At 58.6% G+C, this 48,405-nt stretch carries 42 protein-coding genes, 2 rRNA genes and 2 pseudogenes; 39 read left to right on the plus strand and 7 right to left on the minus strand.

Translation table 11 applies throughout. The features are described from left to right. Together QZ522_RS02705 and rrf are read left to right on the plus strand one after the other, a co-directional pair. Nucleotides 1–148, plus strand: a 23S ribosomal RNA gene (locus QZ522_RS02705); the annotation flags it as partial. Between the two features lie 89 nt (nucleotides 149–237). Then, nucleotides 238–352 (plus strand): 5S ribosomal RNA (rrf, locus tag QZ522_RS02710). Between the two features lie 360 nt (nucleotides 353–712). On the opposite strand, the gene QZ522_RS02715 is transcribed toward rrf, so the two are convergent. Further along, nucleotides 713–1,117 carry a hypothetical protein gene (locus tag QZ522_RS02715; protein ID WP_294607178.1) on the minus strand — a complete coding sequence of 135 codons (405 nt, stop codon included), beginning with the start codon at nucleotides 1,115–1,117 and terminating at the stop codon, nucleotides 713–715. Between the two features lie 614 nt (nucleotides 1,118–1,731). Here QZ522_RS02715 and dctP point away from each other — a divergent pair. From dctP to QZ522_RS02740, 5 genes are read left to right on the plus strand one after another with little or no spacing between them, the layout of a single operon-like run. Further along, nucleotides 1,732–2,805: a TRAP transporter substrate-binding protein DctP gene (gene dctP, locus QZ522_RS02720; RefSeq protein WP_294607180.1), complete on the plus strand. Its 1,074-nt coding sequence runs from the start codon at nucleotides 1,732–1,734 to the stop codon at nucleotides 2,803–2,805. Next, nucleotides 2,805–3,329 carry a TRAP transporter small permease subunit gene (locus QZ522_RS02725; RefSeq protein WP_294607182.1) on the plus strand — a complete coding sequence of 175 codons (525 nt, stop codon included), beginning with the start codon at nucleotides 2,805–2,807 and terminating at the stop codon, nucleotides 3,327–3,329. The genes dctP and QZ522_RS02725 overlap by 1 nt, the downstream gene beginning before the upstream one ends. 4 nt (nucleotides 3,330–3,333) lie before the next feature. Further along, complete coding sequence (locus QZ522_RS02730; RefSeq protein WP_294607183.1) at nucleotides 3,334–4,659, plus strand: TRAP transporter large permease subunit; 1,326 nt, start codon at nucleotides 3,334–3,336, stop codon at nucleotides 4,657–4,659. 3 nt (nucleotides 4,660–4,662) lie between these two features. After that, nucleotides 4,663–6,243 carry a gamma-glutamyltransferase gene (locus QZ522_RS02735; protein ID WP_294607185.1) on the plus strand — a complete coding sequence of 527 codons (1,581 nt, stop codon included), beginning with the start codon at nucleotides 4,663–4,665 and terminating at the stop codon, nucleotides 6,241–6,243. 13 nt (nucleotides 6,244–6,256) lie between these two features. Then, nucleotides 6,257–7,084, plus strand: coding sequence for a sulfite exporter TauE/SafE family protein (locus QZ522_RS02740; RefSeq protein WP_294607187.1), 828 nt, complete (start codon nucleotides 6,257–6,259; stop codon nucleotides 7,082–7,084). 20 nt (nucleotides 7,085–7,104) lie between these two features. Here QZ522_RS02740 and QZ522_RS02745 read toward each other — a convergent pair whose 3' ends face one another. Beyond that, entirely contained in the window at nucleotides 7,105–7,776 is a 672-nt protein-coding gene (locus QZ522_RS02745) for a GntR family transcriptional regulator (RefSeq protein WP_294607190.1), read from the minus strand. A 197-nt stretch (nucleotides 7,777–7,973) separates the two neighbouring features. Further along, nucleotides 7,974–8,855 carry a LysR substrate-binding domain-containing protein gene (locus QZ522_RS02750; RefSeq protein ID WP_294607193.1) on the minus strand — a complete coding sequence of 294 codons (882 nt, stop codon included), beginning with the start codon at nucleotides 8,853–8,855 and terminating at the stop codon, nucleotides 7,974–7,976. Nucleotides 8,856–9,026: 171 nt separating this feature from the next. Here QZ522_RS02750 and QZ522_RS02755 point away from each other — a divergent pair, with 171 nt between their 5' ends. From QZ522_RS02755 to QZ522_RS02765, 3 genes are all read left to right on the plus strand, one after another. Continuing rightward, the gene (locus QZ522_RS02755) at nucleotides 9,027–10,028 is read left to right on the plus strand and encodes a 2-oxoglutarate and iron-dependent oxygenase domain-containing protein (RefSeq protein ID WP_294607196.1); all 1,002 of its coding nucleotides are present in this window, start codon (nucleotides 9,027–9,029) and stop codon (nucleotides 10,026–10,028) included. A gap of 35 nt (nucleotides 10,029–10,063) precedes the next feature. Beyond that, complete coding sequence (locus QZ522_RS02760; RefSeq protein WP_294607198.1) at nucleotides 10,064–11,635, plus strand: trimethylamine methyltransferase family protein; 1,572 nt, start codon at nucleotides 10,064–10,066, stop codon at nucleotides 11,633–11,635. 130 nt (nucleotides 11,636–11,765) lie between these two features. Beyond that, nucleotides 11,766–12,056: a hypothetical protein gene (locus QZ522_RS02765; protein ID WP_294607200.1), complete on the plus strand. Its 291-nt coding sequence runs from the start codon at nucleotides 11,766–11,768 to the stop codon at nucleotides 12,054–12,056. Nucleotides 12,057–12,106: 50 nt separating this feature from the next. On the opposite strand, the gene QZ522_RS02770 is transcribed toward QZ522_RS02765, so the two are convergent. Continuing rightward, entirely contained in the window at nucleotides 12,107–13,054 is a 948-nt protein-coding gene (locus QZ522_RS02770) for a LysR family transcriptional regulator (protein ID WP_294607202.1), read from the minus strand. Nucleotides 13,055–13,171: 117 nt separating this feature from the next. Between QZ522_RS02770 and QZ522_RS02775 the strand changes: the two genes are divergently transcribed. The 3 genes from QZ522_RS02775 to QZ522_RS02785 are packed head-to-tail and all read left to right on the plus strand — an operon-like array spanning nucleotide 13,172 to nucleotide 16,274. Further along, on the plus strand, nucleotides 13,172–14,332 hold the full coding sequence (locus QZ522_RS02775; RefSeq protein WP_294607205.1) for an acyl-CoA dehydrogenase family protein: 1,161 nt from the start codon (nucleotides 13,172–13,174) through the stop codon (nucleotides 14,330–14,332). Next, entirely contained in the window at nucleotides 14,332–15,420 is a 1,089-nt protein-coding gene (locus tag QZ522_RS02780; protein ID WP_294607208.1) for a CaiB/BaiF CoA-transferase family protein, read from the plus strand. The genes QZ522_RS02775 and QZ522_RS02780 overlap by 1 nt, the downstream gene beginning before the upstream one ends. Before the next feature lie 8 nt (nucleotides 15,421–15,428). Then, nucleotides 15,429–16,274, plus strand: coding sequence for a MaoC family dehydratase N-terminal domain-containing protein (locus tag QZ522_RS02785; RefSeq protein WP_294607210.1), 846 nt, complete (start codon nucleotides 15,429–15,431; stop codon nucleotides 16,272–16,274). 99 nt (nucleotides 16,275–16,373) lie between these two features. Here QZ522_RS02785 and QZ522_RS02790 read toward each other — a convergent pair. Then, a pseudogene (locus QZ522_RS02790) lies at nucleotides 16,374–16,804 on the minus strand (IS21 family transposase); the annotation flags it as partial. A gap of 172 nt (nucleotides 16,805–16,976) precedes the next feature. Between QZ522_RS02790 and QZ522_RS02795 the strand changes: the two are divergent. Beyond that, the gene (locus QZ522_RS02795; protein WP_294607213.1) at nucleotides 16,977–17,168 is read left to right on the plus strand and encodes a hypothetical protein; all 192 of its coding nucleotides are present in this window, start codon (nucleotides 16,977–16,979) and stop codon (nucleotides 17,166–17,168) included. Nucleotides 17,169–17,481: 313 nt separating this feature from the next. Then, nucleotides 17,482–17,778 carry a hypothetical protein gene (locus tag QZ522_RS02800; protein ID WP_294607215.1) on the plus strand — a complete coding sequence of 99 codons (297 nt, stop codon included), beginning with the start codon at nucleotides 17,482–17,484 and terminating at the stop codon, nucleotides 17,776–17,778. 427 nt (nucleotides 17,779–18,205) lie between these two features. Here the strand turns inward: QZ522_RS02800 and QZ522_RS02805 are convergent, their stop codons facing one another. Continuing rightward, nucleotides 18,206–18,871, minus strand: coding sequence for a glutathione S-transferase family protein (locus tag QZ522_RS02805; protein ID WP_294607219.1), 666 nt, complete (start codon nucleotides 18,869–18,871; stop codon nucleotides 18,206–18,208). Nucleotides 18,872–19,358: 487 nt separating this feature from the next. Here QZ522_RS02805 and QZ522_RS02810 point away from each other — a divergent pair, with 487 nt between their 5' ends. After that, entirely contained in the window at nucleotides 19,359–19,760 is a 402-nt protein-coding gene (locus tag QZ522_RS02810; protein WP_294607222.1) for a helix-turn-helix domain-containing protein, read from the plus strand. 631 nt (nucleotides 19,761–20,391) lie between these two features. Here the strand turns inward: QZ522_RS02810 and QZ522_RS02815 are convergent. Beyond that, on the minus strand, nucleotides 20,392–21,288 hold the full coding sequence (locus QZ522_RS02815; RefSeq protein WP_294607225.1) for a bile acid:sodium symporter family protein: 897 nt from the start codon (nucleotides 21,286–21,288) through the stop codon (nucleotides 20,392–20,394). A 490-nt stretch (nucleotides 21,289–21,778) separates the two neighbouring features. Here QZ522_RS02815 and QZ522_RS02820 point away from each other — a divergent pair, with 490 nt between their 5' ends. The 23 genes and pseudogenes from QZ522_RS02820 to QZ522_RS02930 all read left to right on the plus strand — a co-directional run. Then, nucleotides 21,779–22,243 carry a nuclear transport factor 2 family protein gene (locus QZ522_RS02820; RefSeq protein ID WP_294607228.1) on the plus strand — a complete coding sequence of 155 codons (465 nt, stop codon included), beginning with the start codon at nucleotides 21,779–21,781 and terminating at the stop codon, nucleotides 22,241–22,243. 10 nt (nucleotides 22,244–22,253) lie between these two features. Beyond that, a complete protein-coding gene (locus QZ522_RS02825) occupies nucleotides 22,254–22,880 on the plus strand; it encodes a pyridoxamine 5'-phosphate oxidase family protein (RefSeq protein WP_294607230.1) in 627 nt (208 codons plus the stop codon). A 67-nt stretch (nucleotides 22,881–22,947) separates the two neighbouring features. Then, nucleotides 22,948–23,955: an AraC family transcriptional regulator gene (locus QZ522_RS02830; RefSeq protein WP_294607233.1), complete on the plus strand. Its 1,008-nt coding sequence runs from the start codon at nucleotides 22,948–22,950 to the stop codon at nucleotides 23,953–23,955. Nucleotides 23,956–24,170: 215 nt separating this feature from the next. Continuing rightward, nucleotides 24,171–24,977: pseudogene (locus QZ522_RS02835) on the plus strand (PhzF family phenazine biosynthesis protein); the annotation flags it as partial. A 332-nt stretch (nucleotides 24,978–25,309) separates the two neighbouring features. Beyond that, a complete protein-coding gene (locus QZ522_RS02840) occupies nucleotides 25,310–25,504 on the plus strand; it encodes a hypothetical protein (RefSeq protein ID WP_294607235.1) in 195 nt (64 codons plus the stop codon). A gap of 191 nt (nucleotides 25,505–25,695) precedes the next feature. After that, on the plus strand, nucleotides 25,696–26,553 hold the full coding sequence (locus QZ522_RS02845; RefSeq protein WP_294607238.1) for a cysteine hydrolase: 858 nt from the start codon (nucleotides 25,696–25,698) through the stop codon (nucleotides 26,551–26,553). Nucleotides 26,554–26,603: 50 nt separating this feature from the next. Next, the gene (locus tag QZ522_RS02850; protein ID WP_294607240.1) at nucleotides 26,604–27,113 is read left to right on the plus strand and encodes a YHS domain-containing (seleno)protein; all 510 of its coding nucleotides are present in this window, start codon (nucleotides 26,604–26,606) and stop codon (nucleotides 27,111–27,113) included. A 106-nt stretch (nucleotides 27,114–27,219) separates the two neighbouring features. Continuing rightward, complete coding sequence (locus tag QZ522_RS02855; RefSeq protein ID WP_294607244.1) at nucleotides 27,220–27,357, plus strand: hypothetical protein; 138 nt, start codon at nucleotides 27,220–27,222, stop codon at nucleotides 27,355–27,357. A gap of 210 nt (nucleotides 27,358–27,567) precedes the next feature. Further along, nucleotides 27,568–28,341, plus strand: coding sequence for a methyltransferase domain-containing protein (locus QZ522_RS02860; RefSeq protein WP_294607247.1), 774 nt, complete (start codon nucleotides 27,568–27,570; stop codon nucleotides 28,339–28,341). Nucleotides 28,342–28,813: 472 nt separating this feature from the next. Further along, the gene (locus QZ522_RS02865; RefSeq protein ID WP_294607249.1) at nucleotides 28,814–29,737 is read left to right on the plus strand and encodes an HNH endonuclease; all 924 of its coding nucleotides are present in this window, start codon (nucleotides 28,814–28,816) and stop codon (nucleotides 29,735–29,737) included. A gap of 121 nt (nucleotides 29,738–29,858) precedes the next feature. Further along, the gene (locus QZ522_RS02870) at nucleotides 29,859–35,003 is read left to right on the plus strand and encodes a RecQ family ATP-dependent DNA helicase (RefSeq protein ID WP_294607280.1); all 5,145 of its coding nucleotides are present in this window, start codon (nucleotides 29,859–29,861) and stop codon (nucleotides 35,001–35,003) included. Nucleotides 35,004–35,615: 612 nt separating this feature from the next. Continuing rightward, a complete protein-coding gene (locus QZ522_RS02875; protein ID WP_294607251.1) occupies nucleotides 35,616–36,620 on the plus strand; it encodes a GlxA family transcriptional regulator in 1,005 nt (334 codons plus the stop codon). Nucleotides 36,621–36,705: 85 nt separating this feature from the next. After that, nucleotides 36,706–37,356 (plus strand): ABC transporter permease, encoded by a 651-nt coding sequence (locus QZ522_RS02880; protein ID WP_294607254.1) that lies wholly within the window; start codon nucleotides 36,706–36,708, stop codon nucleotides 37,354–37,356. A gap of 9 nt (nucleotides 37,357–37,365) precedes the next feature. Beyond that, nucleotides 37,366–38,514, plus strand: coding sequence for an ABC transporter ATP-binding protein (locus QZ522_RS02885; RefSeq protein ID WP_294607257.1), 1,149 nt, complete (start codon nucleotides 37,366–37,368; stop codon nucleotides 38,512–38,514). Nucleotides 38,515–38,525: 11 nt separating this feature from the next. Then, the gene (locus tag QZ522_RS02890; protein WP_294607260.1) at nucleotides 38,526–39,254 is read left to right on the plus strand and encodes an ABC transporter permease; all 729 of its coding nucleotides are present in this window, start codon (nucleotides 38,526–38,528) and stop codon (nucleotides 39,252–39,254) included. A 38-nt stretch (nucleotides 39,255–39,292) separates the two neighbouring features. Then, nucleotides 39,293–40,174 carry a glycine betaine ABC transporter substrate-binding protein gene (locus QZ522_RS02895; RefSeq protein ID WP_294607262.1) on the plus strand — a complete coding sequence of 294 codons (882 nt, stop codon included), beginning with the start codon at nucleotides 39,293–39,295 and terminating at the stop codon, nucleotides 40,172–40,174. A 63-nt stretch (nucleotides 40,175–40,237) separates the two neighbouring features. Next, a complete protein-coding gene (locus QZ522_RS02900; RefSeq protein WP_294607264.1) occupies nucleotides 40,238–41,116 on the plus strand; it encodes a nitrilase-related carbon-nitrogen hydrolase in 879 nt (292 codons plus the stop codon). 11 nt (nucleotides 41,117–41,127) lie between these two features. Beyond that, nucleotides 41,128–42,318, plus strand: coding sequence for an acyl-CoA dehydrogenase (locus tag QZ522_RS02905; RefSeq protein ID WP_294607266.1), 1,191 nt, complete (start codon nucleotides 41,128–41,130; stop codon nucleotides 42,316–42,318). 14 nt (nucleotides 42,319–42,332) lie between these two features. Further along, on the plus strand, nucleotides 42,333–43,895 hold the full coding sequence (locus QZ522_RS02910; protein ID WP_294607269.1) for a long-chain-fatty-acid--CoA ligase: 1,563 nt from the start codon (nucleotides 42,333–42,335) through the stop codon (nucleotides 43,893–43,895). A 52-nt stretch (nucleotides 43,896–43,947) separates the two neighbouring features. Next, the gene (locus QZ522_RS02915; RefSeq protein ID WP_294607271.1) at nucleotides 43,948–44,748 is read left to right on the plus strand and encodes a crotonase/enoyl-CoA hydratase family protein; all 801 of its coding nucleotides are present in this window, start codon (nucleotides 43,948–43,950) and stop codon (nucleotides 44,746–44,748) included. Nucleotides 44,749–44,753: 5 nt separating this feature from the next. Beyond that, the gene (locus QZ522_RS02920) at nucleotides 44,754–46,148 is read left to right on the plus strand and encodes an MmgE/PrpD family protein (RefSeq protein WP_294607273.1); all 1,395 of its coding nucleotides are present in this window, start codon (nucleotides 44,754–44,756) and stop codon (nucleotides 46,146–46,148) included. After that, complete coding sequence (locus QZ522_RS02925) at nucleotides 46,141–46,911, plus strand: crotonase/enoyl-CoA hydratase family protein (RefSeq protein ID WP_294607275.1); 771 nt, start codon at nucleotides 46,141–46,143, stop codon at nucleotides 46,909–46,911. Before QZ522_RS02920 ends, QZ522_RS02925 begins: the two co-directional genes overlap by 8 nt. Before the next feature lie 39 nt (nucleotides 46,912–46,950). Then, a partial coding sequence (locus tag QZ522_RS02930; RefSeq protein ID WP_294607277.1) for a trimethylamine methyltransferase family protein occupies nucleotides 46,951–48,405 on the plus strand: 1,455 nt, incomplete at its 3' end.

The following is a 48,405-nucleotide window of genomic DNA, read 5'->3' on the forward strand; positions in this document are numbered from 1 at the left end:
TAACCGCTGAAGGCATCTAAGCGGGAAGCCCCCCTCAAAACAAGGTATCCCTGAGAGCCGTGGTAGACCACCACGTCGATAGGCCAGAGATGTAAGCGCAGTAATGCGTTCAGTTGACTGGTACTAATTGCTCGATAGGCTTGATTTGATCCAGTAATAGCCAGACTGTTACGGACCAGAGCAAAAGCATACACATCATTAGATGACTTGACTTGGACGTCAGAGGTTTTTTCCCGGTTTGGTGGTCATAGCACAAGCGAAACACCCGGTCCCATCCCGAACCCGGCCGTTAAGCGCTGTCGCGCCAATGGTACTGCGTCTTAAGACGTGGGAGAGTAGGTCACTGCCAAACCTGGTAAAAACCTCCGGCAATAACGTATCTCTCTAAACGATGACCCAAAAAACGCCGCCCCCCAAAGGGCGGCTTTTTTTATGCAGACAAACAACAGACCTGGCACCACGTGGAGACCGCACTGACCCGTGCCCCCTCCGGCTCGCGCAGACCCCGGCTCGCGCAGACCCCTGACCGGCCAAAGCGCAGGCCCGCCCCCGCCCTTGCCCAAAACAGCACCAACTGAAAACGCCGGGTGCCAAGGGCGCCCGGCGCAAAACACAACCAACCAAATCAGACCCTAGCCCCGATCTTCCGTCGAAAGCGGAGAGGACAGGAGATGTCCCGCGAGAAGCGGCGTGTCCAATACACGCCTCTACCTCAGGCACTTGCCCCCAGAGACCTCCGCGGCTGTAATAGCGGCATCACGTTGTCAAGCATGCGCAGTTCTCCGCAATCGTCGGCAAAGCGCTCTCTGACTTTGTCCGCGATGTCGCTCGGATGAACCAGATGCAGCACACCTTTCCGCCGTTCGATCCCCAGGCCGGCCCTCTTTGCCGCTTTATAGAGTTGCTCCATCACCCTGGACGAAGACCATCCCGTTTCATTCATTATCTGTTTGACGTGCACCCCATAATGCAACTCGGTCAGCAAATGCGCATCAATACTGAGTTTTGGAGGCATTACTATATCATCGCACTTTCGCGCTGCGTGAACGAGTATCCTGTCTGAATTCACAAACTGAAGGGCGCGAAGGCGTCCTTGGCGGGCCATTTCAGTGCTCATATTCACACCCCGAAATATTAATGTCGCGCAGGTCAGGACGAGGCGCGCGGGTTGATTTTGTGGTGACGAGCGGCGCCCGGACACCGGATGTCTTTCTCAAAATAAAATACAATTTACCTTCCCCCATGGCTGTGCGTTCAACGGAGAGGACATGACGAATTCCTGACATTATGATGCCTTATTTTCGCCCAAATTCAACACTTTCCGCCAATTGTCGGGGTGCGCGAAACAATACCGGGCAGGCTGAATTTTGTGTCAGTTCAAGCGACGAAGCCTTGCCCTTGCGGAAACAAATCTTTCCATTTGACCGGATTGTCGGCGTGTTCGAGGGGGCGGAATATGTCGGATGCCAACCGGCAACGTCTAATACTTTGGCCGCAAAGCTACTGTCATCCGTCTTGAAGATGTAAACCCGAGAATCGTCGCTTTGGAGTGGACTGCAGTACATTACCTTGGATTCACCCACCGCTTAGTTTGTAGACAATACACCTGTCGTACGTCCATTTTGTATACAAAGATGCGCGCGCAGCATTTTCAATCCGGGGTGAGTATGGTGTCGGTGCAAGATCTCTTCATGGTCGCCGTATCCGCAACCGATCATGAAGGAAATGACAATGGACAGACGCAAGTTCCTTGCTGCCTCGACAACGCTTGTCGCCGCGCCCCTCGCAGCACCCAGCATCGCCAGTGCCCAAACAAGCTTTAACTGGAAAATGACAAACGCCTATGGGCCCGGCTCGCCCTTCTATGTCGAAGGCCCCGGCAGCCCGACCGATTTCTGCAAGAAAGTCGCCGAAATGTCGGACGGCCGCCTGAACATTCAACACTTCGCCGCCGGTGAGCTGATCCCCGCGCTTGAAGGTTTCGATGCGGTTCGCGGCGGTGCGGTGGAAATGAACGCGGCCAACGCCTATTTCTGGGCCGGAAAAATCCCTGCTGCGCAGTATTTCACCACCGTTCCCTTCGGCATGAACTTTCAGGGCATGAACGCCTGGCTGTACCATGGCGGCGGTATGGAATTGTGGGACGAGCTTTACGATCCGCTGGGGCTCAAGGCCCTTCCGATGGGGAATACCGGCGTCCAGATGACCGGCTGGTTCCGAAACCCGATCGAAAGCGTGGCCGATTTCAAGGACCTCAAGATGCGTATTCCGGGGCTTGCCGGTAAGGTCTACGCAGCGCTTGGCGTCGATGTGAAACTGTTGCCGGGCGGCGAAATCTTCCCGGCACTCGAACGCGGCGTGATCGATGCGGCCGAATTCGTCGGCCCCTATCAGGACCGTCGTCTCGGCCTACAGAACGCAGCAAAGTATTACTATACCACCGGGTGGCACGAACCGTCCAATGTCACTGAACTGCTGATGAACAAGGCGGCATGGGCAAGCCTTCCAGCCGACTTGCAGGCGATCGTGAAATCGGCGGCTATGGCCTGTAATCTGGAAAGCCACACCTGGTGTGAGGCGAACAACGCCGCGGCGCTGAAGGACCTGGTGGAAAACGAAGGCGTCATTGCCAGTACCCTGCCTGACGCCGTGGTCGCCGAACTGAAAGCTGTCACCGATAAGGTGCTGGCAGAGTTCGCCGCCGGTGATCCGGCCACGCAGAAGGTTCACGATGCCTTCATGGCATTCAAGGCCGAACATTCCAGCTGGGCGGCGGTTTCCGAAAAGCCGCTTTACAGCATCTGATGTCCGGCGTGATCAAAACCGTTGCGGACGGGGCCTCGGGCCTCGTCCGCCACACCGGCCAGATCGCCGCGTGGAGTGCCCTGGCGCTGGTGCTGGTCGTCGCCTTCAATGTGTTGTCCCGATATCTGTTTTCCTACGGCACCGTCGGCCTGCAGGAAGCCGAGTGGCACATCATGGCCGTCACCGCCCTGTTCGGCATGGCCTATGGTCTGAACCATGGCGGAGAAGTGCGGGTCGATATTTTCTATGGGTCGATGAATCGGCGTGCTCAGGCCCAGGTTGATCTGGTGTCGAACATATTGCTGTGTGCGGTCGCTCTGATCATTGCGTATCTTTGCATCGCCTATGTTCAATCGAGCTATGCCATCAACGAAGGGTCCCCCGATCCCGGTGGGCTGGGATATCGATATCTGCTCAAGGGGACGATGCCGGTGGCCTTCATGCTGCTGTCCGTTCAGGCAGTCGCGATGACGGGTGAGGCCGCGCAGAAACTGCTACAGCCTTTCCCGCGCAAACAGGAATAATAAAGTGCCCTATACCGAAATTCTCGCGCTCTGCATGATCGGAGCGTTTTTCATGATGCTGTTGGCCGGCGTGCCGGTGGCTGTGTGCCTTGGCGTGACCGGCTTTGCGTTTGGTTACATGGGCTTCGGCTCGATGCTTTTCACGCTGATGCCCGCGCGCATTTTCGGGGTGGTAACCAATTACACACTGCTGGCATTGCCGTTGTTCATATTCATGGGCATCATGCTGGAAAAATCACGAATAGCCGAGGATCTGCTGGACGTCATAGGCTTTGCCATGGGCGGGCTTCGCGGAGGCATGGCCCTGGCCATTATCCTGGTGGGTGTGCTGATGGGGGCTGCATCGGGTGTTGTGGGGGCCACCGTGGTGACGATGGGGCTGATCGCCCTCGGGCCGGTTCTGAACCGGGGCTATAACGTCGGCGTGGCCTCGGGGGTGATCTGCGCATCGGGTACGCTGGGGCAGATCATACCGCCCAGTCTGGTGCTGATCCTGCTGGCGGACATTATGGGGGAAAGCGTCGGCACGCTGTTCGCGGCCGCGCTGTTTCCCGGCCTGCTGCTGTCGGGGTTGTTCGTGGCTTATGTGCTGATCCTGGGGTTTGTGTCACCCAATACCCTGCCGGCCATCCCGCTGGTCGAACGCGAAGCGATGCCGCGCGGCGAATTGGCGGCGAAGTTGATCAAGGTGGTGCTGCCGCCGATTGCGCTGATCGTGCTGGTGCTGGGATCAATCATCGGTGGCGTCGCTGCTCCGACCGAGGCGGCCTCGATGGGCGCGTTCGGTTCGATCCTGCTGGCTCTGCTGGCGCGGCGGCTGAACTTCAGCATCCTGAAAATGGCTGTGCGCGGGGCTTTCGTGACCTCGGCCATGGTCTTCCTTATCCTGATCTTCGCACAGCCCTTCGGGCTGGCCTTCCGCGGGCTGGGTGGTGAACATCTGGTGCAGTCGGCGTTTTCCGGGGTGCCCGGCGGGATGGAAGGGCAGATCTTCTTCCTCATGCTGCTGCTTTTCGTACTCGGGTTCTTTCTGGAATGGATCGAGATTTCCTATATCGCACTGCCGCTGTTCCTGCCGATTTTCCTGCAATCGGGCGCCGACATGGCGTGGATTGCCATTCTCGTGGCGATGAACCTCCAGACCTCGTTCCTGACGCCGCCCTTTGGGTGGGCGCTGTTTTTTCTGAAGGGCGTTGCCCCGCCGACGGTGAAGACCTCGGACATTTACAAGGGCGTGCTGCCCTTCATCGGGATTCAGCTGATCGGGCTGAGCCTGGTATATTTCTTCCCCGGGCTGGCCACATGGCTGCCTCAAGCAATCGGATGGTAAGACATGCTACATGCAGCATTGGGATTTGAAGGCGCGGTAACGGCGCCGCATCGTCACGCCGCTCAGGTGGGCAGGGATGTCCTGCGCGATGGCGGCACGGCGGTCGAGGCGATGGTTGCCGCCGCGGCGGCAATCGCAGTGGTCTATCCCCATATGAACGGGATCGGCGGCGACGGCTTCTGGTTGATCAAGCGCAAGGGCGAAGCCCCGGCGGGCATCTTTGCAGGCGGCCAGGCGGCAGCTCTTGCCACCCCTGAATGGTATGCCGAACAGGGCCATGCCGACGCGATCCCCGCGCGTGGCGGACTGGCCGCGCTGACCGTGCCGGGCACCATCGGCGGTTGGCAGGCGGCACTCGACCTTTACGACACCAGGCTGCCGCTGGACCGGTTGCTGGCTCCGGCCATTGCCTATGCGGAAAACGGCATTGCCGTGACCGGAAACCAGTCGCGCACGACCGAAGAGAAACTGGACGGGCTGCGTGATGTGCCGGGGTTCGCCGAAACCTTCCTTCTGGACGGCAACATACCCGCGCCCGGTGCGCTTATGCGGCAAGAGGCGCTTGGCCGTACCCTGCGGCACCTTGTCGAAAACGGGCTCGGGGCCTTCTATGAGGGGGCCTTGGCCGATACCCACGGCGCCTACCTCAAGGCCAACGGCAGCCCGCTGCGCGCGCAAGACTTTGCCGCCTATGCCGCCGAACGCGTGACGCCGCTGGACGTCGAAACCTCCCACGGGCGGCTTTACAATATGGTGGCCCCGACGCAGGGCGTGGCATCGCTGATGATAATCGGCCTGTTCGATCGGCTGGGCGTGACCGCGGGGGAAGGTTTCGATCATGTCCATGGCCTGATCGAAGCGACGAAACAGGCCTTCATCCGGCGCAATGCCGAATTGGGCGACCGCACCCACATGAAGGTTCCGGCGCAGGACTGGCTGAAATCCGGCGAACTGGATGCGATGTCGGCCCGGATCGATCGCGAAAAGGCGCTGCCCTGGCCCTATGAGCCGAAACAGGGCGACACGATCTGGATGGGGGCCTGCGACAGCGATGGCACCGTCGTCAGCTTCATTCAGTCGGTGTTCTGGGAATTCGGATCGGGCCTGACCTGCCCGGAAACCGGGGTGTTCTTTCAAAACCGTGGGGCCGGGTTCTCGCTGTTGCCGGGGCCCAATCAACTGGCTCCGGGCAAGCGCCCCTTCCATACGCTGAATCCCGCCATGGCCGATCTGAAAGACGGGCGGGTAATGGCTTATGGCACCATGGGGGGCGAAGGCCAGCCGCAGACACAATCGGCGGTATTTTCCCGCTATGTCCAGTTCGGCATGGACCTTCAGGCGGCAGTCACCGCGCCGCGCTGGCTACTGGGCAAGACCTGGGGGCAGGACACGACGACCTTGAAACTGGAAAATCGCTTTGATGCGGATTTGGTCACGCGACTAAGGCAGGCCGGGCACGATGTCGAACTGATCGACGCCTATTCCGATCTCGCCGGTCATGCTGGTGCGGTGGTGCGCCATCCTTCGGGCCTGATTGAGGCTGCAACTGATCCGCGCTCGGATGGCGCGGCGATCACGGACTGAGAAAATATCAAACATGACCGATTTCACAATCATGGAACTGGGGTTCCTGCTCGGCACCGTAATCCTGTCGGCGATCTTCGCGGGCATCATGGCCGGGCTTCTGGGCGTCGGTGGTGGCATCGTTCTGGTGCCGATGCTGTTCTGGATGCTGTCGCTAAGCGATTTTCCGTCAGGGATATTCATGCACATGGCGGTAGCGACTTCGCTTTCCACCATCATGTTCACCTCTATGTCCTCGGCGTGGGCACATAACAAACGTGGCGCGATAGATCTCAAGCTATTGCGGCTCTGGGCACCGGCGATGATGCTGGGTGCGCTGTCTGGCGGGTTGGTTTCACGCTATATAGGCGCTGATGAGCTGAAGGCGATTTTCGGTATTATCGCCCTGTTGGTCGCGGCGAACATGGCACGGCCGAAACCGCTGGTCCTGAGCGACGACTTACCTGAAAGCCGAATTGCCCATATCGCCATTTCCGGAGTGACCGGGCTGTTTTCATCGCTGATGGGGATTGGCGGCGGCACCCTGTCTGTGCCGATTCTATCGGCCTTTTCAGTCGAGATCCGGCGCGCCGTCGGGACAGCATCGGCCTTTGGCGTGGTGATCGCGGTCCCCGCCGTGATCGGTTTTGTCCTGTCGGGCTTGGGGGTCGAGGGGCGCCCGCCGCTGTCTTTGGGCTATGTCAATATCGCCGCCGCTCTGGTTATCCTGCCATTTACCGTGGGCTTCGCCCCGGTTGGCGCGCGGATTGCCCATTCGGTTGATACAAAATGGATCAAGCGGGCCTTCGCATTCTTTCTGTTCATCACCGCGATCAGAATGCTGACGTCTGCCTTCGGCTAATCGGCAATACCGCGACCGGATCACTTCATGCGCGACAAGACCTCCCGCGCGGCCCTGACGAGGTGACGACGCAGAGCGCGTTCAGCAGCCTTGGTGTTCTTTTCGAGAATGGCAGAGACAATGGCCGTATGCTCTTCGTTCGACCGGGCCATCCGGTCGGGCGATTGGAGTTGTGTTTTCCGGAACGGCGCCAGCTTTAGCCGCAGCGTGTCGGCCAGCCCTTCGATGTCTTCATTGCGTGTTCCGGCGTAGATCATCGCATGAAAGTCTGTATTGGCGGCTTCGTAGTCAGCCGAGGTGCCGTTCGTTGCGATATCGGACATGTGCTTGTGCAATTCATCCAGCCGACCGCGTTCCCCGATCGTCATCCGTTCGGCGGCAAAACGACCGCAAAGCGCTTCGACCTCGCCCATGGCTTCGAACATTTGTTCGATCCTTTCCCGAGTGATATCGGCCACGACCACACCGCGATAGGGCAAACGCTCGGCAAGCGACCGGGCGACCAGAATATGCAGCGCCTCGCGCACCGGGGTGCGTGATACGCCAAACCTTTGAGTCAGGGATTGCTCGTCAAGCCGCGATCCCGCACCGATCACGCCGGTCACGATCTCGGTTTCCAGATCCGCTGCGATGGCGGTGCTGTGTACATCGCGAACGGCAGTGCGTTTGCTGGAGGATCTGGCTTGTTGCATGGTCGCTTTGTGCTCCCGGTCTTTCATATTTCTGTTCTTCGACGGCTTGCTATGCGAACGGTGCCTCGCCAGTTGTCCCAAACCATTTTGCGGTGTCGGAACCGCTTTGCCAACCGATGATCTGCCCAATTCGACTGAACCGCTCGATCTGATCTGAACAGATGGCCGGTTGGCGAAAGAAACGGCTGCGGTGCCTTTCAGGACGACGAAACCAGCCAGTCGTAAACCAGCCGCGCCCGCTCTGATGCGTGAGGGTGCAGTTTGACGTAGAAATCTTCGACCGTCTCCATCCGGTCTGGCAAAAGCGGCACAAGGCGGCCCGTTTCCAGATACAGCCGTGTCAGACCGGCCCAGCCCAGAACCGCCCCCATATCGTCTTGTGCCGCCTGAAGCGCGATCACATAGTTGTTGACCCTATGACCGATCCTGAGCTTTCCCGAGTACCCTAGCGCGCCGAACCAATCGCGCCAATCGAGCCAGCCGGTGACATTCGACTCGAACTGTATAAGCGGCAGCTGCGCAAGATCTTCGGCCGTCTCGATCCGGTAAGTCTCGGCAAAAGCCGGGCTGCCCAGGGCCTGAACATGATCGTGAAACAAAACGCTGCAAGTGCCGCTATCCTGGGACATGTCGCCATAGTGGATGCTCAGGTCACATTCTTGCGGGGCGACAACCGTGTCGTTGACGATTTGGGCTACGGAAACATCCGCATGCGATTTCCAGAACTGCGCCAGCTTGGGCGTGAGCCAAAGCGAGCTGACCGCTGTCGTCGCCTGGATTGTCACCGAGGCCGTGCGCGATCGCGCCCTGAGCTGGTCAACCGCCTCGCCCATGGCTTCAAACCCGCGCTGTAGGGCAACAAGCAGGTAGGCGCCCGTTTCAGTCAGTTCGACGCCGCGGTGATGACGGTGAAACAGCGAACACCGCAGCTCGCTTTCCAGTGCTTTGATCTGGTGGCTGATGGCCGCAGGCGTCACGTTAAGCTCATGCGAGGCGGCCTTGAATCCAACATGCCGCGCGGCGGCTTCAAAGGCGACAAGCGCGCTCATCGGGGGCAGGTCATAGGGGCGTTTAGCCAAACTGGTCTCACTCTCGAAGGATGTTATAGGCTTGCTTGCATGACTTTCAGGAAGTCTTGGGAAGCATTTGGCTTAGATAAAGTAATCTAAGATGAAATTTAGTGCAATTGCCGAAATCTGCAAATCCGAAAAGGATGTCCGCCATTGCGAACAGCCAACAGGACAGACCCCATGACCACCTCAGACATCGCGAAGCTGGACGATGCATTGCGTGCCGAACGCCAGTCTTTTGATCGAATTCCGATCGTCGATATTGCCCCGCTTCTTGATGGCAGCGATCCCCAAAAGGTCGCGAAAGACATCCGTTGGGCCTTTGCCAACGCGGGCTTCATGTATGTCAGGAACCACAACGTGGCGCAGGAAACGGTCGACGCGGCCTTTGATCAGACGCGCGCGTTTTTCGCTTTGCCGCTGGCAGAGAAGCTGAAACTGCATGTGGGCAACTCCGGCACCGCATTGCGCGGCTATATCGAGGTTTTCGGCGAAAACACCGACCCGACGAAAACCAGGGATCTCAAAGAGTGTTTCGACATTGGCCCGGAAGGCCCCCCCTCGGCAACGCCATTCTTCGGCGCCAACCAATGGCCTGGCCAATTGCCCGCATTTCGCGATGCCGTCTATGGCTATCACGACGCCATGAAGGCGCTCTCGTTTCAGCTTTTGCGTGGCGTCGCCCTCTCGCTGGACCTTGCACCAGATTACTTTGAAGCGTCGATGAAAGCCCCGATCAGCATTCAGCGCCTTCTGCATTACCCGCCGCAAACCGGCAGGATCGACGAAAGCACGATGGGGATCGGGGCGCATACCGACTATGGCAACCTGACCATTCTCGCCCAGGACAACGTCGGCGGCCTGCAAGTGATGAACCGCGAGGGCAAATGGATCGAAGGAACCCCGATCCCCGGAACCTTTGTCATCAATATCGGCGATCTGATCCAAAAGCTGACGAACGATCTCTACCTCGCCAACCTGCATCGTGTGGTCAACACATCGGGCCGCGAGCGGTATTCGATCCCGTTTTTCATAGATGCCGACTATGACGCCGTTTTTGCGCCGCTCGAAAGCTGTGTGAACGCCGATAATCCGGCTCGCTATGAGCCGGTCACTTGCGGCGCGCACAAGTTCGGGCGCTTCCAGGCAAGCTATCCCCACCTGCAACAAAAGGCCAGCTGACAAGCCTCGGCTCGCTTCATGAAAGGAACACGTTGATGGACACTCTCAAAGACGCACCTGCGGCCCGCCGTACGCGCCGGGGACGCTCGCAGATGACGCGCAGTGCCGAGCCTGGCCAAAACCTGCATCTGCGTGTTCCTTTCATCACACGCGGCATTCCAACCTATGATTTGCTTGGCGACGAGGCGCTGACGCGGATCGAGGCCACGGCAGACCGCATATTGGCCGAGATCGGCATTGAAATGCGCGAAGACCCGGAAGCGGTGCGGCTCTATCGCGAGGCGGGGGCGGATGTCACAGAGATATCCGCCGAAGCCTGGAATGTGCGGTTCGAACCGGGGATGCTGCGCGAGATACTCAGGACCGCACCCGGCCGCTTCACCCAACATGCCCGCAACCCGGCCAACACCGTCGAAATCGGCGGAGATGCCACGGTGTTTGCGCCTTCCTACGGCTCGCCCTTCGTGATGGATCTGGACAACGGCCGCCGCTACGGCACGATTGCCGATTTCGAGAACCTGGTGAAACTGGCGCAATCTTCGCCCTGGCTGCACCATTCCGGCGGCACGATCTGCGAGCCGACCGATGTGCCGGTGAACAAGCGCCATCTGGACATGGTTTATGCCCATATGCGCTATTCCGATCGCGCCTTTCTGGGGTCTATCACCGCGCCGGAACGCGCCGCCGACAGCATCGACATGTGCCGCATCCTGTTCGGTGCGGATTTCGTTGATGAAAACTGTGTGATCATGGGCAACTTCAACACGACGTCGCCCCTGGTGCTTGATGGGGTCACGACTCAAGGCATCCGAACCTATGCCGAGGCCGGGCAGGCCTCGATTCACCTGCCGTTCCTTTTGGGCGGGGCGGTGTCGCCGCTGACCATGGCGGGATCGGTGGCGCAATGCCTGGCTGAATCCATGTCCTCCTGTGCCTTGACCCAACTCGTGCGTCCCGGCGCCCCTGCCGTTCTGGCCGGCTTCCTGTCGTCGATGTCCCTGCGCACCGGCAGCCCCACATTCGGTACGCCCGAACCGGCGCTTGGCTCGCTTGTCATGGGGCAGCTTGCGCGGCGTCTGAACCTGCCGCTGCGCTGTGCCGGTAATTTCAGCACGTCCAAACAGCCCGACGGACAGGCGATGCAGCAATCCATGATGTCGATGATGTCGGCCATCCAGGGCGGGGCCAATTTCATCCTGCATTCGGCCGGTTTTCTCGACGGGCTGTTGTCGATGTCCTACGAGAAATTCGTGATGGATTGCGACATGGCCGGGGCCTTGCATGCCTATATGAAAGGGGTCGAGGTGAGTGACGATACGCTTGGCTTTGACGCCCTCGCGCAGAACGGGCCGGGCGAACATCTGTTTGGCACCGATCACACCCTGCGCCATTATCAGACCGCCTATTGGGACAGCGCGCTGAATGACGATCAGCCGTTCGAGACATGGATGGATCAGGGCGGCATCGACTCCGCGCAGCGCGCCAACCGGCGATGGAAGGAGATCCTCAACACCTATGAGGCGCCGCCGATGGACGAGGCTACTGACGAAGCGCTGCGTGACTATATCGCCATCAAGAAGGCGTCGATGCTGGATGGCTGGTATTGAGCGGCGCGAGGCAAGGTAACCTGCGCGGGCTATCAGGCCTCCGGGACGACCCTTGTCGCAGGCCCCCCATTCGACGGTCAGGTCGAGACGCTTTTATGGTATACTGCGCTGATTAAGGATGGAGGGAGTTATGCGCTATATCACAATCACCACATGGGAAATTGCAGACGGGGCCGACTATGGCTTGGCCCTGCGCGCGATTGAGGAAAAACGTCTTCCCGCATTGAAAAATTTGGGGGCAAGCCGCGTTACAGTGATCCGCACAAGTGATCGGACAAGCGCGGCAATCACCGAATGGCCCGATAAAGCCACAAGAGACGCCGCCGAATTGAAGATCGACGAAGTTCGCAAATCGGTCCACAAAGAGGATCAAACCCGGATGACCGGGGAGATGAAGGGAGAGATCGTCGCAGACATTTGACGTGCGCAGCGCTCAGCGTCACTCAGCGTTTGCCAATGGGAAATCCGCACCTACGACCGGGGCCTCTTGACCGGCCTCGTGCTGCGCTGCGCCCCGGCCCACGTTCCGCTTTCAAGCAAGGCCTTGACGACCTCGACCGTCAATTCCAGTACGGCTTCTTTCGCGCGGGTGGCGGGGCGCCCTGCGGGATGCGCAAGCCAGGCGCCACGTTTCAAACCGGGTGCGGCTATTCGGCTGATAACCAGCGTACCATCGAGAGTTTCGGGCAGAACCGAATGAAGTGGAAGGATCGACCCACCATAGCCCGCGGCCACAAGCCGCTTGATGTTGGCATAGCTGTCAATCTCCATGACGACTTTTGGCCTGTTCCCTAACGTGACAAAGGCCTGCTCCACCAGCGCGCGCAGTCCGTGCGGGCCGCTAGGCAATATCAGCGGCACATCAAGCATATCCGCGAGCGATATAATTTCCGGGGCTTCGGTCTGAGCAGACCACAGGACCACAAGCTCTTCTTCCAAAAGCTGATGAGACGCGATGCCCGGAGGGCGGGAGGGTTCATACAGCACCGCCAGATCGACCTGCCCGTCCTCCAGCCAGTCGGCTATGAATCCGCTCATTGCTTCGGTGATGTTCAGGCGAATCCTTGGGTAACGGTCGCGGGCGGCGGCAATCAGTGGCAAGGCAATGATGTTGCTGATCGTGCCCGGCAGGCCGATGCGCACCTCGCCCATCGGATCGGCATCCAGAGTGCGAATATCGTCCTCTGTCCGGGCCAGATCGTCGAGGATGGTACGCGCCCGCTGCATCAGAAGACGCCCGGCCTCAGTCGGGGTAACGCCGGATTTGCTGCGGATCAGGAGTTGGGTTTCAAGCGCCTCTTCCATGGTCTTAACGTGCAGGGACAATGCCGGCTGCGCGACACCCAAATGCTCTGCGGCACGAGTGATCGAGCCAGCCTCGGCGATCGCGAGGAAATAGCGCATCTGACGGAGGTCCATGAGCCAACCCTTGTCATATTGAAAATGTATGCATGGCATCTAAAACATATATTTGTTCAATGTCACGCCGGGCGTTAAACTTCAGCCAAAGCAAATTGCCCGCAGGAGACCCCGCGCATGAACTTCCTTTCCGACGACTATGAAGACATCCGCGATGGCGTTCGGGCGCTCTGCGCGCAGTTTCCGGCCGAATATCACCGGAAGGTGGATGAGGAAAAAGCGTACCCCGAGGCCTTCGTCGATGCCCTGACTCGCGAGGGGTGGATGGCGGCATTGATCCCTGAGGAATACGGCGGTTCGGGGCTGGGTCTGGCCGAGGCTTCGGTGATCATGGAAGAGATCAACCGCGCGGGCGGCAATTCCGGCGCCTGTCACGGCCAGATGTACAACATGAATACCCTTGTCCGGCACGGGTCCGAGGAACAGCGGCAAAAGTTCCTGCCGAAGATTGCAGCAGGCGAATTGCGCATCCAGTCGATGGGCGTGACCGAGCCGACAACGGGCACCGATACCACCAAGATCAAGACCACCGCGGTCAAGAAAGGCGACCGCTATGTGGTGAACGGGCAAAAGGTCTGGATTTCCCGAGTGCAGCACTCGGATTTCATGATCCTTCTGGCCCGGACCACGCCGATTTCCGAGGTCAGGAAGAAATCCGAGGGGTTGTCGATTTTCCTCGTCGACATCAAGGACGCGATGAAGAACGGCATGGAGGTCAAACCCATCGCCAACATGGTCAACCACGAGACCAACGAGCTGTTCTTCGACAATCTGGAAATCCCTGAAGAAAACCTGATTGGCGAGGAAGGCAAAGGCTTCAAGTACATCCTGACCGGGCTTAATGCCGAGCGCACGCTGATCGCCGCCGAATGCATTGGCGACGGTTATTGGTTCACCGACAAGGTCACCGCCTATGTCAGTGAGCGGCAGGTCTTCGGTCGCCCCATCGGTCAGAACCAGGGCGTCCAGTTCCCGATCGCCGAAGCCTTTATCGAAGTCGAGGCGGCGAACCTGATGCGCTGGAAAGCCTGCGCGCTCTACGATGCTGGCTTGCCCTGCGGGGCCGAGGCCAACATGTCCAAGTACCTGGCGGCAAAGGCATCCTGGGAGGCCGCGAATGCCTGTATCCAGTTCCACGGCGGCTTTGGTTTCGCCAACGAATACGACGTCGAGCGCAAGTTCCGCGAGACACGGCTTTACCAGGTGGCGCCCATCTCCACGAACCTGATCCTGTCCTACGTCGCCGAGCATATCCTGAATATGCCGAGGTCGTTCTGATGCTGCCGCTCGAAGGCCTGACCGTCATCGCCATCGAACAGGCGGTTGCCGCGCCGTTCGCGTCGTCACGGCTTGCCGATGCCGGGGCGCGGGTGATCAAGGTCGAACGCCCCGAGGGCGATTTTGCCCGAGGCTACGACGACGTTGCAAAAGGCCAGTCGAGCTATTTTGTCTGGCTCAACCGTGGCAAGGAAAGCGTGACACTTGACCTGGCCTCCGACACTGGCAAGGCCACCTTGAGGGAGCTGTTGGCAGAGGCCGATGTGCTGATTCAAAATCTCAAGCCCGGCGCCATGACGAAGCTGGGTTTCGGGACCGATCAGTTGCAGGGCGACTATCCGGGGCTGATCTATTGCTCTGTCTGCGGTTTCGGAGAGGACGGCCCGATGGCCGACCGAAAAGCCTATGACCTGTTGATTCAGGCCGAAAGCGGATTGTGCTCTATAACCGGCGGGCCGTCCGAACCTGCCCGCGTCGGCATCTCCATTGTTGACATAGCGACCGGGGCGACCGCCTATTCTGCGATCCTCGAGGCACTGATCCGCCGCGGTGTAACAGGGCAAGGGGCCGTGATTTCGGTTTCGATGTTCGACGTGATGGCCGATTGGCTGACGGTGCCGCTCCTGAACCACGAGGGCGGCAAGAGCCCCAAGCGCATCGGCCTCGCCCATCCTTCGATCGCCCCTTATGGCGTGTTCCAACCAAAGTCGGGCGCGCCAATACTCATTTCAATCCAGAGCGACCGGGAATGGGCGATGCTCTGCCGGGATTTCATCGGTAACGAGGCGCTTGCAAGCGATCCGCGATTTGCGACGAACGTCGCGCGGGTCAACAATCGGGTCGAAACGGACGCCCTTGTTGCCGCGGCTTTCAACCGTCTGGACGGAGAGACCGCAATCGCCCGCCTGTCAGAGACAGGTATCGCACTGGCCACTGTGAACGACATGGCCGGGCTGTCGGCACACCCGCAGCTGCGCCGCATCACAGTCGAAAGCCCGAACGGCCCGGTCAGCTTACCCGCCCCCGGCGCACGCTTCCTCGGCGAAGACCGGAGCTATGGCGCCATCCCCGGACTGCACCCCCTGTAGGAGAGAAAATGGACATCGATATCACGTACCTGCAAGACTGGATCGGGCGTGTGCAAACCGACAGCGAAGTCTTGTCGCCCAGGTTGGTCCGCCAGTTCAATGCCACCTTCGACCGCACCTCCGGCACGGCACCAGGCGACGCGGCGCCACTCCTGATCCATCTCTGTCTTGCCCAGCCCATCGCGCCGATGGCGGAACTGGGCCGCGACGGCCACCCGGAACTTGGTGGGTTTCTACCACCGGTGCCACTGCCGCGTCGGATGTGGGCCGGGGGGGCATTCACCTTCCACGACCCGATACATATCGGGCAAGAGGTCATCCGCCGGTCGACAATTACAGACGTGCAAATGAAGCAGGGGCGCTCTGGCGCGCTGTGTTTCGTGACAGTCCGGCATGAGGTCACCGCCGATGGCCGCCCGGTCCTGAGCGAACGCCAGGATATCGTTTACCGCGATATTCCGACCGCCGCAGCCGATGAACCGGCCAAGGCGGGGCCTGCACCGGCTAGAGCGGGGGAAAGCACGCGGGTGATCGTGCCCCATCCGACGCTGCTGTTTCGCTACTCGGCGCTTACCTTCAACGGTCATCGTATTCACTATGACAAGCCGTTTTGCATCGAAACCGAAGGCTATCCCGGTTTGGTGGTGCATGGGCCGATGCAGGCGACGATGCTGTGTCAACTCGCCGCCGATCTGAAGGGCCGGACGCCCGCCAGGTTCACGTTCCGCTCGCTTTTGCCGATCTTCGACAACACCAATTTCAGCCTGAACGCAAGCCCCGACGGTGACGGCCTCAAACTCTGGACCGCCGCCGCTGGCGGCCCGGTGGCCATGGAGGCGCAGGCCACATGGTAGGTGCGATTGTTGCCTTCTCTTCGTGTCGGCGACAAAGCCCGAACGTTTAGCAAAGGCTGCCGCGCAGTGGGAATGACCGGACAACTCTGTCGTCACCCCATGCGCGACCTTGACGGTCGTGGTCACGCCAACGATCAGAGCAACCTCGTGGCTCCAGTCGAACTGGTAGGCCTCGCCGGGATTGAAGCTCAGCGGAACATAGGCAGCAGCCGATGCCTCCCGCGTCGCTTTCGACCAACTGGTCGCATATCGGCGAACCGCATCGTAACTGCCGTCATAGCCGCGGCTACGTAGTTCCTCGTAAATCCGGACAACAGGCGCAGACGTTTTGGCTGCCGCTCGTTTTCGGCAAGCATCTCGTCCAGGTCGGAACGCCACGGATCAATCTTTGGCCGCGGCTGCGTCGAACGGTCATAGCTGAACTCCGTCGCACCCGACCGCACCATCTTGCGCACCGTGTTCCGCGATACCCGCAGCTCACGGCAGACCTGCTGGATCGACTTCACCTGGATAAATTACGCCCGCCTGATCTTCTAAATCGTTTCCACAACCAACATCCCCAATTCGCTCCCTCAATCCTTTGAGGAAGCTTTTGAAACGAATTATCAGGGGGCACTTTTGGACGCCGATTACCCCAATACAGGGGGCAATCTTGCATGCTGGTTCACAGTTTGGGATCTTCTGCGCACACGGAAGGCATTGTTGAGCAAAACCATTGATCTCGCCAATAAGGTGCGCGGTCTGCTGAAGATATTTGGCATGCGGCTGCCCAAGACGGTGAAGCATGGCAGCTTTGACGGTGTTGTCCGACCGATGATGGAAGTGGATGAGGTTCTGGCCCATGCCATGCTGCCGCTGCTCGACGCCCGGTTGGTTCTGTATCAACACTTTTAGAGCTTGATCGGCGGGTCAAGCGCGGGGCCAGTCAGGATGAGGTCTGCATGCGCCTGATGACGGTGCTCCACTGCCAATCCGCCACATGCGTGCAGCGGTGCCCCACGCGGCATCACCCAGACTGCGAAGATAAGCGTGACCCGGATGAGCGACAATGATCCCAAGAAACGATGGAAACGAGATTGCCCCAAACGCCCAATTAGACAAGCGGCCCTTCGTTCAATCTGTGGCGAATGACCGTTCTGGGCCCTGAGCGGACATAAGAAATTGTCTGTGCTAAACTGTCACGGACAATGGCCGGAGGGAGATGCAAATGATCATGCGAATATTCCAAGTTGTTGCCAGACCAGGTAAAGAGAAGGAGTTTGGCACATTTTTCTATGAAACGGCTATTCCGCTAATGAAAGGCACCAAAGGGATTGTGAATGTTCTTCCGGGAGCCCCGCGAAAGGAAAGCCCTCGGGAATTCAGCTTTGTGATGGTCTGGGAAAGTCTTGATGCGCTGAAAGCTTTCGTTGGGGAGGATTTCGCGAGCCCACATATCGATCCAGCGGAAGCCGAATTAGTCGAGAGCAGAACAATCAAACACTATGATCTGGTTGAAGCTTAGAAGAGACATCACTGGTACCTGACAGCGACTGCCGCTGAAGATGTCCGCTCTGTCCCGCAGACGCGACGTTCGACGCCTGAAATTGCTGCACCCGATGTCGAATGACCGGTTCAGTGTAGCTGCGGCGTGGCACTGGAGTCGCTGGGGGACAGCTGCGCAGAGCCGTGAATTCCGCAAACGGGCGTTAGCCCGCGCGCCGCTTAGTGGGGCCAGAATAGCCCCGAAATTCCCTAGTTTTCCGGTTAATATCGGTTCATTCCCTTTCGGATGCGGCAACGTATTCGCCTAGTTCTTTCACCGCGTATTCTCATTTTTCTGCTGTTGGGAAGCACATTGGCTTTACGGGTGAGGTATCAACGGCGAAGTTTGAACCTGAGCAGTAAACCAGCTTCCTATCAGGCTACAGCCGTCACCTGCCCATCGGTGTTCAGCAAGCTGGTATCGCGCGAGCCATGACGCCGCCACGCTTCTTGATGAATTCCTCAAGGCGCGCGGGATAATCGACCGAAACAGCAGAGCGAACCGATTGACGCTCGGATAGATGCGACCGCCACTCCTGGACCTTGCTCAGGCCCTTCAACGTCTTAATGTCACCTATTTTTTCGAAGGTATCGAAGTAACGAAAGATCGGGCCAAAGACCGTATCCACGTGACTGAAGGCGTCGCCGGAAAACCACGGACCTTCCCCGATCAATGTCTCAAGACGTTCAAATTTCGCCCTTAGCGCGCTGAGCTTTCCGTCATATGCGTCGACATCCTTTGCCGAGTACAGCCCTGCGATATCGTTAAGGATTGCCGAACCGTATTCCATCCAACCTCGATGCATCGCGCGTTCAAACGGGTCTGCGGGATGCATTGGGCAAGGGAGCGTTTCCTCGATGTATTCCAAGATGACGGCAGACTCGAATATCGCTCGTCCGTCCCCGACGACAAGCACTGGAGTCTTCCCAAGCGGTGAAATTTCAAGAAACCATCCGGGCTTTTTCGAAAGGTCGATGTCAGTTCGCCTGAACGGGACACGTTTTTCCGCAAGCGCGATGGCTGCTCTTTGCGCATAGGGGCAGAGAGCGTGGCTTATGACATGCAGGGTCATGCTGGAATCCCCTCTTTGAACAGAAGCGTGGGACGTGAAGTATAGGGCGAGAGTGACGGGGCCCCGTCTCTGATAAGTGCTTGGAGAAGTGCAAGAACCGTCAGGTAGGCAGGGTACTCACAACCACCGTCGGGATACCCAAACATCCATCCGGTGCCTGCTTTGACCCCGAAAACGGCATTGGCTATCCTTCCTGGCAGGCCAGGGGGCACGAAGAACTCCGATGTGCATGGCAGAGTGAAAGCGAATGGTTTCAAATTAAGGCCGTGCGCAAGGAACGTGGTTTCCAGGGCCCCTCGCTGGGCGAACGCTGCATAATCTGCCTGATTTTGCGGTCTCATGAATAGTGCTCCATATAGATGCGATTGCATTCATATAGCTCACACAATGCGATCCGTCAATCTTGATGCATGTGCATCTATGTGGTATATCCCCCTTCATGGATGTACCGGAACACACAATCGCAGCTTGGACGGCCCTGGTATCTGTGAGCCGTCGCCTGCTCGAAGCCGTTGAAAACGATCTGAGAATTGCAGGCCTGCCTGAACTTTCATGGTACGATGTACTTTTGGAAATCGGCCGAGAGGGGGAAGCTGGCATTCGTCCGTTTGATCTCAAAGATCGTTTGCTTCTGCCACAATACTATACATCGCGGCTACTGAGCCGCCTTGAGAAAGCCGGTGCCGTGGAGAGGAGGCCCTGTGCGGGCGATGGTCGCGGGCACGTTGTTGTACTGACAAAAATCGGCCGCCAGCTCCGGCGCGATATGTGGGAGGTTTACTCGGCCGCCTTAATGAGGCTCGTCGGCATTAAGCTCAATGCAAACGAGAGTGAGAAGTTGTCCGAACTGCTATCAATTCTGTGCGAACCACACGCAAGCATGGTCTGATTGCGCCCCTGGCAACCTCGGATACAATGCAGCACCGGCCCGATCCGGGTCACCATTCTCGAAATTGTCGGCCCTGACCAGCCGTTCGCGCAGGGCGCAGCATGACGCTGTGCCTCGACACGAAGGGCGGGAAGCAGAAGTTCGCGGCACCTGCAAAAGAGCCTTGCAGAGGGACCAAAAGCGAACTTTCTAATGCGTAAGTGGTAATCGCCCTTTTCACTTTCGAACTGCGTGAAATCTGCAAAGTTGTCTGACATCACAACTTGAACCACCATCGCTTACTTAGATGCACGCGAGATCAGTTGCGCTGATCCTGGGCGCTTTGGCGCCCGTAATATCGGCGGCACTCTCTTGAGAAAACCAAGGTGGACAGCAAGCGTACCACGCGGCAACCGGACGTGGATCATGCTGCGACCGCCCAGGCCCCTGCATCCGCGGCATTTCTGGCAAAATCGGTGAAGTCGCGCGGCGGCTGCGCAAGCGCACGTTGCAGCCTTCCAATGTCTCCCGCGCGACCGCAGTGACACCGTCAGCCCTCTTTTGTCCGTAACGCTCAGAGCAGCGAAGTACCAATCGCCGTATCCCAAAAAGAGTGACAATGAACGCAGATTTGTATGTGTTTGGTCGATTATTACCCTGTTGTTTTAGAGATGTAGGATCTTTGCTTGCGATACGAAAGCCAGAGAACGACGGGAAACAAAAAAGTATAGATGAGCGCCGAATAGACCACTGAAGGCACCGCAGAAACGGGAAAGCTCGCCGGATCAACCGAGAGCATCGCTGCGGCTGCAAGGCCCAACCCGCTGTTCTGGACGCCGGTTTCGAGGGCCAGGGTCGTTCGCTGAGACGATGAAGTCCCAAACAAGGTTCCTACGAAAAACCCCAAGCCTGTCAGGAGAACGATCAGAACGGCAAGTTGCCATCCGATTAGGAAAAGACCTGCGTAGAGGGTTTTGCTGCTTTCGACCATAGCCCACCCGATAATCAGGATGAAGACGGCCAGCGAAAGGCGGAAAATTCTCTTTTCCTGTCGCAAGATCACACCCGGCGCGAAATGCCGCAAAAGCGTGCCCAGTATGACCGGAATCGTTACAACAAGTATGACGCGCTTCGTGACCTCCTGAATATCAATCTGATCGACGTAATTTCCCAGAAAGTAGCTTACTGCCATCAGCGCCAGGATTGGCAGCGTCGCAACCGATAGAAGATTTGTCACGGCGGTCAGAGAGACTGACAAGGCAACATCGCCCCCGGCGATCCGCGTCAGCACATTGCTCATTGCTCCGCCTGGGCAAAGTGCAAGGATTACGATGCCGAGCGCGATCTCGGCATCGAGGGTCTGCATAGAGACAAACAGCACCCCCATGATGGGGACTGCCACGATCTGGGTCGAGAGGCCGAGTAATAGTGCCTTGGGTCTTTCCAAGGCGCGGCGGAAATCCTTGAACGTTAACCCTGTTCCGAGCGCAAACATCATTATGAAAACCGCTATGGGAACAGCTGCGTTGATAATGGTTTCGGTTGCCATGGTTCCACCTCGGTGGAAAAGTAGCACAGCTTCTGCCAAGTCTGCACGCCGTTTTGTACCCGAGCAAATCTCCGGTGTGCTGTGTCAATCCGCACGAGTTTCGCGCTTCTGCAATTGGGTCCGGCCATCGCTCGTCGATCCAGACCCCGGGTCATCAACGCGAATTCTCTGAATATGAATGATAGGTATTATACGCTTAAGCGAGGCCGTTTGCGGTGTCTTTTGGCAGACTTCGCCAAATGCATGACAGGCCGAGCCAATACGGAAGTGGGCAAGTGCCATAGGGTGAAGGCACAGCAATCGGGAGACGACACCATGCCTCGTTTCAAATCTTCAGTTCGTTCCGCGGTGTGTGCAGCGCTTCACAAGCTCAACACGAGGAAACCTGCAAGATCCTGATGTGAGTCCGATCTCCCTAACGCCCCGGCCGCAAGCTATCGCTCCCTGAGCGCCCGGGGCACACTTCAACCTGCCAAAAAAGGTACAAGACATGACACGCCCGCCAGTGCCACCTTTCGATGAAATCTCTGGCCGGACCAAGGTTCGACTGGCGGAAGACGCCTGGAACGGCCGTGACCCGGAAAGAGTCTCGCTGGCTTATACACCCGACAGCCAGTGGCGGAACCGGTCGGACATCTTTCATGGACGCGCCCGGGTCGTCGAGTTTCTCACCCGCAAATGGGCGCGCGAGATGGGCTACCGGCTTATCAACGAACTCTGGGCCTTCTCCGCCAACCGGATTGCCGTGCGCTTTGCCTATGAATACCGCGACCGCAGCTGTGCGTGGTTCCGCGCCTACGGAAACGAGAACTGGGAATTCGACATCGATGGCCTGATGCAGCGCCGGATCGCGTCGATCAACGACCTGCCCATCACTGAGGCCGAGCGGCTTTTCCATTGGGGTACCGGCGTTCGGCCTGACGGGCATCCCGGTCTCACCGAACTCGGGCTTTAGGAGGCACGCCATGTCCAATGCTTATGCCCAGATTGCTTATACGCCCGACGTGCGCGAAGAGCAGCGTCGCTTCGGGTCGGCGGACGCCTATGTCCGCGTCCTGTCACCCGAGCGCCAGGGCGGCGCGGTTCTGACCGCTCGCGAAGCGGAGTTTCTGACCGCCCGCGATGGTTTTTTCCAAGCCACAACCTCGGAGACCGGCTGGCCCTACGTTCCGTTTCGTGGCGGTGCCCCGGGCTTCCTGAAGGTCATTGATGTCCGAACAATCGGATATTCCGACTACCGAGGGAACCGGCAATACATCAGCCTCGGCAATCTGCGCCATGACGACCGGATATCGCTGATCGCCGTCGATTACGTCCGTCAGAAACGCCTGAAACTGCTCGGGCACGCCATGATCACGGAAGACCCCGATGTAATCGGTCTGCTGTGGATCAACGACGGTCCGAAAGCCGAGCGCGGAATTGTCATTCATGTCGATGCGTTCGATTGGAACTGGCCGCTGCATATTCCGATCCATCTGACCGATGCAGAATGGGACCACGAAATTGGACGGCTGAATGCGCACATCAAGCAACTGCAAAACCGCTTGAAAGACACTGCGGCCAACAAAAAAGCCGATGCGCTCCAAGAGTAGCTCCTCATCGCCTACGGCTTTGTTTATGGCTGGTTCTGCGCCTTCTGTTGCTGTAGCATCGTGCGTCATGCCGAACGTGACACATGCATTTGCGCGCGTGATGGCCGAAGCGGCCGGAATGACGCTTACAAGCGAGGGAGCCTTGCTCGCGAACGGTACCATCGTGCGGCGCTTCCGTCCTCCGGAGAACGAACGGCTGAAGGACACTGACTATTTCGATATCCTCGGGTGTATACGCGACGTCCATGGCGACGACGTGGCACTGTTGGACGCCTACGCGGATCTCGTGGAGACCGACCACCTTGGCGTCCTCGGGCTCGCAATCAAGACAGCGCCGACGCTTAGGCAGTCGCTTCAGCGCGTAGAAAGATATTACCGGCTGGTGACCGACACGGCAGTTTACCAACTCGACGAGACCGGCAATCCGGCCTTTTTTGTATTCGAACCGCAAACGGTACACAACGCCACGCTGGAGTTCCGCAATGAAGGTGCACTTGCGGGCTTTGCACGGAACATGCGCCGCTTTGTGGGGCCGGATCTCGCGCTGGAATTCGTGTCGTTCCGCCATTCCTGCCGCTCCGACCCGGCGCGCTATGAGGAGCTGCTGGGGTGTCCGGTGCACTTTGAAGCCGCCCGGGACGCGATCGCGATGCAGCCCGAGATGCTCGGTCTGTGCAACCGCCTCGGGGACGCGTCCGTCTCGGACTTTCTGACCGGGCACCTTGAGACCGAGTTTGCCTCGCTTAGGGAAGACGCGTCTCTCGGCAATACCTTGGTGCACCGGCTGACCCCGACACTGAGCAATGGCCTGCCTCAGGCTGCGGTCATCGCCCGCGACATGGGCATGAGCGAACGCACACTCTATCGCCGCCTCGCCGAAGAAGGCCTGACCTTCCGCGACGTGATCGGGCGGGCACAGTCTGCTCTCGCACAGCAACTGCTGCGCGATAACACGGTATCCATCGCTGAGGTCGCCTTTCTGACAGGCTTTTCCGAGCAAAGCACCTTCAGCCGAGCTTTCAAGCGCTGGGTCGGGCAGGCCCCGGCGCAATTTCGGCGCACAGCTGGCGGATGACACTCTGGCCGCACCTCGCTTGCGGCGGACCAGACGAATGGCAGTTTGGGCCAATATTGACGTCATGCTCTGTGTATCCGCATGCAGAACGCCCGGGCCGCGGATAGCCGCCCCAACGCAGAGCGCCTGCGGAACCCTGTTGCTAACGCATAGGATCATAAAGATGGAAAGCCAGTCAGACATGGAAGTTCTGCGGCTCGCGGCTCGCGGCTTTTGCGAATGGCGAGGCAGGAGGCAATCCGGCGGGCGTCGTCGTCGCCAAGTCATTCCCGCCGGAGCCAGAGATGCAGAGTATCGCCGTGAGCATCGGCTATTCCGAAACCGTGTTCGCCGCGCCCGAGGGCGACGGGTGGCGTGTCCGGTACTTTTCTCCAGAAGCCGAGGTCGCCTTTTGCGGTCATGCCACCATCGCACTTGGAAGCGTACTGGCCGAGCGGCAGGGGGACGGCATTTTCCCGTTGCGGCTCAACACGGGCCACATCAGGGTCGAGGCGGTTCGTTCCGGAGACATGACCCGCGGGACGTTGACCTCGCCTCCGACGCGAAGCAAGGTTCCGGCTCCTGAATTGCTTCGGGCCGCACTCGATCTGTTCGGACTGTCGCTGTCCGACCTCGACCCAGTCTTGCCGTCGGCGCTGGCGCATGCCGGCAATGATCACCTGATCCCTGCCCTTAAGGACAGGTCAACGCTGGCGCGCATGACCTACGATCTGGAGCAGGGCGCTTCCCTCATGCTGAAACACGGCTTGACCACCATCAATCTCGTCTGGGCAGAGACGCACCGGTGGTTTCACAGCCGCAATGCCTTCGCCGTCGGTGGCATTTTGGAATATCCGGCCACCGGTGCCGCCGCGGCGGCGCTATCGGGTTACCTGCGCGACATCGGTTGGCCACATGGCGGCGCGATCGACATCGTTCAGGGCGAAGACATGGGGTCGATGTCCTTGCTGCGTGCCGAGATAGGCGCGACCCCCGGCGAGGGCATCCGGGTGTCCGGCACGACCCGGATCATCGCCGCCTGAACTTTGAAAGAACCCCGCCGCATCGACGGTGGTTCACTAGGGTTTTCGGCCCGGGTTGTCATCAAACTCGGGCCGTTCGCATGTCTCGCAATTGCATTCGGAAGAACGCGCCCCGGCTGAGCGCGCTGAATTTTCGGTGCCATACATGTTGGCAGGTTAGGCCAAAACCGTGGCAGGTCTGGCCGATACCAGACCGTCTTGTTTCAGGCAATCTGCACCCATCGAAGCACTCGAAGGACAACTGACCAAGGCCGGGATTTCCCCGACCTGACCGGAAGGATCAAACCCAAGGGCGCAGGCCCGAATTTCAAGCCACGAAGTGGATCATTAAAATGAAAGACAGAAACTCGCTTCTCATCTCGGCCCTGGCCATGGCTATTACCGTCGGCAACATCGCGATCCCGTCGGCCATGACGGAACCCGATCGAGCCCGGATAGAGGAGGCCGCCAAGGCCGCCCCCGACCAGCACGCGTCGATGAAAACAGCCGCCTGCACCCTCGCATTGACCAAATTTCCGGCCGACTGACCCCGATTTCGGTACCCCTCGCGAGGGTGCCGATCCCGAAGGAAAGCGGACATCGCTCCCTCTCGCCCGCGGCGTGACCCACGACCGCGACCAGGTGACAGCTGTCTCCTGATGCGGTCGGTGTGATCCCGCCAACCTGGCATCGCGGCAATGCCGCCGCGCTGTCCTCACCCCTGAACAGGAGACTGACCATGACACACGATCAAAACCACGACTGCGGCTGCGGGATTACGCAAGAGCATGTCGACCTTGCCCGCCGCCGGGTTCTTGCCGGGGCTGCAGCTGGGGCCGCCGCAGGGGCCGCGGCTTTCACCGGCGGTGCCGCCACGGCGGCCACCGACGAGGCCCGCGCCTATTACGCCGACCCCGAGACACGGGGGCTGCCGCAGATCGACATGGAGATCGACCCCGGCCGCACCGCGCTCGTCGTCACCGACCCGCAGATCGACTTTCTGTCCGAGGATGGCGTCACCTGGGGCGTCGTCGGCGAAAGCGTGACCGAGCAGGGCACGGTGGACAATATCGAGCGTCTGTTCGCCGCCGCCAAGGCGGCTGGCATGCCGGTGTTCATCTCGCCCCACTACTATTACCCACACGATCATGAATGGCATTTCGAGGGCACGCTGGAAAAGACCATGCACTCGATCGGCATGTTCGACCGTCTCGGTCCGCTCAACCTCGACAACTTCGAAGGCTCCGGCGCCGACTGGATGCCGCAGTACAAGAAATACATCGAGGACGGCGAAACCATCGTCTGTTCGCCCCACAAGGTCTACAGCCCGGCGCAGAACGACCTGAACTTGCAGATGCGCAAGCGCGGCATCGACAAGGTCATCCTGGCGGGCATGTCCGCCAACCTCTGCACCCAGGCGCACCTCTATGACCTGCTTGAGCTTGGCTACGAAGTCGCCGTGGTGCGCGATGCGACGGCAGGCGCCAAGGTGCCCGAGGGCGATGGCTATCTCGCCGCTCTCATCAATTTCCGCATGGTCGCCAACGGCGTTTGGTGGACGGACGACGCCGTGAAACGCATCGCCGCGGCAAGCTGAGCTTTCGTCCCCATACCAATTTATACAATCAACCCTGAAGGAAACTTACAATGAAACCCCAACTCATCAAGGACATCGCGAACTGGGTAGCCATCCTCACGGTCGCCTCGGCTGTCACGTTCACCTTCGCGACATGGGCGTATGCCGCCGACGAATACAACGTCGTCAACGGCCATACCCTCGCGGGGCAACCGCTGGGCCTGCACGGGGTCGACCCGGTGTCGATGTTCGGCGACCAAAGACCGTTGACCGGCGACGCCTCACTCACCGCGAGCCATGACGGCATCGACTACTACTTCGCCTCTGCGGCGACAAAGCAGGCGTTCGAAGTGAATCCGACAAGCTACCTGCCTCAATTCGGCGGCTTCTGCGCCTTTGGCGTCTTCGTCGGAAAGAAACTCGATGGTGATGTCCGCTATGTCGATATCGTCGATGGCAAGCTCTATCTCTTCGTGAACGCCGCGATTCTGGCGAAATACCGCGAAGATCCGGAGGCGGTTATCGCGGGTGCCAAAGCCAAATGGCCCGGTATCGTCAACACCCCGGTGAACGATCTCTGATCCAGCCAACCAGAAAACTACGGCGGCTCGCGCATATGCCCGGGTCGCCCCGCTTTTGCGGCAACCGGCAGGGGATACATCGCTCCTACTCACATAGGAGAAAACCATGACTACCATGCTTCGCATCGACGCCAGCGCCCAACAGCAAGACCGTTCCCTGACGCGCATGCTTTCAAAGCTGTTCACGACCGAATTACTGCATGCCAAACCGACATTCGCGTTCGACAGCATGAATGACTGTTAAGGGCCGGGAGTGACGGCCAAGGCCAATGGAATTGACGCGGATGCGGCAATGCGGAAAATGGCCGCTCTGAGCCCGGAGTGTCGAAAGCTGCGCTACTCACGAATGTCTGCAAGACGGCGCGACTGCAAATTGCCTTGGTCACCAGCCTGTTTCTTCAGTGGAAAAATTGATGCTAACGTAGATCCATGACGGAGGGATGGTTCTATGGGCATGGAATACGACGAGGCAGCTGCAAAACGTTTAGAGGCAGTATACCTTGGGCCGGACGTCCTTGCGCAACGCAGTGACACGCTTCGGAGGATTGCGGTCCAAGTGGGAGAACGCGTCCTAGATATCGGGAGCGGACCAGGATTTCTTGCCGCTGCAATTGCTGATCAAACTGGTCCAGACGGGAAAGTGGTTGGCGTCGACATCTCCAAACAAATGGTTGATCGCGCCAGTCGAAGAAGTCAGCGCGAGTGGCTCAGCTACCAATGCGCTGATGCATCTGAGCTCCCGTTTGACGACAACTTTTTTGATGTCGTCGTCAGCACACAGGTAGCTGAGTATGTCCCAGATATTGAAGCGTTTTCATCTGAAGTTCATCGGGTACTCAAGCCGGGGGGGCGTGGCCTGATTCTCGCCACTGATTGGGAAGGCGTCTGCTGGCACAGCGAGCATCCTGATCGAATGGAGAAGGTGCTTAAAGCGTTTGCCCCTCACTGCGCCGACAGTAAATTGCCCCGCACTCTTACCGCTCGCCTCCGAAAGGCGGGGCTCTCCGTGGATGATGTAAGCTATTTCTCTATCGTAAATGTCGACCGGTATGACGGCTGTTACGGAGAGGGGATTGTGCCATTCATCGTGGCCTATGTCAGCGGACAGAAGACCGTGCCAGACGATGAGCTTCAGGCTTGGGCGGATGAACAGACATCCCTAAATGCGCGAGGTGAGCACTTCTTTTCAACTGGCCGATTTAGCTTTTCCGTCAGCAAGCCTTCGTGACCTGCGAACAGCCATTGGCGCAAACGCAGCGAAATGGTGTTTCGTCCCGCAGATAGGGATTTCTCAGAGTAATAGACTTTGCGGTCGCAGCAAATGGCAGGTTTCACGGGCCGCATCACAGCATCCGACATCCCGAGTGGACGGCAGCTTTGGGCCGTTTGGGGAAGAGCTCACGGCCGATCGGCATCGGTCGCATGCGCCGAACCTGCGGCGCTTATGAGCGGGAGACCGGTAGCATGCGGCCGTTGGCGAGAAGCGCCAAGAGTTACCCGTCTTCGCGGCTGGTGCCAACGAATGTGTGGTCGGGAATCCAAGTCGCATTCGGTTCCTGATTTCATTGGAGTTTTTCTAAAGGTGGTGCATTCTACGTCACGCATTATCAATAAATTAGCTGGTGCGCTGTAAACCGGCTTTTGGTGATTTACAGCGTTTGATCGCTTGCATTCTGCCCAGGGTCGTATTCTCTGGGAGCATGACAAAGCTCGTGCTGCTACACAAGGCGGACTCTATTTACGACGACGAACCTGACGTCGTCTACGACTTTCCGCGCAGCTACCTCAGGGCTGTCCAGGAAGCCGTGGGCGACTGGGTCATTTACTATGAGCCAGTAAAGGCTGGGCCGCGTGGGTATTTCGCGGTTGCGAAGATCGAGCAGGTAATCCCAAAGCCCGGAGTTGAGGGTCGCTTCCTCGCCATGATTGAGCCGGGCAGCTTCCTGCCGCTCGATTCTGAAGTTCCAAGGCTGATCGACGGCAGCCCAATGGAAAAGGCACTCACGGAGCCAGATGGAACCCCGAAGAAGGGTGGGGCCGTGCAGCTCGCGGTTCGGCGACTCCCGGATGATGATTTCGCTCGGATCGTGCGATTGGGGCTTCCTGAAGACCTCGAGAGGCAAGAGGCGACACGATACGATCCGGAGGGCTCTGAGGTGGCCGAGGAGGCGGCGATTTTCGAGCGACCGGTTCTGGAACGTCTCATACGGCGCCCATACCGGGACGTCGCGTTCCGTCGGAAGGTGCGCGAGGCTTACGACTACCGCTGCGCCATGTCCGGGCTGATGCTCAGAAACGGCGGAGGGCGCCCGGAGGTGCAAGCAGCCCATATCCGTCCCGTCGAACACAAGGGCAGCGATTCCGTGAGAAACGGGCTGGCGCTGTCAGGTACATTGCATTGGATGTTCGATCGTGGGCTGATCTCGGTCGCCGATGACAACGAAACAATCCTCGTGTCTCGCAACAAGGTGCCGGGCGATGTCGTCGACCGGCTGTTAGGTCCGGATGGAAAGATCTGGAAGCCCGAAGAAAAGAGGAACTGGCCGCACCCCGCAAATCTGGCATGGCATCGGGAGAACATTTTTGGTCAAATGGCTGCCGAAGATTCCGCTCCGTGGAAATAAATACTAACGTGCCATTATGAAAAACATAATTTCCCGCGGGATATCGAAAGCCCTTGCCCGTAGCCGACCAAAGCAGCCTGAAAAGCCAAAGGCTGATACGCAGGGAATTAACAGTATTCAAATGCCGCGGGAACAATCCAAGTTCTTGTCGCGCTGTCTGTCGATAGATCTGGAGGTCGATCCCAGGGAAGCCAAGATATTCGCCTTTGCAGCCGTGCCGGAAGGCGATGAAGAGGGGATTGTTCATCGGAAAGGTGACTTGAGGGCCGCGCTTGAAAAACTCGACCTGTTTTGCGCCGGCTTTGCACATGTCATTGGGCACAATATTCTGCGCCATGACCTGCCGTATCTCATGGCGGCATCGCCGCGCTTCGCAAAGCTCGCGGACGGGCCGGTTGACACGCTGTGGCTGAATCCCTTGGCGTTCCCGCGCAATCCCTATCATCACTTGGTGAAACACTACCGCGATGGGCGGCTTCAAACTGGTCATGTCAATGATCCCGAGTTCGACGCGCGTCTTGTGTTCGAGGTCCTTCGCAACCAGATCGACGCCTTCGCATCGCTGAATACGTTGTCGCCAGAGACGATGATGGCCTATCACTGGCTTTGCTGCCGAGGGCCCGGTAGCGACGGGTTTGATCGGTTGTTCAGCGACGTGCGGGGGGCGTCCATCCCGACTGAAGCGGACGCGCACAGGGCCATTCAGACGCTGCTAAAAGAGGTCTCCTGCCGCGCGCAGGTCGAAGCTGTGCTCAAGCGACTCCCGGACACTGGGCTGGGCTGGCCGATGGCCTATGCCCTTGCCTGGATTTCGGTCGCAGGTGGCGATTCTGTCATGCCGCCTTGGGTGCGGGCGCAGTTCCGTGACGCTGCACGGCTCGTCAAAGACCTGAGGGACACGAATTGTCGTGATCCGCACTGTGCCTATTGCACAGAGCACAACGATCCCACCCGTGCACTCGAACGCTGGTTCGGCTTTCCGAGTTTCCGCCCGGAACCGGTCGACGAGGACGGACGCCCGCTTCAAGAAAAGATCGTGGCGAGTGCCATGGACGGCGAGAACCTGTTGGGCATCCTGCCGACGGGCACGGGCAAATCCATCTGCTATCAGATCCCCGCGCTGTCCCGGTTCGAAAAAACCGGCGCCTTGACCGTCGTCATATCGCCGCTCGTGGCGCTTATGGCGGACCAGGTTCAGGGCTTGGTGCGGGCCGGAATTTCCTCGGCGGTTACGATTAACGGGCTGTTGTCTTTGCCCGAGCGCCAGGATGCGCTCGACAAGGTGCGGCTTGGGGATGCCGCTATTCTGCTGATTTCACCCGAACAACTGCGCAGCACAACGGTTCGGTCAGTTCTGGCACAGCGCGAGGTGGGGTTGTGGGTGCTGGACGAGGCGCACTACGTGTCCAAATGGGGGCACGATTTCCGACCCGACTATCGCTACGTTTCGCGGTTTATCAAGGAAAGCTCGGGTGACGAGCCGGCTCCGGTGCTTTGCTTGACCGCAACGGCAAAGCCGGACGTCGTGCAGGACATCCGCAGTCATTTCAAAGAGCGGTTGGGGTCCGAGCTGAGGTTGATCGACGGTGGCGCATCGCGGTCGAACTTGAGCTTCCAGGTGCTGGCAACGCAGCGGGCAACCAAGATGGCCGATATCCTCGACACGATCGAGGCCCAGCTTCCGCGCGAGGGTGTGTCGGGGGCGGTCGTCTATTGTGCTACCCGAAACGCCACCGAGCGCGTGGCGGAATTCTTAAAAAAACAGGGCATCGCCGCTGAACGGTATCATGCGGGCCTTAGCGCCGATGACAAACGTGAGATCCAAGAGGACTTCCGTGTCGGCAATCTGCGCGTCATAGCGGCCACCAACGCCTTTGGGATGGGGGTCGACAAGCCGGACATCCGACTGGTGGTTCACGGGGACGTTCCGGGGTCGCTGGAAAACTACCTTCAAGAGGCGGGGCGCGCCGGGCGGGACCGCGAGCCCGCAAACTGCGTCCTTCTGTTCAATGCAGAAGACGTCGAGCGTCAGTTCAGCCTCAGCGCGCGATCTCGGCTCGCGCGGCACGAAATCAGTGCGATCCTGAAAGCGCTTCGGCGCCTTGATGCCCGGACTGGAAAAGGCGGTGAGATCGTTGCTACGCCGGGCGAGATCGTTCACGAAGAGAAAGACCGGGATTTCCAGCGCGACAGCAATACCGACGATACGCGGGTGAAGACGGCCGTCGCCTGGCTCGAAGAGGCGCACCTTCTGAACCGTGAAGAAAACCGGGTGCAGGTGTTTCCCGCCTCGCTCCGGGTAAGGAGCATGCAGGAGGTCCGCGAAATCCTTGCATCCGCCGAGATCACTGAGCGGAGGCGCGAGGATCTGGCCGCCATTGTGCAGCATATCATCAATGCGCCGCAGGAAGAGGGCATCACCACGGACGAGCTTTGCGGGGTCAGTGGGCTGACGGTGTCAGGCGTGCGCAAGGCCTTGGCGGATCTCGAGGCCCTGGGTATCGCAAAAGATGATACTAACATCACAATCTTCGTGCATGTGCGCGTCGAGAATGCCTCGCCAAAACGGTTCGAAGCGGCATCCCGGTTGGAAGCCGACCTGATTGCGACCCTTAGAGAGCAAGCGCCAGACGCGGACATCAACGAGGCTTGGCCCTGCCAATTGGCCTCGGTGGCGCAGGCCCTACGGGAGCAGGGACACGCTTCGGTGCGGCCCGATATTGTCGAGGGATTGCTCCGTGGGATTGCGCAGGATGGCCGCGACATGGATGGCGGCAAAGGCAATGTCGGCCTGCGCAAGGTGTCCAAAGGCAGTCTCATGGTGCGAATGCAAAGATCATGGGAGGTAATCGAGCAGACCGCTCAGATTCGCAGGCAGGCGGCAGAGCGGCTGGTTTCATACTTGATCGACAAGGTTCAGACCGGCCTGCGTGGGAAAGATATTCCCGTCGAGACCACGCTTGGCGACCTTCTTGCAGCGATCAACAGCGATGCGCTATTGCGGGCATCTGTCAACGATCCGTCAAAGCTGATGGACCGGGCGCTTCTGTGGCTGCACGAACAGCAGGTGGTGACTCTGGGCAAGGGATTGTCCGTGTTCCGCTCGGCCATGACATTGCACATCAACCCGAAGGGCGCTGGCTTCACTTCTCAGCATTTTGCGCCGCTCGAGGACCATTACAGCGAACAGACCGTCCAGACCCACGTGGTGGCGGCTTACGCAACCAAAGGCATGGATGATATAGATCAGGCCCAGCAACTCGCACATGACTATTTCGCCATGGACCAAGACGACTTCATGAAGGCTTGGATGCCGGGGCGGACGTCGGAGTACAGACGGCAAGCGACGCCACAATCCTATGCCGAAATCGTCGATAATCTGGGCAACAAGACTCAAGAGCAGATCGTGCGTGACGACCGCGAACAGACCAATGTGCTTGTGCTCGCGGGGCCGGGCTCTGGCAAGACACGTGTGCTGGTCCATCGTGTCGCCTATCTGGTCCGGATCAAGCGCGAGGACCCCAACGGTATTCTGGTGCTCGCCTACAATCGTCACGCGGCCGCCGAGATCCGGGAACGCTTGCGTCGACTGATCAGCGATGATGCTCGCTTCGTGACAGTCTTGACCATCCATGCCTTGGCCATGCGGTTGGTTGGCGCGAGTTTCGCCGGACGCGCAGGCGCCGATGAACCTGATTTTGAGACGCTTCTGACCGATGCGGCACGTCTCTTGCGTGGCGACGGACTGGACAAAGTCGAGGCTGAAGCCTTGCGAGAGACCTTGATCCAGGGATTCCGCTGGATTCTCGTGGACGAATATCAAGACGTGGGGCCCGAGGAGTACGCCTTGATCGCTGCGGTGGCCGGTCGCAGCATAGACGACCCCGATCAACGGATCAGCCTGTTCGCGGTCGGCGATGATGACCAGAATATATATGCGTTTGCCGGCGCATCGGTGCGCCACATTCGGCAATTCGAACAGGATTATTCGGCCAAGCCGGTCTTTCTAACCGACAATTACCGCTCGTCGAAGAACATCATCAGCGCAGCAAATGCCGTGATCGAAGGTTCTCGGGAACGTATGAAAACAGGGCGCGGGATTACCGTCGACCAATCGCGGCAAAAGGACCCGAGCGGGGGTATCATGGAAAGCCTCGACCCGGTTGCTCAGGGGCGGGTCCAAATACTTAGCTGCCCGGCTGGGAATGACGCTCAGGCCCTTGCAGCGCTCAATGAGATGATCCGCCTGTCAAAACTGATCCCGGATTGGAGCTGGAAGGGAGCGGCAATCATTTCTCGAGACTGGCGCAAGCTTCTGCCGGTCCGCGACTTCGCCGAGGCGCAGGGAATTCCTGTCGAAATGGCGAACGAGAACCTACCAAGTGTATGGCGCACCCGCGAGATGCAGAGGTTCATCGGCAGCCTGGGCGAGAGGCCCCGGGCCATGGTCAGCTTGGGCGACCTGACAGAAACCCTGAATGCGATACCCGCAAGCCGTTGGACTGACCGGATTGGCGAGGGACTTGGCCAGCTTGCACGTGATGTTGACGGCAAAGCGCTCCCGACCCCTGACGTGATCGAGTGGTTTGCTGAATGGTCGAAGGACTCATGGGGCGAGCAGCGCGGCCTCAAATTGTTGACGGCGCATCGTGCGAAAGGCCTCGAATTTGACGATGTCGTGATCATGGATGGTGGTTGGGAAAGACCCTCGCGAAACGAAGATCAGGACGCGCCGAGGCGATTGTTCTATGTCGCCATGACACGTGCGCGGCGCAACTTGATCGTGATGAGCAACGACAATCACGAATACCTTCCCACCGAGTCGCCTTCCGTGATCACGCGGCACGTGGTGCCCGACTTGGCGACAATCCCCGGCCCACGCCGGTTCTTTCAATCGCCCGAAATGAAGATGGTCGACCTATCATTCGCAGGACGCCAAGGTGATCGGCACATTGTTCATGACGCGATCGCCGAAGCACAGGTCGGCGCGCCAGTCAGACTCTCCAGTGTTGGGGGGCGCTGGCAGGTCGAGGATTTTCGAGGGCGGGTCCTTGGGCGGATGTCAAAAGCATTCGCGCCACCGATTGGCACGAAATTTGTCACCGGCGAGATAGCGGCCATCATACATTGGCGTAAAAAGGATGCCGATGAGCGCTTTCATCACCTGCTGAAACGCGCCAATTGGGAAGTCGTTGTGCCCGAACTGGTCTTCGAAGAGATCGAGGGGGCTGAAAGGGTTTTCAGAAAGGATCAGAACGGCACGTAGGGCGGTCACGCGGTCGTTCGCTGCACTTGCGATAAAGGACCCCTCAGGGCCGTCCTTACCGGCGGATCGCGGCTGACGCTGAACGCGAACGCTGCGCTGCCGCAAGTCAGCTTCGAGCCCATTGCAGAAGTGACGAATTATCGCTGCATGCGCAGGCAGAAACCACCGCTCTGCGGTGGTGTAAAAATCTGTGCCGTTACGCAGCATGAAAACCGGTTTTCTCTACTTCAGAGAGTTCGCCAACACCCGCCACGGCGGAGAGATGGCACTCGTTTCGCAGGTGCACGTAAATCATCACTGCAGCTATTGGTGGTGCATCGGTAAAAATCGCAAAATCAAGATCGTTGCGAATTCGTCGGGTGCCTTGCGGATTGGCGCGCGTGGGTGATTGCAGTGCCGAAAAGAGGATCCTAAGTCAGTTTCGCACTGGCATTGGCCGCTTGCACTTTTGCCAGCGCGACCGTCCGTCTTCTCAAAGACGGCGTTCCCGCTCCCTAATGACCACGCGCTGTAGCGTATGCTGGAGGTGTACGGTTGCTTGAATCCACTTTGTTAGCAGCAGATATGCATATAGCTATAAAGCAGGGGTGATCGCTGGGTTTACATCAGAAAATGTCCACATCAAGAAGCTCATCAAAAATTGTTGACGCGCGAGAATTCCGCGTATCCTATTTTCTTGTTCCCGGTTTTTCTTTGCTTGCTCTAAGTTCAGCGATCGAGCCTCTCCGCTCAGTTAACCGCCTCTTGGGTTCGAACCGCTACAGCTGGAATGTTCTGGGTGAGAAAAAGGGGCCAATACCGGCGGGCAATGGGCTGGAAATTCAGGCCAGCCACGATCTGAACGATCCTCCTGAGGCAGATTTTACCATCATCGTGGCCAGCCTGGATCTCGAGAATTTCTGCAACAAAAAATTGATGAGCCATCTTCGTTGGCTGCACCGTCAGGGACGGATGATCGGCGCAATCAGCAACGGAACATTGCTTTTGGCGGCGGCGGGGGTGTTGGAGGGGCGGCATGTGACCATACATTGGGAAATGTTTGACACTCTGAAAGCGAAGTTTCCTGAAGTAGACGTAAGCTCGGAATTATTCTGCATCGACAAAACGATCTATACTGCGGCTGGTGGAGCCAGTTCCATGGACATGATGCTGGAATTGATCATTTCCCGGGAAGGCGAGGCGACGGCTGCGGATGTCGCGGAGCAATTCCTGCACGGTGCAGTCCGACCTTCCAGTGAGGTGCAGCGTAGCGATCTTCGTTGGCGATACAAACTGACCGATAAGCGACTGGAAAGCGTGATCAAGATAATGGAGAAAAATCACTCCGCACCGGTCAGTGTCGCCAGGCTGGCGGAGACGGTGGACATCTCTGAACGACAGCTTGAACGACTATTTTTAAAGGAACTTGGCAGCACCCCGTCGGGCTTTTACCTGAACCTGCGCCTCGACAGGGCGCATAACCGACTGCTGGCGACGACCGATTCGCTGGAAGAAATTGCTGAAATCGCCGGTTTTTCCAGTCAGGCACATTTCAGTCGCGCCTTCAAAGCCTGGTGCGGAGCCTCGCCACTGACGGTTCGGACGCGCAAGCACCGCATACGTGTCGGCAAGATATAAAAATCTGCCGGTTGGATGCAGCGCTTCCGTGGCGGCAACCTAATATCCTGTGCGACATCTTCGGCACAGCCGGTAGGGGGGATGCTTGGAAACGTTTCAGTTCATATTTGCCAATCTGGGTTTTATCGGTGGGCTTGCCATCGAACATATTTCGATTGTGGCCGTGGCCGTGGGGCTGGCGATTCTCACCGGCGTGCCCATCGGCATCGCCATCACCCAGAACCGTCGTATTGCCGATACTGTGCTTTATGTCGCCTCCATCATCGTGACGGTACCGTCAATCGCGCTTTTCGGTCTGATGATCCCGGTCCTGTCGCTGATCGGTCAGGGGATTGGCTGGTTGCCAGCCGTCATCGCTATTCTGCTCTATTCACAGCTGCCAATTATTCGCAACACCTACACGGCCATCACCAACGTTGATCCGGCCCTACGGGAATCGGCGCGGGGGATGGGAATGACACCCTCTCAGCGCCTTTGGCAGGTGGAAATTCCGCTTGCATTGCCTGTCATCATGGCGGGCGTACGAACCGCGGTGGTGATGAATATCGGTGTCGCCGCCATTGCCGCTTATATCGGAGCAGGCGGATTGGGTGTGCTGATCTCTCGCGGAATCAGCCAGACTGATCCAAGACAATTGATTGCCGGTGCTCTGGCCGTATCGCTGCTGGCCATCCTTGCCGACTTTGCTCTTCTAAAATTGCAGAAACGCTTGACCCCCGCGGGTCTGAAACGCTGAGGACCCGGAATGACCAAAACCATCCGTCTTGAAAAACTCACCAAGATTTTTGACACGCCGAACGGTCAGGTTGTCGCTGCGCGTGACGTTGACATGGAAGTTCCCGCAGGTGAAATCTGTGTTCTTCTGGGTCCGTCGGGTTGCGGCAAGACAACGGCCTTGAAGATGATCAACCGGCTTATCTCGCCAACTTCGGGCAAGATATTCATTGGTGACGAAGATACTTCGACGATGAACGATGTCGAATTACGTCGCTCGATAGGGTATGTCATCCAGCAAATCGGCCTGTTTCCCAATATGACGATTGAAGAGAACATTTGCGTTGTACCGAAACTGCTGGGTTGGGAAAAAAGCAAAGCCAAATCCCGGGCGAAGGAGCTGCTGGACCTGGTCGGGCTGGACCCGAACCTGTTCTTGAAACGCTACCCGAAAGAGCTGTCGGGTGGGCAGCAACAGCGTGTGGGCGTTATCCGTGCACTGGCCGCCGATCCGCCTGTCATGCTGATGGACGAACCGTTCGGTGCCATCGACCCGATCAACCGCGAGGTCATCCAGGATGAATTCCTGAAGATGCAGGCCGAGATCAAGAAGACGATCATGTTCGTCAGTCATGATATCGACGAGGCGGTAAAGATGGCCGACAAGATCGCCATTTTCAAAGACGGCGTGATCGAGCAGTATGACAGCCCCGACAACGTTCTGGCGCACCCGTCAAACGCGTTCGTCGCCGATTTCGTGGGCGCGGACCGGACACTGAAGCGGCTGCGGCTGGTCACTGTGGAAGAAGTGGCGGATGCCGAGGCGCCCGCCGTTTCGCGCCACACCAAAGCCAAGGACGCACTGGCCGCCATACGCGACCACGGCTCGAACCTGGCGGTGATGATAGATGGCGATCACCATCCTGTCGGTTACGTGACCGAGGAGATGCTGGAGGGCGCCAGCGGAACCGTTCAGAATCTGGCCCGACCCTTGCCCGCCGTGGTGCCACATGATGCCGATTTGCGGGCGGTGGTTTCGGAAATGTTCGCCAATGACGTGATGTGGCTGACCAGTGTCGATGCGTCCGGCCGGTTCACCGGCGTGGTGACTCAACCTGCGGTGACCAGCGCCCTGGGCGAGACCTATCGCAAATCCGCTAAGCAACAGGCATCGGCGTAAGGGAGGGCGGCATGGCCAATTCAGCAGCATCTAACCGCAGCGTGCGCATTCTGCCCTGGCTGATGCTGGGCATCGGCGTCCTGATCGGTTTCTCGGGTATAATTGATCAGATCCTGACCTATTGGGAAGACATTGTTTATCTGACACGGCAGCATGTCATTCTGGTGCTGGCCTCTGGCTCCGCTGCCATCCTGATCGGCGTGCCGGTCGGCATCTGGTTGTCGCGCCCTTCGATGGCTGGCGTGGCCGAGACGATCATGCAGGTCTTCAACATTGGCACAACAATTCCCACGCTGGCGGTGATCGCCCTGTCGATGACACTGCTTGGTATTGGCTTTGCACCAGCGTTCTTCGGGCTGTTTGTGGCTTCGCTTTTGCCGATTGTGCGTAACACTTATGCGGGGCTTCTGGCCGTTCCGGCGCACTTGAAGGAAGCCGCGCATGGCATGGGCATGAAGCCCGCGCAAATCCTCTTTCGTATCGAATTACCCAATGCACTCTACGTGATATTCTCGGGTATCCGTACGGCGCTGGCTATCAATGTCGGCACCACACCGCTGGCCTTCCTGATCGGCGGTGGTGGTCTGGGCGAACTCATTTTCACCGGTATCGACCTGATGGATACTGGCATGTTGCTGGCCGGGGCGATCCCCACCGCCGGGCTTGCCGTGTTGGTGGATTTCCTGGTCGGGCAGGCACAGCTTTGGCTGATCCCGAAAGGTGTTAACCCGCTGCGCTGAAACGCGCAGACTCTGTAAACAAACAAAGGAAACAAGACATGTTCACTCGTTTTGCAAAAACGATCTTTGCGGGCGCTGTCATGCTCGCCGGAGTCGCCCAAGCCGAAGAAATCGCGGTTGGCGGCAAGAACTTTACCGAGCAGCAGTTGCTGTCGTCGATGACCCAACAACTGCTCGAAGCCAACGGTTTCGAGGTGGATAACCGCGCTGGAATGGGCTCGGCCGCGTTGCGTCAGGCAATGGAAAACGGGCAGATTGACGTCTACTGGGAATACACCGGCACGTCGCTGATCACCTACAACAAGGTCGAAGAAAAGCTGAATGCGGAAGAGACCTATGCCAAGGTCAAGGAACTCGACGCCGAGAAGGGTATCGTCTGGCTGGATGCGTCGGACGCTAACAACACCTACGCCCTTGCCATGCGTAAACCGCAGGCCGAAGAACTGGGCATCAAGACGCTGTCGGATTTCGCAGCGCGCGTGAACAACGAAAATGATCTGACACTGGCCTCGAACGCCGAGTGGTATGCGCGTCCCGACGGGCTGAAGCCGCTTCAGAAAGAGTATGAATTCAAGCTGAGCCGTGACCAGGTAAAGCGCATGGATTCGGGCTTGGTCTACCAAGCGCTGAAAAACGGCGATGTCGAGGTTGGTCTCGTCTTTGCCACCGACGGCCGCATTCCGGCCTTCGATTTTGTGACGCTGGAAGACGATAAGGGATATTTCCCCGCCTACGCACTGGCCCCGGTCGTGCGTGTCGAAGTGCTGGAAGCCAATCCGAAAATCGGCGAGCTGTTGAACGCTCTTTCCGCAACGCTGGACGACCAGACAATGGCCACGCTGAACGCGCGCGTCGATGTCGACAAGGAGTCCATCGAAAACGTTGCCGCGTCATATCTCAAAGAAAACGGAATGATGTGAACGAAACCGGACCGAGGCGGTACCGCCTGCCTCGGTCCTTTGCACACGAACGGGCAAAACTCCGTGGAACAAAAACTGAAAACCGGCGTCGCGCAGTTTGGCAGTGAAATCGGTGACGTCGATGCCAATATCCAGTTGCACCTAGACTGGATCGCCCGGGCCAGAGAAAAGAACATTGAATTTCTCGTGATGCCGGAATTGTCGCTGACTGGGCATCATGGCTGCGAAACCCTTCTCGACATTGCCATGCGCCGCACGGATCCGCGGCTGCAACGTTTGGCCGAGGCAGCGGGCGATATGGCTGTCGTCGTTGGCTTCATCGAAGAAGGCCCAGCGGCGCAATTCTACAACAGCTGCGCCATCCTGAAAGCGGGTCGAATTCAGTTTTTGCACCGCAAGGTAAACATCCCCAGCTATGGCAAGCTCGAAGAGGGCAAACACTATGCCAGCGGCCGGTTCGTCGATATCTGCCGCATGGATAAGGATTGGGCAGCGGGCCTGCTGATCTGTGCCGATTTGTGGAATCCCGCCCTGACCCATCTGGCGTTTCTGCATGGCGCGACCTTCCTGGTCTGTCCGGTCAGTTCAGGTGTCGAGGCCGTGGGTGCCGATTTTGACAATCCCGGTGGCTGGGCGCTGACCATGCGGTTCTATGCGATGATGTACGGCGCGCCAGCGATCATGGCCAACCGTACCGGAACCGAGCGCGATCTGACCTTTTGGGGCGGTTCGCGGATCATCGACGCGTTCGGTCGGGAACTGGCTGTGGCCGGAGAAGGTGAAGAGCTGATCTCGGCCGATCTGGATTATGATCAGGTGCGCCGGGCGCGGCACCTGCTGCCAACAGTACGCGACAGCAACATTGGCCTTGTTCAGCGCGAAACCACACGATTGCTTGAAACGCTCGGCATTCCCGAGCTCGTCCGGCAGGACCACACTTGAGGATTTAGCAAATGCGCGACTTTTTCATGACAGATGAGGACCGGGCCTTTCGCGCCGAAATTCGCGAGTTTCTGGCCCGCGAACTGGCCCCTAGGGCCGAAGCCATCGAACGCGATGAAGACTGGGAAGCGGTCAAGCAAGTGGTCCGCGCCCTTGGCGAAGCAGGTTATATGAAGCTGATGTTCGCCGATCTCTATTCAGGGTCGCTGTCGCAACCGGGGCTGACCCACGCCACGATGCTGTCGGAGGAAGCGGCTTATCTCAACTATGCGTTTGAGACCACCATCGCCACAGCGCTGTCCTGCGCGTTTCCGCTTCACAGGTTTGCCCGCCCTGAAATTCGCGACAGATATCTGACACCGATACTTGAAGGTTCGGCCATTGGCTCGATCTGTATGACCGAACCCAATGTCGGCTCGGATAGTGCCGGGATGGAAACCCGCATCCGGTTCGATAGCAAGACCAAGGAATGGGTGATCGACGGATTCAAGCGTTACATCTCAAATGCCACCAAGTCGGACGTCTATATCGTCTGGGGCATCAGCGACCCGGACGTAGCGCCGCAGAAAGGCATGACCGCCATCGCCGTTTCCGCCGACACGCCAGGCATTTCGTTTCCGCAGACCTACGATTTCATGGGCCGACGCGGCTGTGTCGTCGGTGAAGTGACGTTCGAGAATGTACGTGTGCCTGCTGAAAACCTGCTGGGGGAGGAAAACAAGGGTTTCAAGATCATGCTGAGCGCGTTCAATTTCGAGCGCGCGATTCTCGGCGGATCGGGGCTCGGGGTCGCCCGGTCGGCCTTTGATATTGCCCGTGACCACGCACAGACACGCGTCGCCTTTGGAGAAAAGCTTGGTCAGAAACAGCTGATCTGGGACATGATTGCCCAAATGAGCTGGCGTATAGATGCGGCTGAATTGCTGACCTACCGCGCAGCCAAGATGTACGACGCGGGAATAGACGGCAAAGACCTGATGCGCGAGGCCGCGCAATGCAAGCTGGTCTCAACCGAAACGGCCGTATACTGCGCCGACCGTACGGTTCAGATTCTGGGCGGCGATGGAGTGACGCGTCAATTTGGACGCGCCGAGCAGATCTACCGCGACGCGCGCGCTCTGCCGATCGTGGGCGGGTCTTCCGAAATGGCCAAATACCTGATCGCGGCGCGCGAAATGCCGTCGATCAAACCCAATCTTTAACAGGACGCCATCCAATGCATATCGCCCGTATTCTCGAAGCCTCGGTAGAACGCTACCCGTCCCATACGGCACTTGTTTTCGGAGAGCGCCGCTGGACATATACTGAATGGTACGGTCGCGTGCGCCGGTTTGCGCAAGCGCTGTCAGATATGGGCGTGCGTTCTGGCGACCGGGTCGCTTTCTATGTGTCTACATCAGAAAACTCGGTCACAACCTACTTTGCCTGTCAGATTCTCGGTGCTGTGGCGGTGCCGCTGAACTACCGGCTCAGCCCCGGCGAGGCGGCCTATGTCATTCAGGACAGCGGTGCCCGGGTGGTGGTCTATGGGCGCCACCTGACCGAAAACGCCATTAAAATCCAGGAGCAGGTTCGGTCGGTTCATGACTTTATCAGTTGTTCCTACGAAAAGGCGGCAATTCCCGACGGCCACAGCCAGTTCGATGAGCTTGCCGAGGAAACCGAGGACCGCGACATTCTGCGCCCTATTCCTGCGGGAACTGATACCTCGGCACTGGTCTATACCTCGGGAACGACGGGACGACCCAAGGGGGTGGTGCACACCCACGCCAACGACATTGCGATCGCGATGAACTGTGTAATGGAATATGGTCTGAACCACCGTGACAACGCGCTGCATATCGCGCCGCTTTATCATGTGGGTGGGATGCAGGCGTATTTTCTGCCGCATCTGATGGTCGGCGGCACAAACGTGGTGATGGGTCGCTATAATGCGCTGGAAACCTTGCAAACAATTTTTTCCGAAAAGATTACCACGCTGTTTGCTGTTCCAACCCAAATACAGGAAATGCTACTGCGTCCCGAGTTTCCCAGGATCGACACGTCGTCGCTGCGGCTTATAACCACTGGCGGTGCTGCCATCGCTTCGGCGGTAATGGAGCGCGTTATCAACGAGTTTTGCCCGAACATATTCAATGGCTACGGCATGACCGAGGCGTCGCTGGCTCTGGTTCTGCACCCTGAGGATGCGCTGTCCAAGCTGGGTTCCTGCGGGAAGCCAACGCTGATATCCGAATGCCGAATCATTGATCGCAGCCCAGATGCAACTTCTCGCGATGTACTGGGCTGCGGCGAAGTTGGGCAGCTGATTGTGCGTGGCCCGCAAGCCATGACCTGCTATTGGAACAACCCGGTTGAAACCGCCAAGAAACTGAAGGCCGGTTGGGTCTATTCAGGCGATCTGTTTTCGCAGGACGAAGAGGGGTTTTATTACTTCCACGGCCGAGCCGATGACATGATTGTTTCAGGCGGTGAAAATATCTATCCGCGCGAGGTCGAGGAGCTGCTTTATACGCACCCCGGTGTGCAGGAAGCTGCGGTGGTTGGCCTGCCGGACGAAAAGTGGGGCCAGATCGTCGTTGCCTATGTCGTGGCATCCGACAATGCGCTCACAGCAGAAGATCTCGATAGCTTTTGCAAGTCGAGTGACAACCTGGCGCCGTACAAGCGACCCAAGACCTATACGTTCATGAATGAGCTGCCGACAAATCCCAGCGGCAAGGTGCTGAAGCGCGAACTTCTGGCAGCTCACAAGAAAACACTGCCCGGGCAATCCTGAAATATCTGAAAACAAACCCGGATCCGCCCGACACCAAACCTGGATTGGACACATGACCGAAAAGCTTCTTTATGATCAAACTGATCACATCGTAACCCTGACATTCAACATGCCCGAGACGCGCAATGCGTTGACGGATCGCGACCTCTGCGTGGCGATTGTCGCGGCGATGCACCGGATCAACGCAGATCAATCGGTGCGCTGCGCGATTGTCACGGGTGCTGGCAAGGCGTTTTCCTCGGGTGGCAATCTCAAGCATATGCGCGACAAGGAATCGATCTTTGGTGGTGACGCAGTAGATGCCAAGGACGGCTATCGCAGCGGCATACAGCAGGTCGCGAAAGCCATGTGGGAATGCGAAGTGCCGCTGATCGCCGCCGTCAACGGGCCGTCCTATGGGGCGGGCTGTGATACAACCTGCCTGTGCGATATCCGCATCGCCTCGACCGCGGCGACATTCGCGGAAAACTTCGTGCGCGTCGGCCTGATTTCGGGTGACGGTGGGGCGTGGCTCCTACCGCGTCAGGTCGGGCTGAGCCGCGCCGCCGAGATGACCTTCACCGCTGACCCCGTCGATGCGGCAACGGCGTTGGAATGGGGGCTGGTGTCATCCGTGGTCGAGCCGGAGGAGCTGTTGCCCGAGGCCCGCAAGCTCGCCGCCCGCATCGCGAAGAACCCGCCACGCCAGTTGCGTATGGCCAAACGCCTGCTGCGCGAAGGACTGAACACCCGGCTGGATACCGTGTTGGAACTGGCCGCCGCCTATCAAGGCGCCTGCCACCAGACCAAAGATCATATGGAAGCGGTGAACTCGCTTCTTGAGAAACGCGACGCGGACTTTACAGGAAGGTGAGAGTTATGGGCACCTGCACGCAGCCTCCGGATATCGGCACGGCCACCCGCGCCGTTGCATCGCGCGATTTCACTGCGTTCCTGCATGACGTGCAATTCAAGGATATTCCGGAAGACGTTCGCAGATTTGCGCGGCGCTGGTTGCTCGATCTCATCGGCGTCGCTGCAGGCGGCACTTGCACCGAACTTTCACGCATTATTCTTGATCATGCTACCAGCCAATTCGGTGCAGGCAAACACGGTGCCCGAATGCTTTTCGATGGCAGATTTGTCAGCCCGGCCGGGGCGGCTCTGGCAGGGGGCATGACGATTGACGCGCTTGACGGGCATGACGGCCACAAGCTGACCAAGGGGCATGTTGGCTGTGGCGTTCTTCCGGCATTGCTTGCCATCAGCGATGCCGAGGGACGTGACAGCGGTGAAGAATTTCTGACCGCGCTTGTCCTCGGCTATGAGATCGGTAGCCGTGCCGGCATTGCGCTGCACCGTACGGCGAGCGACTATCACACATCAGGGGCCTGGATCGCGGTCGCCTGTGCCGCGCTCGGAGCACGCGGGCTTGGGTTGAATTCGACAAAAACACGCGAAGCAATCGGCATTGCCGAGTATCACGGTCCGCGCAGCCAGATGATGCGGTGTATCGACCACCCGACCATGCTCAAGGACGGGTCCGGCTGGGGGGCGATGGCGGGCGTATCGGCAGCCTATCTGGCCGCAGACGGTTTTACAGGTGCGCCGGCACTGAGCGTGGAACATGACGATGTCGCAGACCTTTGGTCTGATCTGGGTCAGCGGTGGTGCATCTTCGAACAATATTACAAACCATGGCCGGTTTGCAGATGGGCGCAACCGCCGGTACGAGCGATACTTGATTTGCGCACCCAACACGATCTGAGCGCTGCTGATGTCGACCATATCGAGGTCACGACATTCCACCAATCCAAACGCTTGGCCGTTCGGCAACCCCGCACCACCGAAGAGGCACAGTACTCCACTTCGTTTCCAGCGGCGGCCGCAATGGTGCGTGGCGGTCTCGGACCGGAAGATATCGCTGGCGCGGCGCTCAATGATCCGGAAATCCTGCGCCTTTCCAATGGCATGGTGATCAAAGAATGTGATGCCTATAATGATGCGTTCCCGGCCCGTCGTTTCGCGCATGTTACCTTGCATTTGCGTGGCGGGCGGCAGCTGACATCAACGCGAACCGAAGCGAGCGGTGATCCCGAAAACCCGGCGTCCGATGCAGAGATTCGTGCGAAATTCCACGCCTGGGCCGAACCGGTTCTGGGCCAGGGCAAAGCCGATGCGATTGAATCTGCTGTGGACAGGCTTGCTTCAGGATCGACAACCCCGTTGTTTGACCTGATTTTGAGCAACCCGAAGGACGCAAGCCATGACTGATCCGGTCATTTACGAGCGGCGCGCGGCAATTGCCATTATGACGCTAAACCGCCCGGAAGCACACAATTCCATCGACAGCCGTATGGCAGAGGCGTTGCGCGACGCCCTGAAACGGTTCGAGGCTGACGATACCGTGCGGGTTGGCATCCTTGCGGCCACCGGGCGCAGTTTTTGTGCTGGCATGGACCTGAAAGCTTTTCTGGCAGGTGAGGGCGAAAACATTCTCAATGGCGAGGGGCGTTTTGCCGGGTTTGTCGATGCAAAGCGCACCAAGCCCCTGATTGCAGTAATAGAGGGTCCGGCACTGGCCGGCGGGTTCGAGCTGGCGCTCGCCTGCGATTTTATCATTGCTTCTGAGACCGCATCCTTCGGCCTGCCTGAGGTCGGGGTTGGCATATTTGCCTGCGCCGGTGGCACCTTTCGACTGGCGCGGCGCATTCCACCTGCCAAGGCGCTGGAACTATGCCTGACCGCAGCGCGTATCTCGGCCAGCGACGCGGATGGCCTTGGGCTGCTCAACAGGCTTACCGCGCCGGGTGAGGCTCTGGTCGCCGCAGAAAAACTCGCTGGCCAAATTTCTGCAAACGCCCCGCTTGCGGTTGCGGCGTCGCTTGAAATTGGACGAACCGCGCAGGCGGTTGCCGATATCGAACTTTGGGCGCTGACCGATCGGCTTTGGCGCGATGTCGCCGCGTCACAGGATGCAGCCGAAGGCCCCAGAGCCTTTGCCGAGAAACGCAAACCGATTTGGCAGGGCGCATAGAAGGGCACCGCCAAACTACAGCAAGGAAAGACTAGGACCATGAGTTCGAAACCTCGCCGCCGCCGCTCCGCGTCGCCCCGTGACCGCGAGGCCGGGGCGCATCTTATCCCGCAACTGCCGTGGCAGCAGCCAAGCAACCCTTATCCGCCGATGAAGGTGCTATCGGACGATCAGGTGGAAGTGATCCACCATGCCTCGCTGCGCGTTCTTGAAGAGCTTGGGATCGAACTGATGAGTGCCGAGGCGCGGCAAATGTTTCGTGATGCAGGTGCCGACGTGGACGACGAAAGCGAAATCGTCCGTATTGCCCCGGAACTTCTGGAACAATTGATTTCGACCGCACCAAGTGAATTCACATTGCGATCTCGCAACCTCGACAAGGCACTGAAATTCGGCGGCAACCACATGGCCTTTGGCCTGGTCGCCGGCCCACCTTCAGTGCATGACAACATCAACGGGCGGCGGTCAGGCAATCTGAAGGATTTCGAGAATTTCACCCGGTTGGCGCATCATTTCAATGCGATCCACATCATCGGCAATCAGGTCTGTGCGCCGATGGAACTGCCTGCCAACAACCGGCATCTGGACACGTATAACGCCAATCTGACACTGTCCGACCTTTGCTTTCACTGCACTTCGATTGGCAAAGGCCGTGCGATGGATGGCATCAAGATGATGGCGATATCCAAGGGTCTGACGCTGGAGCAAGCTGCGGATGATCCCGGCGTGACCACCATCATTTCTGTCAATTCGCCGCGGCGGTTTGACGGTGACATGGCCGATGGGCTGATTGCGATGTCATCGCATGGACAGGCCGTGGCGGTGACGCCATTCACGCTGATGGGCGCAATGACGCCAGTGACGCTAGCCGCCGGTCTAACCCAGCAGAACGCCGAGGCGCTGTTCGGCATCGCGCTGACCCAATTGGCCCGCAAGGGCGCGCCGGTCTTCTATGGGGCCTATACCTCGAACGTTGATATGCGCTCAGGCGCACCTGCCTTCGGCACGCCGGAGAATGCAAAGGCCAATATCGCCAGCGGCCAACTGGCACGGCGCTATGGCCTGCCCTATCGCGCCTCTCCGACCAACGCGTCCAATGTGGCCGATGCGCAGGCCGCCTATGAAACCGAAATGGCGCTCTGGGCCTGTATGCTGGGCCATGCCAACCTGCATTACCATGCGGCAGGCTGGCTTGAGGGCGGTTTGTGCGCCTCTTTTGAAAAACTGGTTCTCGATGTCGAGATGCTGCAGCACAAAATGGCCTTTTTGGAACCGATCAAGATCAACGAAGCCGAATTGGCCTTTGAAGCGATGAGCGAAGTGCCCACTGGCGGGCATTTCTTTGGGTCGCCTCATACGATGGAGCGATACGAGACGGCGTTCTATCGCCCCTTGGTATCGAACTGGACCAACCATGAGAACTGGGAGCTTGCTGGGGCCAAGGACGCGACCACCCGCGCGACCGATCTGTGGCAGCAGGCGCTGAAGGAGTAC

Origin of the sequence: uncultured Roseovarius sp., assembly GCF_913054395.1 — a bacterium.
GTDB lineage: Bacteria > Pseudomonadota > Alphaproteobacteria > Rhodobacterales > Rhodobacteraceae > Roseovarius.

Excerpts from the sequence above, each read along its gene's own strand:
- QZ522_RS02820 (WP_294607228.1), top strand. The coding sequence starts at position 21,779 with ATGACACGCCCGCCAGTGCCACCTTTCGATGAAATCTCTGGCCGGACC.
- QZ522_RS02765 (WP_294607200.1), top strand. The coding sequence starts at position 11,766 with ATGCGCTATATCACAATCACCACATGGGAAATTGCAGACGGGGCCGAC.
- QZ522_RS02840 (WP_294607235.1), top strand. The coding sequence starts at position 25,310 with ATGAAAGACAGAAACTCGCTTCTCATCTCGGCCCTGGCCATGGCTATT.
- QZ522_RS02760 (WP_294607198.1), top strand. The coding sequence starts at position 10,064 with ATGGACACTCTCAAAGACGCACCTGCGGCCCGCCGTACGCGCCGGGGA.
- QZ522_RS02825 (WP_294607230.1), top strand. The coding sequence starts at position 22,254 with ATGTCCAATGCTTATGCCCAGATTGCTTATACGCCCGACGTGCGCGAA.
- QZ522_RS02895 (WP_294607262.1), top strand. The coding sequence starts at position 39,293 with ATGTTCACTCGTTTTGCAAAAACGATCTTTGCGGGCGCTGTCATGCTC.
- QZ522_RS02860 (WP_294607247.1), top strand. The coding sequence starts at position 27,568 with ATGGAATACGACGAGGCAGCTGCAAAACGTTTAGAGGCAGTATACCTT.
- QZ522_RS02845 (WP_294607238.1), top strand. The coding sequence starts at position 25,696 with ATGACACACGATCAAAACCACGACTGCGGCTGCGGGATTACGCAAGAG.
- QZ522_RS02890 (WP_294607260.1), top strand. The coding sequence starts at position 38,526 with ATGGCCAATTCAGCAGCATCTAACCGCAGCGTGCGCATTCTGCCCTGG.
- QZ522_RS02770 (WP_294607202.1), bottom strand. The coding sequence starts at position 13,054 with ATGGACCTCCGTCAGATGCGCTATTTCCTCGCGATCGCCGAGGCTGGC.
- QZ522_RS02830 (WP_294607233.1), top strand. The coding sequence starts at position 22,948 with ATGCCGAACGTGACACATGCATTTGCGCGCGTGATGGCCGAAGCGGCC.
- QZ522_RS02920 (WP_294607273.1), top strand. The coding sequence starts at position 44,754 with ATGGGCACCTGCACGCAGCCTCCGGATATCGGCACGGCCACCCGCGCC.
- QZ522_RS02805 (WP_294607219.1), bottom strand. The coding sequence starts at position 18,871 with ATGACCCTGCATGTCATAAGCCACGCTCTCTGCCCCTATGCGCAAAGA.
- QZ522_RS02725 (WP_294607182.1), top strand. The coding sequence starts at position 2,805 with ATGTCCGGCGTGATCAAAACCGTTGCGGACGGGGCCTCGGGCCTCGTC.
- QZ522_RS02755 (WP_294607196.1), top strand. The coding sequence starts at position 9,027 with ATGACCACCTCAGACATCGCGAAGCTGGACGATGCATTGCGTGCCGAA.
- QZ522_RS02870 (WP_294607280.1), top strand. The coding sequence starts at position 29,859 with ATGCCGCGGGAACAATCCAAGTTCTTGTCGCGCTGTCTGTCGATAGAT.
- QZ522_RS02715 (WP_294607178.1), bottom strand. The coding sequence starts at position 1,117 with ATGAGCACTGAAATGGCCCGCCAAGGACGCCTTCGCGCCCTTCAGTTT.
- QZ522_RS02885 (WP_294607257.1), top strand. The coding sequence starts at position 37,366 with ATGACCAAAACCATCCGTCTTGAAAAACTCACCAAGATTTTTGACACG.
- QZ522_RS02780 (WP_294607208.1), top strand. The coding sequence starts at position 14,332 with ATGCTGCCGCTCGAAGGCCTGACCGTCATCGCCATCGAACAGGCGGTT.
- QZ522_RS02855 (WP_294607244.1), top strand. The coding sequence starts at position 27,220 with ATGACTACCATGCTTCGCATCGACGCCAGCGCCCAACAGCAAGACCGT.
- QZ522_RS02800 (WP_294607215.1), top strand. The coding sequence starts at position 17,482 with ATGATCATGCGAATATTCCAAGTTGTTGCCAGACCAGGTAAAGAGAAG.
- QZ522_RS02910 (WP_294607269.1), top strand. The coding sequence starts at position 42,333 with ATGCATATCGCCCGTATTCTCGAAGCCTCGGTAGAACGCTACCCGTCC.
- QZ522_RS02915 (WP_294607271.1), top strand. The coding sequence starts at position 43,948 with ATGACCGAAAAGCTTCTTTATGATCAAACTGATCACATCGTAACCCTG.
- QZ522_RS02815 (WP_294607225.1), bottom strand. The coding sequence starts at position 21,288 with ATGGCAACCGAAACCATTATCAACGCAGCTGTTCCCATAGCGGTTTTC.
- QZ522_RS02905 (WP_294607266.1), top strand. The coding sequence starts at position 41,128 with ATGCGCGACTTTTTCATGACAGATGAGGACCGGGCCTTTCGCGCCGAA.
- QZ522_RS02785 (WP_294607210.1), top strand. The coding sequence starts at position 15,429 with ATGGACATCGATATCACGTACCTGCAAGACTGGATCGGGCGTGTGCAA.
- QZ522_RS02740 (WP_294607187.1), top strand. The coding sequence starts at position 6,257 with ATGACCGATTTCACAATCATGGAACTGGGGTTCCTGCTCGGCACCGTA.
- QZ522_RS02850 (WP_294607240.1), top strand. The coding sequence starts at position 26,604 with ATGAAACCCCAACTCATCAAGGACATCGCGAACTGGGTAGCCATCCTC.
- QZ522_RS02925 (WP_294607275.1), top strand. The coding sequence starts at position 46,141 with ATGACTGATCCGGTCATTTACGAGCGGCGCGCGGCAATTGCCATTATG.
- QZ522_RS02745 (WP_294607190.1), bottom strand. The coding sequence starts at position 7,776 with ATGCAACAAGCCAGATCCTCCAGCAAACGCACTGCCGTTCGCGATGTA.
- QZ522_RS02875 (WP_294607251.1), top strand. The coding sequence starts at position 35,616 with ATGTCCACATCAAGAAGCTCATCAAAAATTGTTGACGCGCGAGAATTC.
- QZ522_RS02735 (WP_294607185.1), top strand. The coding sequence starts at position 4,663 with ATGCTACATGCAGCATTGGGATTTGAAGGCGCGGTAACGGCGCCGCAT.
- dctP (WP_294607180.1), top strand. The coding sequence starts at position 1,732 with ATGGACAGACGCAAGTTCCTTGCTGCCTCGACAACGCTTGTCGCCGCG.
- QZ522_RS02865 (WP_294607249.1), top strand. The coding sequence starts at position 28,814 with ATGACAAAGCTCGTGCTGCTACACAAGGCGGACTCTATTTACGACGAC.
- QZ522_RS02775 (WP_294607205.1), top strand. The coding sequence starts at position 13,172 with ATGAACTTCCTTTCCGACGACTATGAAGACATCCGCGATGGCGTTCGG.